The 56,961-nt window shown below is 73.3% G+C and carries 55 protein-coding genes (2 of these 55 running past the window's edge); 40 read left to right on the forward strand and 15 right to left on the reverse strand.

Going from position 1 to position 56,961, the window contains the following annotated elements; genetic code table 11:
* On the reverse strand, nt 1-277 hold the 5' portion of the coding sequence (locus tag QSK52_RS22650; protein WP_285738025.1) for an ABC transporter ATP-binding protein. Its footprint begins 1,622 nt before the window's first position; 277 of the gene's 1,899 nt are visible here — the first part of the coding sequence; it begins with the start codon at nt 275-277; its stop codon lies off the left edge, out of view.
* 137 nt (nt 278-414) lie between these two features.
* Nucleotides 415-2,148 carry an ABC transporter ATP-binding protein gene (locus tag QSK52_RS22655; RefSeq protein ID WP_285737954.1) on the reverse strand — a complete coding sequence of 578 codons (1,734 nt, stop codon included), beginning with the start codon at nt 2,146-2,148 and terminating at the stop codon, nt 415-417.
* A gap of 250 nt (nt 2,149-2,398) precedes the next feature.
* Here QSK52_RS22655 and QSK52_RS22660 point away from each other — a divergent pair, with 250 nt between their 5' ends.
* From QSK52_RS22660 to QSK52_RS22675, 4 genes are all read left to right on the forward strand, one after another.
* A complete protein-coding gene (locus QSK52_RS22660) occupies nt 2,399-4,300 on the forward strand; it encodes an AMP-dependent synthetase/ligase (protein WP_285737955.1) in 1,902 nt (633 codons plus the stop codon).
* Between the two features lie 71 nt (nt 4,301-4,371).
* Nucleotides 4,372-5,601: a radical SAM family heme chaperone HemW gene (gene hemW / locus QSK52_RS22665; RefSeq protein ID WP_285737956.1), complete on the forward strand. Its 1,230-nt coding sequence runs from the start codon at nt 4,372-4,374 to the stop codon at nt 5,599-5,601.
* 82 nt (nt 5,602-5,683) lie between these two features.
* The gene (locus QSK52_RS22670; protein WP_285737957.1) at nt 5,684-6,313 is read left to right on the forward strand and encodes an RNA polymerase sigma factor; all 630 of its coding nucleotides are present in this window, start codon (nt 5,684-5,686) and stop codon (nt 6,311-6,313) included.
* Nucleotides 6,310-7,014 carry a hypothetical protein gene (locus QSK52_RS22675; protein ID WP_285737958.1) on the forward strand — a complete coding sequence of 235 codons (705 nt, stop codon included), beginning with the start codon at nt 6,310-6,312 and terminating at the stop codon, nt 7,012-7,014. The genes QSK52_RS22670 and QSK52_RS22675 overlap by 4 nt, the downstream gene beginning before the upstream one ends.
* Nucleotide 7,015: 1 nt before the next feature.
* On the opposite strand, the gene QSK52_RS22680 is transcribed toward QSK52_RS22675, so the two are convergent.
* Together QSK52_RS22680 and QSK52_RS22685 are read right to left on the reverse strand one after the other, a co-directional pair.
* On the reverse strand, nt 7,016-7,861 hold the full coding sequence (locus QSK52_RS22680; RefSeq protein WP_285737959.1) for a DUF3097 domain-containing protein: 846 nt from the start codon (nt 7,859-7,861) through the stop codon (nt 7,016-7,018).
* A gap of 47 nt (nt 7,862-7,908) precedes the next feature.
* Entirely contained in the window at nt 7,909-8,679 is a 771-nt protein-coding gene (locus tag QSK52_RS22685; RefSeq protein WP_285737960.1) for a DUF2785 domain-containing protein, read from the reverse strand.
* Nucleotides 8,680-8,759: 80 nt separating this feature from the next.
* Between QSK52_RS22685 and QSK52_RS22690 the strand changes: the two genes are divergently transcribed.
* Nucleotides 8,760-9,455 carry a hypothetical protein gene (locus tag QSK52_RS22690; RefSeq protein WP_285737961.1) on the forward strand — a complete coding sequence of 232 codons (696 nt, stop codon included), beginning with the start codon at nt 8,760-8,762 and terminating at the stop codon, nt 9,453-9,455.
* 18 nt (nt 9,456-9,473) lie between these two features.
* Here QSK52_RS22690 and pspAB read toward each other — a convergent pair whose 3' ends face one another.
* Complete coding sequence (gene pspAB / locus QSK52_RS22695) at nt 9,474-10,061, reverse strand: PspA-associated protein PspAB (RefSeq protein ID WP_285737962.1); 588 nt, start codon at nt 10,059-10,061, stop codon at nt 9,474-9,476.
* Between the two features lie 30 nt (nt 10,062-10,091).
* Nucleotides 10,092-11,012 (reverse strand): zinc metalloprotease HtpX, encoded by a 921-nt coding sequence (gene htpX, locus QSK52_RS22700; protein WP_285737963.1) that lies wholly within the window; start codon nt 11,010-11,012, stop codon nt 10,092-10,094.
* 301 nt (nt 11,013-11,313) lie between these two features.
* Here htpX and hrcA point away from each other — a divergent pair, with 301 nt between their 5' ends.
* From hrcA to QSK52_RS22800, 20 genes are all read left to right on the forward strand, one after another.
* The gene (gene hrcA, locus QSK52_RS22705; RefSeq protein WP_285737964.1) at nt 11,314-12,387 is read left to right on the forward strand and encodes a heat-inducible transcriptional repressor HrcA; all 1,074 of its coding nucleotides are present in this window, start codon (nt 11,314-11,316) and stop codon (nt 12,385-12,387) included.
* A gap of 86 nt (nt 12,388-12,473) precedes the next feature.
* Nucleotides 12,474-13,616: a molecular chaperone DnaJ gene (gene dnaJ, locus QSK52_RS22710; protein ID WP_285737965.1), complete on the forward strand. Its 1,143-nt coding sequence runs from the start codon at nt 12,474-12,476 to the stop codon at nt 13,614-13,616.
* Nucleotides 13,617-13,712: 96 nt separating this feature from the next.
* Nucleotides 13,713-14,456, forward strand: coding sequence for a 16S rRNA (uracil(1498)-N(3))-methyltransferase (locus QSK52_RS22715; protein ID WP_285737966.1), 744 nt, complete (start codon nt 13,713-13,715; stop codon nt 14,454-14,456).
* Nucleotides 14,457-14,692: 236 nt separating this feature from the next.
* Nucleotides 14,693-17,890: a S41 family peptidase gene (locus tag QSK52_RS22720; RefSeq protein ID WP_285737967.1), complete on the forward strand. Its 3,198-nt coding sequence runs from the start codon at nt 14,693-14,695 to the stop codon at nt 17,888-17,890.
* 128 nt (nt 17,891-18,018) lie between these two features.
* Nucleotides 18,019-18,327, forward strand: coding sequence for a type VII secretion target (locus QSK52_RS22725; protein ID WP_285737968.1), 309 nt, complete (start codon nt 18,019-18,021; stop codon nt 18,325-18,327).
* A 73-nt stretch (nt 18,328-18,400) separates the two neighbouring features.
* Nucleotides 18,401-19,966 carry a hypothetical protein gene (locus QSK52_RS22730; RefSeq protein ID WP_285737969.1) on the forward strand — a complete coding sequence of 522 codons (1,566 nt, stop codon included), beginning with the start codon at nt 18,401-18,403 and terminating at the stop codon, nt 19,964-19,966.
* A gap of 13 nt (nt 19,967-19,979) precedes the next feature.
* A complete protein-coding gene (locus QSK52_RS22735; RefSeq protein ID WP_285737970.1) occupies nt 19,980-20,390 on the forward strand; it encodes a hypothetical protein in 411 nt (136 codons plus the stop codon).
* 44 nt (nt 20,391-20,434) lie between these two features.
* Nucleotides 20,435-20,842, forward strand: a complete 408-nt coding sequence (locus QSK52_RS22740; RefSeq protein ID WP_285737971.1) for a hypothetical protein — start codon at nt 20,435-20,437, stop codon at nt 20,840-20,842.
* A 52-nt stretch (nt 20,843-20,894) separates the two neighbouring features.
* A complete protein-coding gene (locus QSK52_RS22745) occupies nt 20,895-21,248 on the forward strand; it encodes an HIT domain-containing protein (protein WP_285737972.1) in 354 nt (117 codons plus the stop codon).
* 3 nt (nt 21,249-21,251) lie between these two features.
* Nucleotides 21,252-22,169 carry a ribonuclease Z gene (locus tag QSK52_RS22750; RefSeq protein ID WP_285737973.1) on the forward strand — a complete coding sequence of 306 codons (918 nt, stop codon included), beginning with the start codon at nt 21,252-21,254 and terminating at the stop codon, nt 22,167-22,169.
* Between the two features lie 312 nt (nt 22,170-22,481).
* On the forward strand, nt 22,482-23,492 hold the full coding sequence (locus QSK52_RS22755) for a PhoH family protein (protein ID WP_285738026.1): 1,011 nt from the start codon (nt 22,482-22,484) through the stop codon (nt 23,490-23,492).
* A gap of 14 nt (nt 23,493-23,506) precedes the next feature.
* Entirely contained in the window at nt 23,507-24,001 is a 495-nt protein-coding gene (gene ybeY / locus QSK52_RS22760; protein ID WP_285737974.1) for an rRNA maturation RNase YbeY, read from the forward strand.
* A 13-nt stretch (nt 24,002-24,014) separates the two neighbouring features.
* On the forward strand, nt 24,015-25,346 hold the full coding sequence (locus tag QSK52_RS22765; RefSeq protein ID WP_285737975.1) for a hemolysin family protein: 1,332 nt from the start codon (nt 24,015-24,017) through the stop codon (nt 25,344-25,346).
* A gap of 139 nt (nt 25,347-25,485) precedes the next feature.
* Entirely contained in the window at nt 25,486-25,725 is a 240-nt protein-coding gene (locus tag QSK52_RS22770) for a hypothetical protein (RefSeq protein ID WP_014135682.1), read from the forward strand.
* Complete coding sequence (locus QSK52_RS22775) at nt 25,725-26,264, forward strand: DUF4383 domain-containing protein (protein WP_285737976.1); 540 nt, start codon at nt 25,725-25,727, stop codon at nt 26,262-26,264. The genes QSK52_RS22770 and QSK52_RS22775 overlap by 1 nt, the downstream gene beginning before the upstream one ends.
* 110 nt (nt 26,265-26,374) lie before the next feature.
* Nucleotides 26,375-27,364 (forward strand): aldo/keto reductase, encoded by a 990-nt coding sequence (locus QSK52_RS22780; RefSeq protein WP_285737977.1) that lies wholly within the window; start codon nt 26,375-26,377, stop codon nt 27,362-27,364.
* Nucleotides 27,365-27,428: 64 nt separating this feature from the next.
* Nucleotides 27,429-27,794, forward strand: a complete 366-nt coding sequence (locus QSK52_RS22785) for a cytidine deaminase (RefSeq protein WP_285737978.1) — start codon at nt 27,429-27,431, stop codon at nt 27,792-27,794.
* Between the two features lie 112 nt (nt 27,795-27,906).
* On the forward strand, nt 27,907-28,065 hold the full coding sequence (locus QSK52_RS22790; RefSeq protein ID WP_285737979.1) for a hypothetical protein: 159 nt from the start codon (nt 27,907-27,909) through the stop codon (nt 28,063-28,065).
* A 47-nt stretch (nt 28,066-28,112) separates the two neighbouring features.
* The gene (era, locus tag QSK52_RS22795; protein ID WP_285737980.1) at nt 28,113-29,042 is read left to right on the forward strand and encodes a GTPase Era; all 930 of its coding nucleotides are present in this window, start codon (nt 28,113-28,115) and stop codon (nt 29,040-29,042) included.
* Nucleotides 29,043-29,076: 34 nt separating this feature from the next.
* Complete coding sequence (locus tag QSK52_RS22800) at nt 29,077-29,790, forward strand: alpha/beta fold hydrolase (RefSeq protein ID WP_285737981.1); 714 nt, start codon at nt 29,077-29,079, stop codon at nt 29,788-29,790.
* 38 nt (nt 29,791-29,828) lie between these two features.
* On the opposite strand, the gene QSK52_RS22805 is transcribed toward QSK52_RS22800, so the two are convergent.
* On the reverse strand, nt 29,829-30,095 hold the full coding sequence (locus QSK52_RS22805; protein WP_285737982.1) for a protealysin inhibitor emfourin: 267 nt from the start codon (nt 30,093-30,095) through the stop codon (nt 29,829-29,831).
* A gap of 343 nt (nt 30,096-30,438) precedes the next feature.
* Here QSK52_RS22805 and leuA point away from each other — a divergent pair, with 343 nt between their 5' ends.
* From leuA to QSK52_RS22825, 4 genes are all read left to right on the forward strand, one after another.
* Nucleotides 30,439-32,223, forward strand: coding sequence for a 2-isopropylmalate synthase (leuA, locus tag QSK52_RS22810; protein WP_285737983.1), 1,785 nt, complete (start codon nt 30,439-30,441; stop codon nt 32,221-32,223).
* Between the two features lie 501 nt (nt 32,224-32,724).
* Nucleotides 32,725-33,270, forward strand: a complete 546-nt coding sequence (locus QSK52_RS22815) for a TerB family tellurite resistance protein (protein WP_352230299.1) — start codon at nt 32,725-32,727, stop codon at nt 33,268-33,270.
* A gap of 282 nt (nt 33,271-33,552) precedes the next feature.
* Entirely contained in the window at nt 33,553-34,299 is a 747-nt protein-coding gene (recO, locus tag QSK52_RS22820) for a DNA repair protein RecO (RefSeq protein WP_285737985.1), read from the forward strand.
* Nucleotides 34,300-34,301: 2 nt separating this feature from the next.
* A complete protein-coding gene (locus QSK52_RS22825; RefSeq protein ID WP_285737986.1) occupies nt 34,302-35,129 on the forward strand; it encodes an isoprenyl transferase in 828 nt (275 codons plus the stop codon).
* Between the two features lie 180 nt (nt 35,130-35,309).
* Here the strand turns inward: QSK52_RS22825 and QSK52_RS22830 are convergent, their stop codons facing one another.
* Genes QSK52_RS22830 through QSK52_RS22845 form a run of 4 tightly spaced genes read right to left on the reverse strand, consistent with a single transcriptional unit; the run spans nt 35,310 to nt 38,652 of the window.
* On the reverse strand, nt 35,310-35,729 hold the full coding sequence (locus QSK52_RS22830) for a Fur family transcriptional regulator (RefSeq protein ID WP_285737987.1): 420 nt from the start codon (nt 35,727-35,729) through the stop codon (nt 35,310-35,312).
* A gap of 35 nt (nt 35,730-35,764) precedes the next feature.
* Nucleotides 35,765-36,781, reverse strand: a complete 1,017-nt coding sequence (locus QSK52_RS22835; protein ID WP_285737988.1) for a metal ABC transporter permease — start codon at nt 36,779-36,781, stop codon at nt 35,765-35,767.
* A complete protein-coding gene (locus QSK52_RS22840; protein ID WP_285737989.1) occupies nt 36,778-37,632 on the reverse strand; it encodes a metal ABC transporter ATP-binding protein in 855 nt (284 codons plus the stop codon). Before QSK52_RS22840 ends, QSK52_RS22835 begins: the two co-directional genes overlap by 4 nt.
* A 51-nt stretch (nt 37,633-37,683) precedes the next feature.
* On the reverse strand, nt 37,684-38,652 hold the full coding sequence (locus tag QSK52_RS22845; RefSeq protein ID WP_285737990.1) for a metal ABC transporter substrate-binding protein: 969 nt from the start codon (nt 38,650-38,652) through the stop codon (nt 37,684-37,686).
* A gap of 261 nt (nt 38,653-38,913) precedes the next feature.
* On the opposite strand from QSK52_RS22845, the gene QSK52_RS22850 reads away from it, so the two are divergent.
* A complete protein-coding gene (locus tag QSK52_RS22850) occupies nt 38,914-40,296 on the forward strand; it encodes a glycine--tRNA ligase (RefSeq protein ID WP_285737991.1) in 1,383 nt (460 codons plus the stop codon).
* A gap of 210 nt (nt 40,297-40,506) precedes the next feature.
* On the opposite strand, the gene QSK52_RS22855 is transcribed toward QSK52_RS22850, so the two are convergent.
* The 3 genes from QSK52_RS22855 to QSK52_RS22865 all read right to left on the reverse strand — a co-directional run bounded on the left by QSK52_RS22855 (nt 40,507) and on the right by QSK52_RS22865 (nt 44,911).
* Nucleotides 40,507-42,051 carry a hypothetical protein gene (locus QSK52_RS22855; protein ID WP_285737992.1) on the reverse strand — a complete coding sequence of 515 codons (1,545 nt, stop codon included), beginning with the start codon at nt 42,049-42,051 and terminating at the stop codon, nt 40,507-40,509.
* A gap of 313 nt (nt 42,052-42,364) precedes the next feature.
* Complete coding sequence (locus QSK52_RS22860) at nt 42,365-42,943, reverse strand: NADAR family protein (RefSeq protein WP_285737993.1); 579 nt, start codon at nt 42,941-42,943, stop codon at nt 42,365-42,367.
* 1,467 nt (nt 42,944-44,410) lie between these two features.
* Nucleotides 44,411-44,911: a hypothetical protein gene (locus tag QSK52_RS22865; RefSeq protein ID WP_285737994.1), complete on the reverse strand. Its 501-nt coding sequence runs from the start codon at nt 44,909-44,911 to the stop codon at nt 44,411-44,413.
* 135 nt (nt 44,912-45,046) lie between these two features.
* Between QSK52_RS22865 and QSK52_RS22870 the strand changes: the two genes are divergently transcribed.
* From QSK52_RS22870 to QSK52_RS22905, 8 genes are all read left to right on the forward strand, one after another.
* Complete coding sequence (locus QSK52_RS22870) at nt 45,047-46,315, forward strand: sensor histidine kinase (RefSeq protein WP_285737995.1); 1,269 nt, start codon at nt 45,047-45,049, stop codon at nt 46,313-46,315.
* The gene (locus QSK52_RS22875) at nt 46,303-46,950 is read left to right on the forward strand and encodes a response regulator (RefSeq protein WP_285737996.1); all 648 of its coding nucleotides are present in this window, start codon (nt 46,303-46,305) and stop codon (nt 46,948-46,950) included. The genes QSK52_RS22870 and QSK52_RS22875 overlap by 13 nt, the downstream gene beginning before the upstream one ends.
* The gene (locus QSK52_RS22880; protein WP_285737997.1) at nt 46,947-47,906 is read left to right on the forward strand and encodes a DUF4097 family beta strand repeat-containing protein; all 960 of its coding nucleotides are present in this window, start codon (nt 46,947-46,949) and stop codon (nt 47,904-47,906) included. The genes QSK52_RS22875 and QSK52_RS22880 overlap by 4 nt, the downstream gene beginning before the upstream one ends.
* Before the next feature lie 13 nt (nt 47,907-47,919).
* Nucleotides 47,920-49,107 carry a tRNA dihydrouridine synthase DusB gene (dusB, locus tag QSK52_RS22885; protein ID WP_435053327.1) on the forward strand — a complete coding sequence of 396 codons (1,188 nt, stop codon included), beginning with the start codon at nt 47,920-47,922 and terminating at the stop codon, nt 49,105-49,107.
* Nucleotides 49,108-49,673: 566 nt separating this feature from the next.
* The gene (ppdK, locus tag QSK52_RS22890) at nt 49,674-52,382 is read left to right on the forward strand and encodes a pyruvate, phosphate dikinase (RefSeq protein WP_285737998.1); all 2,709 of its coding nucleotides are present in this window, start codon (nt 49,674-49,676) and stop codon (nt 52,380-52,382) included.
* Nucleotides 52,383-52,624: 242 nt separating this feature from the next.
* The gene (locus tag QSK52_RS22895; protein ID WP_285737999.1) at nt 52,625-53,146 is read left to right on the forward strand and encodes a ribonuclease; all 522 of its coding nucleotides are present in this window, start codon (nt 52,625-52,627) and stop codon (nt 53,144-53,146) included.
* A 118-nt stretch (nt 53,147-53,264) separates the two neighbouring features.
* Nucleotides 53,265-53,762, forward strand: coding sequence for a hypothetical protein (locus QSK52_RS22900; protein ID WP_285738000.1), 498 nt, complete (start codon nt 53,265-53,267; stop codon nt 53,760-53,762).
* Nucleotides 53,759-54,109, forward strand: coding sequence for a transcriptional regulator (locus tag QSK52_RS22905; protein WP_285738001.1), 351 nt, complete (start codon nt 53,759-53,761; stop codon nt 54,107-54,109). The genes QSK52_RS22900 and QSK52_RS22905 overlap by 4 nt, the downstream gene beginning before the upstream one ends.
* A gap of 216 nt (nt 54,110-54,325) precedes the next feature.
* Here the strand turns inward: QSK52_RS22905 and QSK52_RS22910 are convergent, their stop codons facing one another.
* Nucleotides 54,326-55,081, reverse strand: a complete 756-nt coding sequence (locus QSK52_RS22910; RefSeq protein ID WP_285738002.1) for a GNAT family N-acetyltransferase — start codon at nt 55,079-55,081, stop codon at nt 54,326-54,328.
* Nucleotides 55,082-55,734: 653 nt separating this feature from the next.
* Here QSK52_RS22910 and QSK52_RS22915 point away from each other — a divergent pair.
* Together QSK52_RS22915 and QSK52_RS22920 are read left to right on the forward strand one after the other, a co-directional pair.
* Nucleotides 55,735-56,676, forward strand: a complete 942-nt coding sequence (locus QSK52_RS22915; RefSeq protein WP_285738003.1) for a PAC2 family protein — start codon at nt 55,735-55,737, stop codon at nt 56,674-56,676.
* A gap of 42 nt (nt 56,677-56,718) precedes the next feature.
* Nucleotides 56,719-56,961, forward strand: partial view of an SGNH/GDSL hydrolase family protein gene (locus QSK52_RS22920; RefSeq protein WP_285738004.1) — the 5' end (the start) only. The gene runs 666 nt beyond the window's last position; 243 of the gene's 909 nt are visible here — the first part of the coding sequence; it begins with the start codon at nt 56,719-56,721; its stop codon lies off the right edge, out of view.

Genomic DNA, 56,961 nt, shown 5'->3' on the forward strand with positions numbered 1-56,961 from the left:
AGAGCAGGTCGGCCTTGGTGCCCTGGCCCTCGGCACGCATCTTCTCCAGGACGGCCTGCTTGCTGGGGGCTCCGGCGAAGGCCGGGCCGGTGGCCCCGGCGGCGATCAGGTCGGTCGCCTTGCCGAGCACCCGGGGGCCGACCACCTGGCAGCCGATGGCGAGCACGCCGAGGCCGAGCACGGTGAACAGCAGCTTGCGCTCGGGGCCGAGCAGGCCGAGCAGGCGCTTCGCGGAGCCGCCGAAGTCCTTGGACTTCTCGGCGCCCTGCGCGCCCATGAACCGGCCCGGGCCACCGCCGCCGCGCCGGGCCGCGGCCTCCTGCGAACCGGAGACGGCGGGGGCGGCGGGCGCCTCGGCCAGCTCGGTCGCCCGGGACTTGGCGAGGTCGGGCTTGTCGGGGTTCTCGGGGCCGGTCACGCCGCCTCCTGCTCGGTGAGCTGGGAGAGCACGATCTCCCGGTACGTCGGGTTGTCGGCCATGAGTTCCTGGTGGGTGCCGGTGCCGACCACGGCGCCCTCGTCCAGGACGACGATCCGGTCGGCGTCGCGGATGGTGGAGACCCGCTGGGCGACGATCACCACGGTGGCGTCCCCGGTCTCCCGGGCGAGCGCGGCGCGCAGCCGGGCGTCGGTGGCGTAGTCGAGGGCGGAGAACGAGTCGTCGAACAGGTAGATCTCCGGCTTGCGGACCAGCGCGCGGGCGATCGCCAGGCGCTGGCGCTGGCCGCCGGAGACGTTGGTGCCGCCCTGGGCGATCGGGGCGTTCAGGCCCTCGGGGAACTTCCGCACGAAGTCCGCGGCCTGGGCGGTCTCCAGGGCCTGCCAGAGTTCCTCGTCGGTGGCCTCGGGCTTGCCGTAGCGCAGGTTGGAGGCGACGGTGCCGGAGAACAGGTACGGCTTCTGCGGGACGAGCCCGATGATCTCGGACAGCTTGACCGGGTCGAGCTCGCGCACGTCCACGCCGTCGATCAGCACCTCGCCGCCGGTCGCGTCGAACAGCCGGGGGACGAGGCCGAGCAGGGTGGTCTTGCCGGAGCCGGTGGAGCCGATGACGGCGGTGGTCCGGCCGGGCCGGGCGGTCAGGTCGACGCCGCGCAGCACCGGGGCCTCGGCGCCGGGGTAGCGGAAGTCGACGCCGCGCAGCTCCAGGGTGCCGCGGGTGCGCAGTTCGGTGACCGGGTGCAGCGGGGGCACGACGCTGGACTCGGTGTCCAGCACCTCCTGGATGCGCTCGGCGCAGACCTCGGCGCGCGGCACCATCATGAACATGAAGGTGGCCATCATGACGCTCATCAGGATCTGCATCAGGTAGGAGAGGAACGCGGTGAGCGCGCCGATCTGCATGCCGCCGCTCTCGATGCGGTGCGCACCGAACCAGAACACGGCGACGCTGGAGATGTTCACGACGCCCATCACGACCGGGAACATCAGCGACATCAGCCGGCCGACCCGCAGCGCGTAGTCGGCGAGCTCGCCGTTGGCGCCGGTGAAGCGGGCCTTCTCGTGGTCGTCCTTGACGAAGGCCCGGATGACCCGGATGCCGGTGATCTGCTCGCGCATGATCCGGTTGACCGCGTCGATCCGGGTCTGCATGCCGCGGAACTGCGGCCGCATCTTGGCGACCAGCACGGTGACCACCGCACCCAGCGCGGGCACCACGGCGAGCAGCAGGCCGGAGAGCGGCACGTCCTGGTTGAGCGCCATCACGATGCCGCCGACGCACATGATCGGCGCGGCGACCATCAGGGTGAAGGTCAGCAGGGCCAGCATCTGGACCTGCTGGACGTCGTTGGTGGTCCGGGTGATCAGCGAGGGCGCGCCGAACTGGTTGAGCTCGCGGGCGGAGAAGTCCTGGACCCGGGAGAACACCGCGCCGCGGATGTCCCGGCCGATGGCCATGGCGGTGCGCGCACCGTAGTGGACCGCGCCGATCGAGCAGACGGCCTGGGCCAGCGACACGCCGACCATGACCCCGCCGACGCGCAGGATGTAGCCGGTGTCGCCCTTGAGCACGCCGTCGTCGATGATGTCCGCGTTCAGCGTCGGCAGGTAGAGCATGCCGATGGTGGACACCAGCTGCAGCAGCACCAGCAGGGTGATGTCCCGGGTGTAGGGGCCCAGGTGGGCCCGTAGGAGTCTGAAAAGCACCGTGACACTCTCGTCTGCGGAGGGGATGCGCGCATCCCGATTTCGGGTACTTGTGGGAAAGCTTCACGTTCGAACGGCTGCTGCACTGCCGACCTGGGGGTGTGCCAGCTCACGTCACCCCCTTACGGATCGGCTCCCCACCCCCTAGGCTGCTGCTGCCCTCTTGTTACTCACCGGTTAAGTCGGTGGTCGGTCGCCCCCACGACCGGCGCCCGCCCACTCTCGGTCCACCCGCCCCCGGAGGTCCTCGTTGAGTTCCGCGCAGTCCATGATCGAGCGGCGCCCGCCGTCCGTGGCGCACCTGTTGCTCAGCAGGGTAAAGGCCACTCCGAACGGCGAGGCCTACCGGTACCCGGTTCCGGTGGACGAGCAGGCCGCGGACAGCGCCCCGGGCGCCGAGCAGTGGCGCTCGCTGACCTGGGCGCAGGCGTTCCGGCGGATCTCCGCGGTGGCGGCCGGCCTGACGGCGCTGGGCGTCCGGGCCGAGGACCGGGTCGCGATCGCCTCCGCCACCCGGATCGAGTGGATCCTCGCCGACCTGGGCAACATGTGCGCGGGCGCGGCCACCACCACCGTCTACCCGAGCACCAACGCCGACGAGACCGCGTTCATCCTGGCCAACTCCGGCAGCCGCGCCCTGTTCGCCGAGAACGAGGGCCAGCTGCGCAAGGCCGTCGAGCAGAAGGACGCCCTGCCCGCCCTGGAGTGGGTGATCCTGTTCGACGCCCCGGAGGGCGAGCCGCCGCAGGCCGAGGGCCTGACCGTGCTGACCCTGGCCGAACTGGAGGAGCGCGGCGCCGCGTACCTGGCCGAGCACCCGGACGCGGTGGAGAAGGCCGTCGACTCGCTCGACAAGGAGCAGCTCGCCACCCTGATCTACACCTCCGGCACCACCGGCCGCCCCAAGGGCGTGCGCCTGGTGCACGACTGCTGGTCGTACGAGGCGGTGGCGCAGGAGGAGAGCGGGCTGCTGCGGGCGGACGACGTGCAGTTCATGTGGCTGCCGCTGTCGCACGTGTTCGGCAAGACGCTGATCTCCGGCCAGATCGCCACCGGCCACGTGATGGCGGTGGACGGCCGGGTGGACCGGATCATCCACAACCTGCCGGTGATCCGCCCGACCCTGATGGCCTCCGCGCCGCGGATCTTCGAGAAGGTCTACAACGGCATCGCGGGCAAGGCCCGGGCCGAGGGCGGCGCCAAGTACAAGATCTTCATGTGGGCGGCCAGGGTGGCCCGCTCCTACGCGCAGACCGTGCAGGCCGCGCAGGTCGCCACCGGGCGGGAGAGCGCCCCGCTGGGCCTGCGGCTGCAGCACGCGCTGGCCGACAGACTGGTCTACACCAAGATCCGGGCCGCGTTCGGCGGGCGGCTGCGCGGCGCGGTGTCGGGCAGCGCGGCGCTGGCCCCGGAGATCGGCTACTTCTTCAAGGGCGCGGGCGTCCCGGTGCTGGAGGGCTACGGCCTGACCGAGACCTCGGCCGGCTCCACGGTCAACCGGGCCGAGGACTTCCGGGTCGGCACCGTCGGCCTGCCGCTGCCCGGCACCGAGGTGCGGATCGGCGAGGACGGCGAGATCCTGCTGCGCGGCCCGGGCGTCATGCGCGGCTACCACGAGATGCCCGAGCAGACCGCCGAGGTGCTGGAGCCGGACGGCTGGTTCCACACCGGCGACATCGGCGAGCTCGGCGAGGGCGGCTACCTGCGGATCACCGACCGCAAGAAGGACATGTTCAAGACCTCCGGCGGCAAGTACGTCGCGCCCAGCGAGGTGGAGGGCAAGTTCAAGGCGATCTGCCCGTTCGTCAGCAACGTCCTGGTGATCGGCAACGGCCGCAACTACTGCACCGCGCTGATCGGCCTGGACGAAGCGGTGATCATGCCGTGGGCCGCCGAGCACGGCCTGGCCGGCAAGTCGTACGCCGAGGTGGTCGCCGACCCGGCCACCGTCGAGCTGATCGACGGCTTCGTCCGGCGCCTCAACGGCGAGCTGCAGCGCTGGCAGACGATCAAGAAGTTCACGCTGCTCCCGCGCGACCTGGACATCGAGCACGGCGAGCTCACCCCGAGCCTGAAGATCAAGCGCCCGGTGGTCGAGCGGACGTACGCGGACGCGGTCGGCGCGATGTACGCGGGCACCAACGAGGCCTGAGCCCCGTCCGTCCGGTAGCGGCCGGCGGACCCCTTTCGGGTTCCGCCGGCCGCTACCGGACAATGGGGGGCATGCCCTCCGCACTCCCCGACGGCGAACCGGTGCCGTCCGACGGCTCGCTGCCCGCCCACGCCCTGCACGGACTCGGTGAGCGGCCGTTCGGCTTCTACCTGCACGTGCCGTACTGCGCCAGCCGCTGCGGCTACTGCGACTTCAACACCTACACCGCCACCGAGCTGCGCTCCTCCGGCGCCGTCGCCTCGCAGGAGACGTACGCGGACAACGTGATCGCCGAGATCCGGCAGGCCCGCCGGATCCTCGGCGAGGTCGACCTGCCGGTCGAGACGGTCTTCCTCGGCGGCGGCACCCCGACCCTGCTGCCCGCCCGCGACCTGGTGCGGATGCTGGCCGCGCTGCGCGAGGAGTTCGGGCTCGCCCCCGGCGCCGAGGTCACCACCGAGGCCAACCCGGAGTCCGTCGACCCGGCGTACCTGGCCGAACTGCGCGAGGGCGGCTACAACCGGGTCTCCTTCGGCATGCAGAGCGCCCGCCCGCACGTGCTCGCCCTGCTCGACCGCCACCACACCCCCGGCCGTCCCGAGGCCTGCGTCGCCGAGGCCCGCGCGGCCGGGTTCGAGCACGTGAACCTCGACCTGATCTACGGCACCCCCGGCGAGAGCGACCAGGACTGGCAGGCCTCGCTGGACGCGGCGATCGGCGCCGGGCCCGACCACGTCTCGGCCTACTCGCTGATCGTCGAGGACGGCACCCGGCTCGCCGCCCGGGTCAAGCGCGGCGAACTCCCGATGATCGACGACGACGTGCACGCCGACCGCTACCTGATGGCCGAGACGGCGCTCGCCGCCGCCGGGTACCACTGGTACGAGGTCTCCAACTGGGCCACCACCCCCGCGGGCCGCTGCCGCCACAACGAGCTGTACTGGACCGGCGCCGACTGGTGGGGCGCCGGACCGGGCGCGCACAGCCACGTCGGCGGCGTCCGCTGGTGGAACGCCAAGCACCCCGCCGCGTACGCGCAGGCGCTCGCCGAGGGCCGCACGCCCGCGCTCGGCCGCGAGGTGCTGGCCGACGAGGACCGCCGGGTCGAACGCATCCTGCTGGAACTGCGCCTCGCCGAGGGCTGCCCGCTCGACCTGCTCACCCCCGACGGCCGCGCCGCCGCCGACCGGGCCCTCGCCGACGGCCTGCTGGAGCCCGTACCGTACGCGGCGGGCCGGGCCGCGCTGACCCTGCGCGGGCGGCTGCTGGCGGACGGGGTGGTCCGCGACCTGGTCGACTGAACCGGTCTGAAACGCCCCGGCCCGCTGCGGCCAAGTACTCGGTGAAGGAACCGACCGCGGTTCCCCGACCGAGGAGGGACGCATGCGGGTACGCGAGCACCTGCACCACGGGGAGCGCCCCGACGACCGACCGCCGGAACTGACCACGCCGGACGGCTTCGGGGCGTTCTACCACCAGCACGTCGACGCGATACTCGGCTTCGTCACCCGCCGGGTCAGCGACCCGCACCTGGCCGCCGACCTCACCGCCGACATCTTCGTCGCCGCCCTGGAGGCCGCCGCGGGCTACCGGCCCGAACGCGGCACCCCGCTCGGCTGGCTGTACGGCATCGCCCGCCACACCGTCGCCGCCCGCCGCCGCGGCGACGACCGCGAACGCCGCGCCCTCGGCCGCCTGCAGGGCCGCCGACTGCTCGCCGAGGAGGACATCCTCGCCCTGGAGGAGCGGATCGACGCCGAGCGCGCCGTCCGCGACCTCGCCCAGCGGCACGCCGGGCTCAGCGCCCCGCTGCGCGAGGTGCTCGACCTGGTCGTCCTGGACGGCCTGAGCACCGCCGAGGCCGCCCAGGCCCTCGGCATCTCCCAGGCCACCGTCCGGGTGCGGATGCACCGCGCCCGCCGCCGCCTCGGCGCCGCGCGGGAGGACGCCCGCCCCGCCCCGCCGCTGCACCGCACCGCCCCCGCCGAACCGATGCTCGAGGTGACCCCGTGACCAGCGCCGACCGCACCCCGTCCAGCAGCAACTTCGAGCGTGCGCTCGGTGAGGAACTGGTCGCCATGGCCACCGAACGCGCCGCCGCCCCCGCTCCCGCCCCGCGCCGCAGCGCGGTGCGCCGCCGCCCGCTGTCGGCCGCCCTCGCGGTCGGCGCGGCGGCCGTCACCACCGCCGTGGTGCTGCCCGCCGCGCTCGGCGGCGGGCACGGCGGCAGCGCCGCGTACGCGGTCACCGAGGAGTCCGACGGCACCTTCCTGCTCGAACTGCGCGATCCGGCCGGGCTCCCCGACATGGTCGCCGAACTGCGGGGGCACGGCGTGAGGGCGGCCGGGCTGAAGCACGTGCAGGGCACCGCCGACGACGACTGCCCGGTCGTCCCCGACCGGCCGTCGCCGGCCCCGGACGCGATCCGGAGCGAACCGGGCGACCACCCCGCGGAGCGGATCGACCCCAGCAGGATCCCGGCCGGGGCGACGGTGCTGCTGCGGTTCTGGGCCTACGACGGCGGGCAGTGGATCTTCAACGCCACGGTGGTCGACGCGGTTCCCGCCTGCCTGCCCGCGCTGCGCGGCACCGAGGTGCACCAGCAGACCCCCGTCCCGGTCCCGCCGGACGCCCCGCCGTCCGGCGCCCCCGCGGGCGGGGCGACGCCGGTCCCGGCCGAACCCGTCCCCTCCGGCACCGGGGCCGGGGCCTAGGTCAGGCCCCGGCCCCGCCGGGCAGGGTGACGAAGTCGATCAACTCCTCGACGCGGCCCAGCAGTTCGGGCTCCAGGTCCTTCCAGCCGTCGACCGCGGCGAGGATCCGCTTCCAGGCCGCGGGGGTGTCCACCGGCCAGCCCAGGCGGCGGCAGACGCCCTCCTTCCACCCCTCGCCGCGCGGCACCTCGGGCCAGGCGGCGATGCCCAGGGCGGCGGGCTTGACCGCCTGCCAGACGTCCACGTACGGGTGGCCGACGACCAGCACGTGGTCGCCGGTCACCCGCTCGGCGATCCGGTGCTCCTTGGTGCCGGGCAGCAGGTGGTCGACCAGCACGCCCAGTCGGCGGCCGGGGCCGGGGGCGAAGGACTCGACGATGGCGGGCAGGTCGTCCACGCCCTCCAGGTACTCCACCACCACGCCCTCGATCCGCAGGTCGTCGCCCCAGACCCGTTCGACCAGCTCGGCGTCGTGGCGCCCCTCCACGTAGATCCGCGACTCGCGGGCCACCCGGGCCCGGGCCCCCGGCACCGCGACCGAACCGGACGCCGTCCGCCCCGGCCCCCGCGGCGGGGCCGGAGCCGCCGCGGCGGGACGCACCAGCGTCACCACCCGTCCCTCCAGCAGGAAGCCGCGCGGCACCAGCGGGAACACCCGGTGCTTGCCGAAACGGTCCTCCAGCGTGACGGTGAACCCCTCGGCCGTCCGCTCGCAGCGCACCACCGCCCCGCAGAACCCGGTCGCCGCCTCCTCCACCACCAGGTCCCGCTCCGCCGCCACCTCGGGCGCGGGCTGCTGCCGCTTCCACGGCGGGGTCAGATCCGGCCCGTACTCCCTGCTCCGCATGGGCGGCAGTCTACGGAAGGAGACGGCCCGTCAGCCCGCTCAGCCCGTCAGCCCGCGTAGGGCGCCGCCACCGCCAGCACCGCGGCGATCCGCCCCGCGACCGCCGCGCCGTGCGGCAGCGCCCGCACCTCCGGCGCGCCCCAGCGCGGGCGCACGCCGCGCAGCGCCAGCAGGTGCACCACCCGCAGGGTGCGCAGGGTGTTGGAGACCTCGGCGGGCACCGGCCCGGGCGCCCCCGTGGCGAAGACCTCGTCCACCGCGTCCAGCCAGCCGACCGCCTGGCGCTCCGTCAGTTCCGGCCGGGTCAGGGTCAGGGCGAGCGCGTGGCCGAGGCGGTCGTCCTCCATCGCGTCGAAGACGTGGTCGGTCGGGGCGAGCAGCCGGGCCGCGCCCAGCACCGCCAGCGGCTCGGGGTCGACCTCCGGCCGCTGACCGAACGCGGCCAACAGGTCGGCGCCGTGCGCGACGGCGTGCAGCCAGCCCAGGGCGGGGTGGTGGCCGCGCAGGTCGGTCTCGGCCGGGTACCAGCGGGCGAAGGCCTCCAGCCACCCGGGACGCGGCGGGCCGACCCGCACCACGGCGGCCAGCACCAGCGGGGCGAACGTCCGGGCCTGGACCTCCGGGTCCGCGAAGCGGGCCGCCATCGCGTCGCCGAGCGCCAGTCGGCGTTCCTCGGACAGCCCGGGCACCCAGCCGACCAGCCGCGGGTAGGCGCGTTCGTCGCGCTCCACCGGATCGGGCGAGCGCAGCGCCGCGCTGACGGCGGACAGCTCGGCCTCCGAGGGACCGCGGTCGGGAAGGGCGTTCCAGTCGATCACGATCGACCACCCTAGGTTCCCCGCCGGGCCCGCGGCATGGCATATTTCCCGGCGTCCAGGACGAACGGGGGCGGAGCCGGGTGCACGGGCGGCGGTGGTGGGCGGCGGCGGTGGCCGTCGCGGTGGTGCTGGGCGGGGCCGGGTGCTCGGCGGGGGAGCGCGGGCGGGGACCGGAGGCGTTGCAGGACGGGCTGCTGACCGCGGAGCGGCTGCCCCGGGGGTACGCGCTGTTCGGCGAGGGGTGGGACACGACCAGCCCCCCGGCGTCCGACGACCCGGAGGAGGACGGCCCGGAACCGCTGGCGTCGATGCCCTGCGGCGACGTCGAGGCCGACTCCTTCGTGACCGCCCACGCCCCGCCGCTGGAGGCCGCCACGGTGGGGATAGCGCCCCGCGGGAAGAGCGGCCGGGACGCGGACTCCGGCTGGTACGGCTGGGAGACGCTGAGCCGCTACCCGTCCGGCGGGGCCGCCGAGGTGCTCGCCGAGCTGTGGCGCACCGCCCGGCGCTGCGCCGTCAGCGTGGACACCTCCCCCGACGGCAGCAACCGGACCCGGCAGTTCGTCACCGCCGAACCGTTCGGCACCGGCCTGCTGCTGACCGTCACCACCCGGTTCGAGGCCACCCGCACGTCCCTGGTCCACCGGACCGCCGTGCTGCGCGACGGGGACGTGCTGCTGGTGGTGCAGGAGTTCGGCGACGGGGACGACCCCGCCGAGCTGTCGGCCTTCGTCGAGGCCGCCGCGGCCGCCTACCGGGACGCCGCCGCGCGCTGACCGCGGCCCGCGCCGGGCTCAGTCCTCGATCCCCGGCGCGCCCCAGACCGGGAACCAGCGCGACAGGTCCGGCTCGATCCGCAGGTCGTTGCGGAGCAGGTCGGAGACCTCGATCTCCAGCGGGTTGTTCCGCTTCTCCTGCCCGGCGACCTTGCACATCGGGTAGAAGGTGCCGCGCTTGTACAGGTACACCAGCGCCAGCGAGCGGCCCTCGGCGTCCCGGAAGCCGACCAGCGAGCAGAGCAGCTGCGGCCCGAAGCCGTTCGCCTCCAGCTCGCTGTTGACCGCGTGCAGGTCGTTGACCAGGTCGGGCAGCTCCTCGGGGGTGTGCCGGGCCAGCAGCCAGGAGTACCCGTACGCGTCCCGGGAGGCCTCGACCGGGACGCCGCCGCGCCCGATGTCCGCGTCCAGCAGCGCCCGCACCTGCTGCTGCACCTCGGTGAAGGCCGCGCCCTCGACCGCGGCGAAGCACACCGAGCCGAGGCCGGTCGGGGTGAACCCCTTGGCGGCCTGCAGGGTCAGCGCCGCCGACGGGACGCCGAACAGCTGGTCGAGGTCGGGCTTCACCGGCTTGCTCCGGCCGAACAGGGCGTCCAGGAATCCCACGTGCAGCGCTCCTCGTGTCGGGGGGCGGGCTCAGCGCCCGAGTTCTTCGGAGACCTTCCGCAGCTGCGCCAGCCGCTGTTCCAGCGTCGGGTGGGTGGCCAGCAGCTGCGAGGCCGCCTCCTTGGCGCTCAGCGCCGGGGCGAAGTAGAAGGCGTTGTACGGCTGGGCCTGCCGCAGGTCCTTGGTCGGGATGGCGGCGATCTGCCCGGTGACCTTGGTCAGCGCCGAGGCCAGCGCGGCGGGCCGCCCGGTCAGCTGGGCGGCGGCCCGGTCGGCGGCCAGCTCGCGGTAGCGGGACAGCAGCCTGGTCAGCAGGAAGCTGATCGCGTACACCACCATCGAGGCCAGCGGGACCAGCACCATCGCGATCGCCGCGTTCTGGTCGTTGCTGTTGCGGTTGCCGCCGCCCATCATCCCGCCGTACAGGGCGATCCTGGTCATCGCGCCGGCCAGCACGCCGAGGAACCCGGCCACCGTCATCACCGCGACGTCCCGGTGCGCGACGTGCGACAGCTCGTGGGCCAGCACGCCCTCCAGCTCCTCCGGCTCCAGGCGGCGCAGCAGGCCGGTGGTCACGCAGACCACCGCGTTCTGCGGGTTGCGGCCGGTGGCGAAGGCGTTGGGCATGTCGTTGTCGGCGACCGCGACCCGCGGTTTGGGCATGTCGGCCAGCGCGCACAGCCGGTCCACCGCGCCGTGCAGCTGCGGGTACTGCTCCGGGGTGACCCGGTGGGCGCCCATCGCCCGCTCGGTGATCCGGTCGGAGAACCAGAACTGGGCGACGAACAGGCCGCCGGAGATCAGCACCACCAGCGGCCAGGCGCCGCGCAGCAGCACGATCAGCAGGCCGGTGAAGCCCACGTAGAGCAGCCCGATCAGGAACATGGTGGTGACCATCCGGCCGGTCAGGCCGCGGTCGGGGGCGAACCGGGAGTGCTGGGAAGCGGACATCGCTGCTCCTCCTCTGCCTCGTGCGGGCCGGGCCCGGCCCGCACGCCCGGCCGCCCCGCTCGCCTTCGATGCTGCCACCGGGCGGGCCGACGGGCACCATCCAAAACGGGGGGAATTCGGTAGGAAGGGGACGCGTCCCGGGCGCGTCGCGGCCGCTCCGGACGAGGATCACGCGGGCGGACCGTTCCTGCCGTCAGGCCCGGGCCGTACACTGGCAGGTACCGTTCTGGCACTCTGCCCAGTTGAGTGCCAGGCCAGGACCGGACACCGGAACCACGGACGACGACGGAGGTGCCTGCCCATGCCGGACGACAGCAAGCCCGACGGCCGACTCATCGACACCCGCCCGTCCGTCCGACCGCTGGACGAGCGGCGGCTCGCGGTGCTCCGGGCGATCGTCCAGGACTACGTGGGCACCGAGGAGCCGGTCGGCTCCAAGGCCCTGGTGGAGCGCCACAACCTGGGCGTCTCCCCGGCCACCGTCCGCAACGACATGGCCGCGCTGGAGGAGGAGGGGTACATCCACCAGCCGCACACCAGTGCGGGCCGGATCCCCACCGACAAGGGCTACCGGCTGTTCGTCGACCGGCTCGCCGAGGTCAAGCCGATGACCGCCCCCGAGCGCCGGGCGATCCGGCACTTCCTGGAGGGCGCGGTCGACCTGGACGACGTGGTCGCCCGGACGGTGCGGCTGCTCGCCCAGCTGACCCGGCAGGTCGCGGTCGTCCAGTACCCCTCGCTGACCCGCTCCACCGTGCGGCACATCGAACTGGTGTCGCTCACCCCGACCAAGCTGATGCTGGTGCTGATCACCAACACCGGACGGGTCGAGCAGCGGATGGTCGACTGCCCGGCCCCGGTCGGCGAGGCCCTGCTCGGCGACCTGCGGGCCAGGCTCAACGGCATGGCGGGCGGCTGCCGGCTGCCCGAGGTCCCGACCGTCCTGGAAGACCTGCCGGCCGGCTTCGAGCCCGCCGACCGGCCCGCCGTCAGCACCGTGCTGTCGGTCCTGTTCGAGGCGCTGGCCGAGCAGAACGAGGAGCGGATCATGCTGGCGGGCACCGCCAACCTGACCCGCTTCGGCCACGACTTCCCGCTCACCATCCGGCCGGTCCTGGAGGCGCTGGAGGAGCAGGTGGTGCTGTTGCGCCTGCTGGGTGAGACGGCGGACTCCGCGATGACGGTCCGGATCGGCCACGAGATCGCCTACGAGGGGCTCAATTCCACGTCGGTCGTCTCGGTCGGTTACGGTTCGGGCGACCAGAGCGTGGCAAAGCTGGGAGTGATCGGTCCGACCCGGATGGATTACCCGGGCACAATGGGGGCGGTGCGAGCGGTGGCACGGTACGTCGGCCAGATCCTGGCGGAGTCGTAACGGAACGGCGCAGGCGCAGCGGAACGGCGCAACAACCAGCGTGCCGTCGCAGGCACTTCTAGAGGCGGAACAAACCGGAGCAATTGGTGGCCACGGACTACTACGCGGTACTCGGCGTCCGACGCGACGCGGGGCAGGACGAGATCAAGAAGGCGTTCCGGCGCCTCGCCCGTGAACTGCACCCGGACGTCAACCCGGACCCGAAGACGCAGGAGCGGTTCAAGGAGATCAACGCCGCCTACGAGGTGCTCTCCGACCCGCAGAAGCGCCAGGTCTACGACCTCGGCGGGGATCCGCTCTCCCCCAACGGCGGTGGCGGTGCGGGAGGCTTCGGCGCCGGGGCGGCCGGGTTCGGGTTCTCCGACATCATGGACGCCTTCTTCGGCGCCGCGACCGGCCAGCGCGGCCCGCGCTCGCGCACCCGTCGCGGCCAGGACGCCATGATCCGGCTGGAGATCACCCTGGAGGAGGCCGCGTTCGGCACCACCAAGGAGCTCCAGGTCGACACCGCCGTCACCTGCACCACCTGCAACGGCGAGGGCGCCGCCCCCGGCACCTCCGCCCAGACCTGCGACATGTGCCGCGGCAAGGGCGAGGTCTCCCAGGTCACCCGGTCCTTCCTGGGCCAGGTCATGACCTCCCGCCCCTGCCCGCAGTGCCAGGGCTTCGGCACCGTCGTCCCCACCCCCTGCCCCGAGTGCGCGGGCGACGGCCGGGTCCGCGCCCGGCGCACCCTCACCGTCAAGATCCCGGCCGGCGTCGACAACGGCACCCGGATCCAGCTGGCCGGCGAGGGCGAGGTCGGCCCCGGCGGCGGCCCCGCCGGTGACCTGTACGTCGAGATCGCCGAGACCAGCCACAACGTCTTCCAGCGCCGCGGTGACGACCTGCACTGCACCGTCACCATCCCGATGACCGCCGCGGCGCTCGGCACCCAGGTGCCGCTGCAGACCCTCGACGGCCTGGAGGAGGTCGACATCCGGCCCGGCACCCAGTCCGGCCAGTCGATCCCGCTGCACGGCCGCGGCATCACCCACCTGCGCGGCGGCGGCCGGGGCGACCTGATAGTGCACGTCGAGGTGCAGACGCCCACCAAGCTCGACCCCGAGCAGGAGGAACTGCTGCGGCGGCTCGCCATGCTCCGCGGCGAGGAGCGTCCCTCCGGGCAGTTCGCGCCCGGCCAGCAGGGCCTGTTCTCCCGGCTGAAGGACGCCTTCAACGGTCGGTGAGACCTCTGTTCCCCGGGCCGGGAACGGTGCGGGGGCGGCGCGCCCCCGCCGTTCCCGGCCGTTTTCGACGGCCCTGCTGAGAGGACCGCTGCACCGATGACCGCACCCGTGTTCGTCGTCGACGACCTGACGGGCGCCGCCCCCGGCACGACCGTCCGGCTCGACGGCCCCGAGGGCCGCCACGCCGTCGCCGTCAAACGCCTCGAACCCGGCGAGGCCCTCACCCTCGCCGACGGCCGCGGCCGCGGCGCCGACGGCACCGTCGCCGCCCTGCACGGCAAGGACGCCCTCGACGTCCTGGTCACCGCCGTCCGCGACGAACCCGAGCCCGCGCCCCGGATCACCGTCGTCCAGGCCCTGCCCAAGGGCGACCGCGGCGAACTCGCCGTCGAGACCATGACCGAGGCCGGGATCGACGCGATCGTCCCCTGGGCCGCCTCCCGCTGCATCACCCAGTGGAAGGGCGAACGCGGCGCCAAGGCGCTCGCCAAGTGGCGGGCCACCGCCCGCGAGGCGGGCAAGCAGTCGCGGCGCCTGCGGTTCCCGGAGGTCCGGGAGCTCGCCACCACCCGGCAGCTGCTGCCGCTGCTCGCGGGGGCGAGCTTCGCGGCCGTCCTCCACGAGGAGGGGTCGCTGCCGCTGGCCGCCGCGCAGCTGCCCGCCGGGGGCGAGATCGTCCTGGTCGTCGGGCCGGAGGGCGGGGTCTCCCCGGACGAGATCGCCGCCTTCGCCGAAGTCGGCGCCACCCCCCACCGCCTCGGCCCCTCCGTCCTGCGCACCTCCACGGCGGGGGTCGCGGCGGGCGCCCTCCTGCTCGGACGCACGGGGCGCTGGGGATAAGCAGGGGGCAGCCAGGGGCGCGGGGAACTGCGCGCAGCGGGAGCCGCACGTCAGCGAGGCCGCGAGATGGTGCGAGCGATCATCCTGCGTCGCGATCCGGCTGGGGGTGCTCGGTCGGCCGCGCAGTTCCTCGCGCCCCTGCTTTCGCAGGGGTTCTCCTCGCGCCCCCGGTTCCGCCCTTCGGCTTTCGCGGCTTCTTCTGACGGATCGTGGGCTTCCCGCCCTAGGCTGGCGGGATGACCGAATCTACGCGTGGCTACCTGCGCCACCCGCACCTGCACGGCGACGTCGTGGCCTTCGTCGCCGAGGACGACGTCTGGTTGGCGCCCGTGGAGGGCGGACGGGCCTGGCGGGTGACGGCGGACCGGGCGCCGGTGGGGGCGGTGCGGTTCTCGCCGGACGGGCGGTCGTTGGCGTGGGCGTCGAGCCGGGACGGGGCGCCGGAGGTGCACGTCGGGCCGGTGGAGGGCGGCGCGGCGCGGCGGTTGACGTACTGGGGGAGCCCGTTCACCGCGCTGGTGGGGTGGAGCGCGGACGGACGGCCGCTGGCGATCACCGCGGCGGGGCAGGAGACGATCCGGCGGACCTGGGCGTTCGCGGTGCCGCTGGACGGCGGGGAGCCGTCGCGGCTGCCGTACGGGCCGATCGGGGCGCTGGCGTTCGAGCCGGTGCCGGAGGGCGCCTCCGGCGGGCGGGTGCTGCTGGGGACGCACAACCGGGAGGCCGCGCACTGGAAGCGGTACCGGGGCGGCCGGGCCGGGAAGCTGTGGATCGGCGGGGCGGAGTTCGAGCGGCTGCACGCCGATCTGGACGGGCAGTTGGAGTGCCCGATGTGGGTCGGGGACCGGGTCGCGTTCCTGTCCGACCACGAGGGCGTCGGGCGGCTGTACTCCAGCCTCCCGGACGGTTCGGACCTGCGGGCGCACGGGGCGGCGGAGGGCGGGTTCTACGCCCGGCAGGCGTCCACCGACGGCCGCCGGGTGGTCTGGCAGAGCGCGGGCGAGCTGTGGCTGCTGGACGACCTGGACGGGGCCGAGCCGCGCCGCCTGGACGTGCGTCCGGCCGGGCCCCGGACCGGGCGCCGTCCGTACCCGACCCCCGCCGCCGGGCAGGTGGAGACCGCCGTCCCGGACCGCACCGGCCGGGCCGCGGCCGTGGTGGTGCGCGGCACGGTGCACTGGGTGACCCACCGGGAGGGCCCGGCCCGGGTGCTGGACGAGACGCCCGGGGTGCGCAACCGCCTGGTGCGGGTGGTGCCCGGCGAGGAGGGCGCGCAGGGCGCGGTGTGGGTGACCGACGCGGAGGGCGAGGACGCGCTGGAGCACGCCCCGGCGGTGCTGGGCGCGGAGCGGCGGCGGCTGGCGGCCGGGCAGCTCGGCCGGGTGCGCGGCCTGGCGGTCTCGCCGGACGGCAAGCAGCTCGCGGTGGCCTCGCACGACGGCCGGGTGCTGCTGGTGGCGCTCAGCGACGGCGCGGTGAACGAGCTGGCGCGCAGCGGGGACGGCGAGGTCAGCGGGCTGGTGTTCAGCCCGGACTCGGCGTGGCTGGCCTGGTCGCAGCCGGTGCTGGGCCCGTGGTCGCTGCGGCAGGTGATGCTGGCCGACCTGACCTCGCGCACCGTCAGCGAGGCCACCCCGCAGCGCTTCCACGACTACTCGCCCGCCTTCACCGCGGACGGCAAGCACCTGGCGTTCCTCTCGGTGCGCACCTTCGACCCGGTGTACGACCAGCACGCCTTCGACCTGTCCTTCCCCGGCGGCACCCGCCCGTACCTGCTGACGCTGGCCGCCGACACCCCGTCGCCGTTCGGTCCGCAGCGCGGCGGGCGGCCGGTGGGCGGCGAGGAGGAGGACGCCAAGGACGGCGAGAAGGACGGCGCGGTGCCGAGCACCCGGGTCGACCTGGAGGGACTCGCGGACCGGATCGTGCCGTTCCCGGTGGAGGCCGGGCGGTTCGGGGCGCTGCGCGCGGCGAAGGACGGGGTGCTGTGGACCAGGTTCCCGTTCGGCGGTGAACTCGGCGACAGCGCCGCCTCGTTGGACGAGGAGCCGGCCCGCACCGCGCTGGAGCGGTTCGACCTGCGGAAGCGCCGGGCGGAGGAACTGCTCACCGGCGTCGACGCGTTCGCGGTCAGCGGCGACGGCGCCCGGGTGGCGGTGCTGGAGGGCGGCGCGCTGCGGATCGTGCCCGCCGACCAGAAGGCCGGGGAGGACGAGGAGGGCGACGTCGGCCTGGACCGGGTCCGGGTGACCGTCGACCCGGCCGCCGAGTGGCGGCAGATGTTCGACGAGAACGGCCGCCTGATGCGCGACAACTTCTGGCGCGCCGACCTGAACGGCGTCGACTGGGCGGGCGTGCTGGAGCGCTACCGGCCGCTGGTGGAGCACCTCGGCAGCCACTCCGACCTGGTCGACCTGCTGTGGGAGACGGTCGGCGAGCTCGGCACCTCGCACGCGTACGTGCTGCCGCCCGGCCGCGGCACCGAGCCGGCCCGGCTGCAGGGGCTGCTGGGCGCGGACCTGGTGCGCGACGGCGAGGTGTGGCGGGTGGCCCGGGTGCTGCCCGGCGAGTCCTCCGACCCGCGGGCCCGCTCCCCGCTGGCCGCGCCCGGCGTGGCGGTCCGGCCCGGCGACGCGGTGCTGGCGGTCAACGGGCGGCCGGTCGACCCGGTGGTCGGCCCGGCCCCGCTGCTGGCGGGCACCGCCGACCAGCCGGTCGAGCTCACCGTCAGCGGCAAGGACGGCGAGCGCCACCCCGTCGTGGTGCCGCTCGACGACGAGGAGGCGCTGCGCTACCACGACTGGGTCGCCGGGCGGCGGGCCGCCGTCCGCGAGCTGTCCGGCGGCCGGCTCGGCTACCTGCACGTGCCCGACATGCAGAGCGCGGGCTGGGCGCAGCTCCACCGCGACCTGCGGTTCGAGATGTCCCTGGAGGGGATCGTCCTCGACCTGCGGGAGAACCGCGGCGGCCACACCTCGCAGCTGATCGTCGAGAAGCTGGCCCGCCGGATCGTCGGCTGGAGCCACGGCCGCGACCTCGCCCACCCCGACCCGTACCCCGGGGACGCCCCGCGCGGTCCGGTGGTCGCACTGGCCAACGAGTTCTCCGGTTCGGACGGCGACATCGTCAACGCGGCGATCCAGGCGCTCGGCATCGGCCCGGTGGTCGGCACCCGCACCTGGGGCGGCGTCATCGGCATCGACAGCCGGTACGCGCTGGTCGACGGGACGCTGGTCACCCAGCCCAAGTACTCCTTCTGGCTGGAGGGTTACGGCTGGCAGCTGGAGAATCGCGGCGTCACCCCCGACGTGGAGGTCCCGATCGCCCCGCACGACTGGGCGGCCGGGCGCGACCCCCAGCTGGAGACCGCCGTCCGCCTCGCCCTGGACGCGCTGGACCGCACCCCCGCCAAGACCCCGCCCCCGCTGGACTGAGCCCGCCCCGGGAAGGTGCGCCGACGAACGACCGGCCGCCCGCGCGGCGGCCGGTCGTTCGACGCGTCCTTCCGGTGCCGGGCGGTTACCGCTAGGGTGCACGCAGTGACGACCGGGGGGAGGGAGCGTTGGGAACACCGGATTTCAGCGTGGACCACGAGGCGCTGGAGGAGTGCGGCCGGAAGCTGGACCGGGCCGGGGACGACCTGGCGGCGGCGGGCAGCGGGCTGGAGTGCCTGGGCGAGTTCACGGCCGCCCGGGTCGGCGACTACGGCGTGGCCGCCGCGGCGGCCGACTTCTTCGCCTCCTGGCGGGACGAGCGGCTGCTCGACGTCGAGGCCCTGCACGAGCTCGCCGACAAGGTGCGGCGCAGCGCGGCCAACTACCGCGAGGCCGACCGGGCGGTGGCCGGAGCCCTGACCCGGCAGAGGTGGTGAACCGCCCGCACCGGCCGGGGCCCGGACCCCGGAGGAAGCAGCCCGCCACCGCTGAGGGGGAGTCGGCACGACGATGAGCACGCACCGGGAACAGGTCGAGTCGCTCGGCCGCACCATCGCCGCCGCGCACGGGATGTGGGGCGCGGGCGACCTGAAGGACGCCGTGGACGCGGCCGTCCGGCTCCCCGGGCCCGCGGGCAGCCCCGACGCGCTCGACCACCTGGGGCGGGCCTGCGTCGACGCCGCCGCCCGGATCTCCGACGTCTGGCTGACGGTGGTCGGCGTCGGCTCCGGCGAGCTCCCGGAGGCGTGGACCGGGCAGGTCGGCGAGAGCGCGGCCGAGGTGGTCAGGGCCGCCGCGGACGACCTGGACCGGATGGGCCGCGCCTACCAGCAGGCCGGACGGCGGCTGCTCGAACTGTGCGACGTGCTCGACCACGCCAGGGCCCGGCACGCCGCGGCCCGCGACCCGCTGTTCCACGCCTCCGGCCTGCTCGCCGACCTCACCACCTGGGAGGGCCTGCCCGACCCGACCTCCTGGGACGACGACCGGATGCACGAGGCCAAGGCCGCCGCGCAGGAGGGCATCGCCGCGATGCTCGACGCCGCGCAGCAGGCCGAGGAGGCCGGGCACCGCGCCGCCGCCGAGCTCAACCGGCTCGCCGCCGGGGCCGGGGCCGCCCGGCTGCGGGCCCGGGGGCTGAGCGCCGCCGACCGCCTGGCGCTCACCGGCACCACCGCCCTCGGCGACCTCAACCGCATCCTCGGCCCGCAGGACGCCGCCCGCGCGGGCCGGGCCCTCGACCGCCTCGACCCCGCCGACCGGCAGCGGATGGACCGGCTGCTCGCCGACTCCCGCTCGCCCCAGGAACGCGCCTACCTGCTGAAGGCGCTGGCCGCGGGCCACGGCGTCGACGAGGTCGCCGCCTTCGACCGGCAGATCCACGACCACGGCGCCGACCCGCACTGGCTGGGCGACCGGCTCAGCCCCGTCCGGCTCGACTCGGCCGCCCCCACGGCCGGCACCGCCCACCTCCGGCCGGTCGGCGAGCCCGGCGCCCGGTGGCAGCAGGCCGACGCCGCCCCGACCTGCGTGGCCGCCTCCACCGTCACGATGCGGGCGATGGCCGACCCGGTCTACGCCCTGCAGCTCACCACCGGCGGCCGCCCCGGCGACCCCGGGTACGACAACAGGGACGCCTTCGCGCAGCGGCTGACCGCCGAGCAGAACCGGGTCTACCGGAGCGGCCGGGAGTGGTACCAGGACCTACCGCTGGTCGGACGGGACGGGCTGAGCGACGGCCAGTCCCGGGACGTGATGAACCAGGAGGTCGGCGCGGTCACCGGCACCGAGTACCGCAACGTCGACCTCGGCGGCCAGGACGCCCGGCGCGACGTGCTGGTCGACGTCGAGAAGGCGGTGGACGGGGGCCGGCCCGTCCCGGTGACCATCCGCGGCGGCGACCAGGGCCACCAGCTGATGATCATCGGGCACAGCGGGGACAAGCTCCAGGTCTACAACCCGTGGGGCTACACCGTCTGGATCACCGAGGACGACTTCGTCGACAACCGCATGGGCAACGCCCTCGACCAGCCCTCCCCGATGAACACCGCCACCAGCGTCCGCCTACCGAAGTGAGCCGAGCCCACCGATGAACAGCCCCGCGCCCCCGCCCGGCCGGACGGACGCCGAACTCGCCGCCCTGGACGTGCCCGCGCTGCTGCGCTTCGGCCTGCCCGCGGACGGACCGCACCGCCGGGCGCTGTTCGCCGACGGGGCGGTGGCCGCCGCGCTCCAGGCCGAACGGTGCGGGGTCCCCCCGTACGCCGTCTCCTACCTGTCCGAGGTGGTCCGGGCCGCCGGGCTCCGGGCCGCCGCCGGGCTGCCGGAACCGCTGGTCGGCCCCGGCGCGGCGGAACTGGCCGGCGGCTGGCTGGACGGGGCCGCCGCGGTGCTGGACGCCGACGACCCGGCCGCCGGGGCGCTGGTGGCCGACTGGCTGGAGGCGGTCGCCGCGCTCCTCGAACTGCGCCGCACGTCCCGCCCGGGGCACCGCGGGTGAGTGCGGTGCGGAGGGTGCGGTCCGCGCGGCCGCGGGTGCCGCGGGTGACCGGGGGGCGGGCCGTCTGGGCGGCGGTGCTGCTGGTGCTGGTGGTGCCGGTCTGGGGGGAGGAGCGGCGGACCAACCACGGCCGGGTCTTCCCGTCGGACGTCCGGGAGATCTCGGTCCGCCGCGGCCAGGTGTTCTCGCTGCACTGGAAGCTGGCCGTGCAGCCGGGCACCGAGCACCGGCCGGTGAACCCCCCGCCCGACCCGGCGGTGGTGGCCTTCACCGGCACCGACCGGGTCCGCGGCGACCCGTCCTACCTGGGCGACGGCGGCGAGCTGTACCTGGTGTTCCGGGCGGTGGGCCCCGGCACCACCGAGCTGACGCTCGACAACTGCCGGGAGTCCTGCGGGCGGTTCGACGAGGAGTACCGCGAACGCCGGACCTACCGGATCGTGGTGCGCTGACCGCTGTAAGGTCGTGGCACCAGTGACGGACGCTCAGGAAGGAGCGCGGGAGATGGCCGGCGAGCCGCAGGCGGACTGCGTGTTCTGCAAGATCGTGTCGGGGGACGTCCCGGCGACCGTGGTGCGGAAGAGCGAGCGGACGCTGACGTTCCGCGACATCAACCCGCAGGCGCCCGTGCACCTGCTGGTGATCCCGCGCGTGCACCACCCCGACGCGGCCGAACTGGCCGCCGCCGAACCGGAGATCGCGGCCGAACTGCTCGTCGAGGCGGGCGCCGCGGCGGCGGGCGAGGGCCTGGAGGCGTACCGGCTGGTCTTCAACACCGGTGCGGGCGCCGGGCAGACCGTGTTCCATGCGCACGTGCACGTGCTGGGCGGCAAGCCGCTCACCGAGGGGCTGGTCTGAGCGTTGTCGCAGCGTGAACTCGTCGTCCTCGGCACCGCCAGCCAGGTGCCGACCAGGCACCGCAACCACAACGGGTACCTGCTGCGCTGGGACGGCGAGGGGCTGCTGTTCGACCCGGGGGAGGGCACCCAGCGGCAGATGCTGCACGCGGGGGTGAGCGCCACCGGGATCAGCCGGATCGCGGTGACGCACTTCCACGGCGACCACTGCCTGGGCCTGCCCGGCATCGTCCAGCGGATCAACCTGGACCGGGTGCCGCACCCGGTGGACGCCTACTACCCGGCGTCCGGGCAGGAGTTCTTCGACCGGCTGCGGCACGCCAGCGCCTACCACGCCACCGCCGAGATCAGGGAGCGCCCCGTCGCGGAGGCGGGCCCGCTCGACGCCCCCGGCGCCCCGTTCGCGCTGGCCGCCGTGCGGCTCTCCCACCCGGTGGAGTCGTTCGGCTACCGGCTGACCGAACCCGACGGCTTCCGGCTGCGCCCCGAGCGGCTGCGCGAACTCGGCCTGCACGGGCCCGCCGTGGGCGTGCTGCAGCGCGAGGGCCGGGTCGAGGTGGACGGGCGGACGGTCACCGCCGAGCAGGTCGGGGAGACCCGGCCCGGGCAGCGCTTCGCCTTCGTGATGGACACCCGGCTCTGCGACGGGGTGGACGAACTCGCCGAGGGCGCCGACCTGCTGGTGATCGAGGCGACCTTCCTCGACCGGGACGCCGCGCTCGCCGAGGAGCACGGCCACCTGACCGCCGCCCAGGCCGCCCGGGTCGCCGCCCGGGCCGGGGTGCGGACCCTGGTGCTCACGCACTTCTCCCAGCGCTACCCCGACCTCGCCGAACACCTCGCGGAGGCCCGCAGGCACTTCGACGGCGAGGTCACGGTCGCCGAGGACCTGGCCAGGATCCCCGTCCCGCCGCGCCGTTGACCGCCACGGACCGCGCCGTCGACCGCCGCCGGGCCCGCCCTCCGGGCCGCCGCCCGGCCCGGACGTGCGGAAAACCGCTCGCGCATCCGGACGGCAGACCCCACCATCGAAGCCGCCGCGCCGCTCCGGCGAACACCTGCGCGGCGTACCCTGGTGACCCGGAGAGCCCGAGCCACACGACACGACGGATGGGGATGAGGCAGGCCGCAGCGCCGACCCATGAGTGACACACCGCAGACCCGCACCGACGGACAGCGGCGCCCCGACGAGGCGTCCACCAGCACCCGGATCGTCATTCCGGAGAAGCACCCGATGGTCACCCTGCTGGGTGCGGCCGACTCGCTCCTGCGAGTGATCGAGGAGGGTTTCCCGGGAGCCGACATCCACGTCCGCGGAAACGAGGTGACGGCCACCGGCTCGCCCGCCGAGGTCGCGCTCGTCAAGCAGCTCTTCACCGAGATGATGCTGGTGCTGCGCACCGGCCAACCCCTGACGGAGGACGCCGTGGAGCGCTCCATCACCATGCTCAGGAGTGCCGCCGAGGACCCGGCCCACCCGGCCCCGTCCGAGGTGTTCACGGCGAACATCCTGTCCAACCGGGGCCGCACCATCCGCCCCAAGACGCTCAACCAGCAGCGCTACGTCGAGGCGATCGACAAGCACACCATCGTCTTCGGCCTCGGCCCGGCCGGCACCGGCAAGACCTACCTGGCGATGGCCAAGGCCGTGCAGGCCCTGCAGGCCAAGGAGGTCAACCGGATCATCCTGACCCGGCCGGCCGTCGAGGCGGGGGAGCGGCTGGGCTTCCTGCCCGGCACCCTCTACGAGAAGATCGACCCGTACCTGCGCCCGCTGTACGACGCGCTGCACGACATGATGGACCCCGACTCGATCCCGCGGCTGATGGCGGCCGGGACGATCGAGGTGGCCCCGCTCGCGTACATGCGCGGCCGCACCCTCAACGACGCCTTCATCATCCTCGACGAGGCGCAGAACACCTCGCCCGAGCAGATGAAGATGTTCCTGACCCGCCTGGGCTTCAACTCCCGGGTGGTCGTGACCGGCGACACCAGCCAGATCGACCTGCCCGGCGGCACCCGCTCCGGCCTCAAGGTCGTCCAGGAGATCCTCGCCGACGTGCCCGACATCCACTTCTCGGTGCTGACCAGCACCGACGTGGTGCGGCACAAGCTGGTCGGCCGCATCGTGGATGCGTACGAACGCTGGGACGCCCGGCAGGAGGCCGAGGAGTCCGGCGACCGCAAACCCGTCCAACGGCGGGGCGCCCGGGCGCCCCGGCAGTCCCATCGCACCGAAAGCTGAGTACTGAGCCCTCCATGTCGATCGACATCGCCAACGAGTCCGGGTGGGACGTCGACGAGGAGTCCATCCTCGACGTCGCCCGCTACGCCCTCGACAAGATGCGGATCCACCCGCAGTCCGAGCTCTCCGTCATCCTCTACGACAGCGAGTCGATGGCGGAGCTGCACGTCCAGTGGATGGACCTGCCAGGACCGACCGACGTGATGTCCTTCCCGATGGACGAGCTGCGTCCGGGCAAGGAGGGCGAGGACCTGCCGGAGGGCCTGCTCGGCGACATCGTGCTCTGCCCCGAGGTGGCGAAGCAGCAGGGCCTGGCCGCCCCCACCAAGCACTCGATGGACGAGGAGCTGCAGCTGCTCACCGTCCACGGGGTGCTGCACGTCCTCGGCTACGACCACGAGGAGCCCGACGAGGAGCGCGAGATGTTCGCCCTCCAGAAGCGGATCCTGGACGACTGGCGGGCCGGCCGCGGCCTGTCCGGCCTGTCGCCCGCGCCGACCGTCCACTGAGGGCCGGCCCGCTGTGAGTGGTGAGAGTACGAGCTTCCTGATCGGCGCGCTGCTGCTGGTCGGCCTGGGCTGGCTGGCGGCGTGCGCCGAGGCGGGCATCTCCCGGATGTCCCGCTTCCGGGCCGAGGAGGCGGTCCGCTCCGGGCGGCGCGGCTCCGACCGGCTGCTGACCCTGGCCTCGGACAGCATCCGCTACCTGAACCTGGCGACGCTGATCCGGGTCGCCAGCGAGATGGGCGCCGCGGTGCTGGTCACCGTGGTGTGCGTGCGCAGCTTCCAGCAGACCTGGCAGGCCGTGCTGGTGGCGTTCGGCGTGATGGTGCTGGTGTCCTTCGTCGCGGTCGGGGTCTCCCCGCGCACGATCGGCCGCCAGCACCCGCTGAGCACCGTCACCGCCGCGTCCTACGTGCTGCTGCCGCTGGCCCGGATCCTCGGGCCGATCCCGCGGCTGCTGATCCTGCTGGGCAACGCGCTGACGCCCGGCAAGGGCTACAAGGAGGGCCCGTTCGCCTCCGAGGCCGAGCTGCGGGCGCTGGTCGACCTCGCCGAGAAGGACGACCTGATCGAGGACGAGGAGCGCCGGATGGTGCACTCGGTCTTCGAGCTGGGCGACACCATCGTCCGCGAGGTGATGGTGCCGCGCACCGACCTGGTGATGATCGAGCGGCACAAGACCGTCCGGCAGACCCTCACGCTGGCGCTGCGCTCCGGCTTCTCGAGGATCCCGGTGGTCGGCGACAACGAGGACGACGTGGTCGGCATCGTCTACCTCAAGGACCTGGTCCGCCGCACCCACATCAACCGGGAGGCCGAGTCCGACCAGGTCGACTCGGTGATGCGCCCCGCCGTGTTCGTCCCCGACTCCAAGCCCGCCGCGGACCTGCTGCGCGAGATGCAGCAGATGCGCTCGCACGTCGCCATCGTCATCGACGAGTACGGCGGCACCGCCGGGCTGGTCACCATCGAGGACATCCTGGAGGAGATCGTCGGCGAGATCACCGACGAGTACGACCGGGAGACCGCCCCCGTCGAGGACCTCGGCGACGGCTCCTACCGGATCACCGCCCGGCTCACCGTGGAGGACCTCGGCGAGCTGTTCGGGATCGAGCTGGACGACGAGGACGTGGAGACCGTCGGCGGGCTGCTGGCCAAGTGCCTGGGGCGGGTGCCGATCCCCGGCTCCTCCTGCGAGGTGCCGGTGCCGGAGGGCAGCGGGCTGGCCGCGATCGGCCTGACCGCGGAGAGCTCGGCGGGCCGGCGCAACCGGATCGGCACCGTGGTGGCCACCCCGGTGCGGGTCGCCGCGGAGGAGGACGAGGAGCCGAGCGAGGAGGCCGCCTCCTAGCCGGCTGTGCAGCTGCGGGGCGTCCCGTGCTGTTCCGACGGGCCCTTGGACGGGCCGTCCCAATCGGTGCCGCCGGTTGGGACGGGGCGTCCCGGGGCCCGTTTGCCATGCCGCCCCGGGCGTGCGCACCGTGGAAGACATGGCACATCTACTGCGCGCGGAGTACGGCCCGAGCGGGCCGGCCGGTGGGGTGGCCAGGTGGCACGTGGTCCGTGCCGCCGACCCCTCGCACGGCATGTGCGGCGCCGAGATCGCCTCGGACGCCGAGAGCAGGCCGGAGGAGGCCTGGGGCACCGGGCTGCACTGCTGCCAGCAGTGCGGGTCGCTGTACCTCCACGAAGTGCCGTTCCTCCGGTCCGACCACGCGGGGAGGACCTGATGAGACTGCACGACGAACTCCCGGTCGACCACCGGCTCGGCACGGTCTACCGCTACGGCGCGGGCCTGTGCGGGCTGTTCCTGGTGGTGTTCGGCATCCTCGGCCTGACCGGGGCCCACCCGGGCTTCCTGGACACCTCGGGCAAGGAGGTGATCGGCCTGTCCAGCAACGGGGCGCTGAGCGTGCTGTCGCTGGTGGCCGGCGGGATCCTGATCCTGGGCGCCGTGATCGGCGGCAACACCGCCTCCAACATCAACATGGCCATGGGCGTGCTGTTCGTGCTGGCCGGCTTCGTGGGCCTGATGGTGCTGGACTCCAGCGCCAACCGGCTCGCCTTCCACATCTCCAACGTCATCTTCAGCTTCGTGTTCGGCTTCGTGGTGCTGACCTTCGGCATGTACGGACGGGTCAGCAGCCACCTGCCGCACGACAACCCGTACTGGAAGGAGCGGCACGCGAAGGCCACCGAACAGCCCAACGGGCCGCCCGCCCTGGTCAAGGTGCTCCGCCCGGGCCCGCCCAACCCGACCGGGCACTGAACCGGCCGCCGAACGGGGTGAACTGATCATCTCGGCGTAGAGTAGGACCGCCCAGGCCCGACGGACCGTCAGGTCCGTTGGGCCGCAGTCTGCTTGGAGGGGGAACGACGATGACGGAGCGCACGCTCGGAGCGCTGGTCAGCTCGCCGATCGGGTTCGGGGCGATGGTGCTCTCGCCCGGCATGTACGGCGAGATCGACGAGCAGCGCGGACAGGACGCGCTGCGGGCCGCGATCGACGCCGGGGCCCGGATGATCGACACCGCGGACGGCTACGGCGCCGACGGGCACAACGAGCAACTGGTCGGCCGGGCCGTCCGGGGGCGCCGGGACGAGGTGGTGCTCGCCACCAAGTTCGGCTTCCGGGTGCCGGACGGCGCCGAGGCGCACCGCTTCCCGGTGCACTTCGCGTTCGGCGAGCTGGCGGTGAACTGCGAGCCCAAGCACGTGCGCGGCTACGCGGAGCAGTCGCTGCGCAACCTCGGCACCGACGTGATCGACCTGTACTACCCGCACTTCCCGGACCCGCAGGTGCCCTTCGAGGACACCGTCGGCGCGGTCGCCGAGCTGATCCGCGCCGGGCTGGTCCGCCAGCTGGGCGTCTCCAACGTGACGGCCGCGCAGCTGCGGGCCGCGCACGCGGTGCACCCGGTGGCGGCGGTGCAGACCCAGTGGTCGATGTGGCAGCCGATCGACCCGGAACTGCTGGCCGCCGCCCGCGAGCTGGGCATCGGCGTGGTGGCCTGGAGCCCGCTCGGCGGCGGCTTCCTCACCGGCACCGTGCAGCAGGTCGGCGAGGGCGACTTCCGGCAGCACCAGGCCCGCTTCTCCGCCGAGAACCTGGCCGCCAACAACGACCGGTACGCCCCGCTGCGCGCCATCGCCGCCGAACTCGGCGTCACCCCGGGCCAGTTGGCGCTGGCCTGGCTGCTGCACCAGGACGACCACGTGGTGCCGATCCCGGGCAGCCGTACGCCGGCGCACATCGCGGAGAACCTGGCCGCGGCGGACCTGGCGCTGGACGCCGCGACGCTGGGCCGGATCGACGCGGCGCTCGCCGAGTTCGCGCCCGCGGGCGAGGGGGCGCTGCTCAAGGGCTGAGCCGGGCCGCCCGGTGGCTGAGCCGGGGCCGCCCGGTGGCCCGACCGCGTCGACCCGGCTCACTATGCTCGGGGCCATGACCGAGATTTCCGAGCTGGACCCCGAGGACAAGAAGATCATCACGCTGGCCCGCTCGGCCCGCGCCCGCAACGGCGTGGCCGAGGGGGCGGCGGTCCGGGACGAGACCGGGCGGACGTACGTGGCCGGGACGGTGGCCCTGGAGTCGCTGCGGCTGACCGCGCTGCAGACCGCGGTGGCGATGGCGGTGGCCAGCGGGGCGAAGGGCCTGGAGGCGGCCGCGGTGGTGTCCGAGGCGGACGCTCCGGCGGCGGGCGACCTGGCCGCCGTGCGGGACCTGGGCGGGGCCGGTACGCCGGTGCTGCTGGCCGGGCCGGACGGGGCGCTGAAGCTGGCCGCCGCGGCGGAGTGAGATCGTCCGGCGGGGCGGGCCGGGGCCGGGGAGGCCCTCGCCCGCCCTTTTCGCGGGCCCCGCGGGTGCGATAATCGCATCGGCCGGGGCCGGTCCCGGCGGGGGAGGGGACATGGGCGTCGCGGCGTTCTTCTGCGGACTGCTGCTCTGCGTCATGGGCTTCGGACGCTGGCACGAGACCGGGTCCCCGTGGTGGCTGGCCGGCACCCTGGTCCTGCTGGCGCTCGTCGTGGTCGGCGCGATCACCGGCGGCGGGAAGAAGACCGGCTGACCGCCCGATGACCGGGGCGGCCCCGGCGATCGGCGACAATGGGTGGCATGAATGCCCCTTCCTCCCCGTACCGCTCCGGGTTCGCGTGCTTCGTCGGCCGCCCCAACGCGGGCAAGTCGACCCTGACCAACGCCCTGGTCGGGACGAAGGTCGCGATCACCTCCGACCGCCCGCAGACCACCCGGCACACCGTGCGCGGCATCGTGCACCGCCCCGACTCCCAGCTCGTGCTGGTGGACACCCCCGGGCTGCACAAGCCGCGCACCCTGCTCGGCGAGCGGCTCAACGACCTGGTCCGCACCACCTGGGCCGAGGTCGACGTGATCGGCTTCTGCGTGCCCGCCGACCAGAAGCTCGGCCCCGGCGACAAGTTCATCGCCAAGGAGCTCGCCGAGATCCGCAAGACGCCGAAGGTCGCGATCGTCACCAAGACCGACCTGGTCGACTCCAAGCGACTCGCCGAGCAGTTGATCGCCGTCCAGCAGCTGGGCGCCGAACTCGGCATCGAGTGGGCCGAGATCATCCCGGTCTCCGCGGTGGGGGACCAGCAGGTCGAGCTGGTGGCCGAACTGCTGACCAAGCTGCTGCCCGAGGGCGTGCCGCTGTACCCGGACGGCGACCTCACCGACGAGCCCGAGCAGACCATGGTCGCCGAGCTGATCCGGGAGGCCGCGCTGGAGGGCGTGCGCGACGAACTGCCGCACTCGCTGGCCGTGGTGGTCGAGGAGATGATCCCGCGCGAGGGCCGCCCCGCCGACCGCCCGCTGCTGGACATCCACGCCAACGTGTACATCGAGCGGCAGAGCCAGAAGGCCATCGTGATCGGCGCCAAGGGCGCCCGCCTCAAGCACGTCGGCACCACCGCCCGCAAGCAGATCGAGGCGCTCCTGGGCACCCCGGTCTACCTGGACCTGCACGTCAAGGTGGCCAAGGACTGGCAGCGCGACCCCAAGCAGCTGCGTAAGCTCGGCTTCTGACGAGGGGTCGGGTACGGGGAGGAGCCGGGGCCGGATGGAACTGCACACCCACGAGTGGGGCGGGGGCGGGCGCACCGCCCTGCTGGTCCACGGCATCCAGGCCGACCACCGCACCTGGCGGGTGATCGGGCCCGCGCTCGCCGAGCGCGGCTACCGGGTGCTCGCCGTCGACCTGCGCGGCCACGGCGCCTCCCCGCGCGGCCCCGGCGCCACCCCCGCCGAGCGGTACGGGCCCGAGCAGTTCGCCGAGGACCTGGTCGACACCCTGCCCGCCGGGGCGGACCTGGCGATCGGCCACTCGATGGGCGCGCTCGCGCTCCGGCTGGCCGTCGAGCGGCTGAAGCCCGCCCGGGCGGTCTACAGCGACCCCGCCTTCGTCTACGACCGCCCCGGGCTCGGGCCGGACCCCTTCGTCAGCTTCAAGCGCTTCGGGACCAGGCAGTTCATCGCCACCATGCACCCCGACTGGACCGCCGAGGACGTCGACGCAGAGCTCGCCTCCCTCGCGCTCTGGGACGCCGACACCGCGGTCGGCCTGTGGTCGCACCCCGGGCTGTCCGTGCTGCCGGGCGCCCCGGTCGTCCCCTCGCTGGTCCAACTCGCCGACCCGAGCAGCCTGGTGTCCGAGGCGGAGGCCGCCGAGCTGCGCCGCCGCGGCTTCGAGGTGCGCACCGTGCCGGGGGCCGGGCACTGCATCCACCGGGACGACCCCGCGGGCTTCCTGGCCTCGCTGGAGGGCTGGATCTGAACCCGCCGCCCGGCCCCGGGGGTCGGCCGACCCCGGTGTCAGGCCCCTTCGCGCAGCACCAGGCCGACCAGTTCGCGCTGGGAGTCGGTGAGCTTCGGGTCGGCGCAGTGGACGGTGCGGCCGTCGACGGTGATCTCGTAGTGGAAGCCGTCGGGCACGCCGTACGCGGGCGCACGCAGCCCCCCGGCCACCGCCTCGCGGGCCAGGGCGTGCACGTGCGGGGCGTCCGGGCGCTCCTCGGTGTCCATCTCGGCATACCGGAGCAGGCCGGCGAACCCGCCGGTGCGGGTGACCTGGATACGCATGGTTGTCAGTGTGCTACGCAACGGAGGGGTTTGCCGAGGCTTTTCACCAACTCCCCGCAGACGGGGCGCCGCCCGCCGACCGTCTCAGTGGATGGGATCGTGGCCGGGGTCACTGCACCGGCCCCGTGCCTCTTGTTACAGTTGCCGCATCATGCGTATCCGGCTGCTTCTTCTTAGCTGCCGCGGCGAGGGCCTGTAGTCCAGTCAAGGCCGGCCCCCCTCGCCGCGGGGAGTCGTGTTGCGCCCAGTGTGATCTTTCGCGGCGCATTCAGTCGGCCGAGTCGGGTGTCCTCCATCCCCCGACCGCAGACCGCCTTCGACAACGGAAGCCGAGAGCCCCACCATGACCGAGCAGTCCTCCGTCGCCCGCGCCTTCATCGACCGCCCCACCCCGATCACCGCCGCCACCGTGCAGCAGAAGCCCTCGGGGATGCCGTTCCAGCGCTACGTGCCCTTCGGCACCGTCGACCTGCCGGACCGGACCTGGCCGAGCAAGGTCATCACGCAGGCCCCGCGCTGGCTGTCCACCGACCTGCGCGACGGCAACCAGGCGCTGATCGACCCGATGTCGCCGGCCCGCAAGCGCAAGATGTTCGACCTGCTGGTGAAGATGGGCTACAAGGAGATCGAGGTCGGCTTCCCGGCGTCCGGCGCCACCGACTTCAACTTCGTCCGCTCGCTGGTCGACGAGGACGCGATCCCCGAGGACGTCACCATCTCGGTCCTGACCCAGGCCCGCGAGGACCTGATCGAGCGCACCGTCGAGTCGCTGAAGGGCGCGCCGCGGGCCACCGTCCACCTGTACAACGCGACCTCGCCGCTGTTCCGCCGGGTGGTGTTCAAGGCCAGCAAGGACGACATCAAGGCCATCGCGGTGGACGGCACCCGCCTGGTGATGGAGTACGCCGAGAAGATCCTGGGCGACGAGACGGTCTTCGGCTACGAGTACTCGCCGGAGATCTTCATCGACACCGAGCTGGACTACGCGCTGGAGGTCTGCGAGGCGGTGATGGACGTCTGGCAGCCCGGCGAGGGCCGCGAGATCATCCTGAACCTGCCGACCACCGTCGAGCGCTCCACCCCGAACGTCTACGCCGACAAGATCGAGTGGATGTCGCGGAACCTGTCGCGCCGCGAGTTCGTCTGCCTGTCCACCCACCCGCACAACGACCGCGGCACCGGCGTCGCCTCCGCCGAGCTGGCCGTGATGGCCGGCGCCGACCGGGTCGAGGGCTGCCTGTTCGGGCAGGGCGAGCGCACCGGCAACCTGGACCTGGTCAACGTCGGGATGAACCTGTTCTCCCAGGGCGTCGACCCGATGATCGACTTCTCCGACATCGACGAGATCCGCCGCACCGCCGAGTACTGCAACCAGATGCCGGTGCCCGAGCGCCACCCCTACGCCGGTGACCTGGTCTTCACTTCCTTCTCCGGTTCGCACCAGGACGCGATCAAGAAGGGCTTCGACGCCCTGGAGGCCGACGCGGCCGCGGCCGGCGTCCCGGTCTCCGAGCACACCTGGGGCGTGCCCTACCTGCCGATCGACCCGAAGGACGTCGGCCGCAGCTACGAGGCGGTCATCCGGGTCAACTCGCAGTCCGGCAAGGGCGGCATCGCCTACGTGCTGAAGAACGACCACAAGCTGGACCTGCCGCGCCGGATGCAGATCGAGTTCTCGAAGATCATCCAGGCCAAGACCGACGCCGAGGGCGGCGAGGTCACCCCCGCCGACATCTGGGCGATCTTCCAGGACGAGTACCTGCCGACCCCGGCCAACCCGTGGGGCCGGATCTCGCTGAGCGGCTCCCGCAGCCTGACCACCGAGGACGGCCGCGACGCGCTGAGCACCGAGGCGGTCGTCGACGGGGTCCGGGTCACCCTGACCGGCACCGGCAACGGCCCGGTCTCCGCGTTCGTCAACGCGCTGGCCGGGATCGGCGTGGACGTCCGCGTCCTGGACTACGCCGAGCACGCGCTGAGCGAGGGCGGCGACGCGCAGGCCGCCGCCTACGTCGAGTGCGCCGTCGGCGACAAGGTGCTGTGGGGCGTGGGCGTGGACGGCAACACCGTGCTGGCCTCGCTGAAGGCCCTGGTCAGCGCCGTCAACCGGGCCGAGCGGCGCGGCTGACGCAGTACCGCGCTTCCGCGTCCTCGCAGGGGACCCGCCATCGGCGGGTCCCCTCTGCGCTTCCGCCGCGCTTCCGCCGGGTCTTCGGCCCGCCACCGGGCGCTGCCTTCCTGCCAGGGTCCTCGGCCTTCCGCCGCAGCGGAGTTGACGGATCATCAGGTGATGTCCGGCGCGCGGTGCGGCCGCCGGGCGGCGCCGTCGACCGGATGTGGTCCCGGTCACAAATTTTCCCCCCGGCACCCGTTCAGGGTGCTGACACGGGCCGGTAACCGTGGCAACATCGTCGGACCGGAACCGGGGTCGGTGGGACGACCTCGGCGTCCGGTCGCGTGACCTGCCCATTGATGTGCAGGCCGCCTGCCATGTCTGGGGAGTGGCGCCGTGACAGGGTTGTGGGGTGTTCGCCCTCGGTGGCGGACGGATGTCCTCGGTGAATTCTTCTGCCCGGGCTGTGGCGGAGACCGCAACTACCGCCGGCAACACGGTCGGCGGTGGCTGCGGTTGCTCGGGACGCCGGTCCTGCCGCTCGGCGGCGTGGTCCGCAGCGTCCAGTGCACGTCCTGCCGCGGCCGCTACGGGGTCGACGCCCTGGAGCAGTTGACCTCGGTCCGGCTCGGCGCGATGCTCCGCGACGCCCAGTACACCATCGCCCTGGCCGTGCTGGCCGCCGGTGGCACCGCCGGGCGCGGCGGACGCGAGGCGGCCTGCGCGGTGATCAAGGAAGCCGGGTTCGACGACTGCGGCGAGGCCCAGGTGCTGGCCGCGCTCGCCGCGCTCTCCGGACACGGCGGCGGCGAACCGATCGACGTGGACGTCGAGGGCGGCGGACTCGCCGTCGAACTGCACGCCGCGCTCGAACCGCTCGCCCCGCACCTCGCCGTCCAGGGCCGGGAACGGCTGCTCACCCTCGGCGCCGTGGTCGCCCTGGCCGACGGCCGCTACCTCCCGCAGGAGCGGGCCGCGCTCGCCGTGGTCGGCCGCTGCCTGCGCCTCACCGCCCCGCAGGTCGACCAGCTGCTGGAGGCGGCCACCCGCGCCCCGCACTGACCGGTCCCCGTTCCGCCCCCTCCTGCCCCTTCCTCCTTCTCGTTCCCTTCCGCACCACCCCACGAGCCGGGCCCGAACTCCCCCCTCCCGGGCCCGCCGTGTCCCGCACCGCACGGGTGAAAGCCCCCACAACCCCGGTGCGGGCTCACGGCTGCGCGCCGCAGGCTCCACCGCGGCCCGTGCCGTCGGTGCCCCTGTGCCCTTGCTGCCCCTGCGCCGCCTGCCGCGGTCCACCGCCGTCCGGGGGGATTGTCGGCGGGGTGCGGGACAATGGGTTCCACCATGAGTCTCTTCCGCGACGACGGCATCGTGCTGCGCACCCAGAAGCTCGGCGAGGCCGACCGGATCATCACCTTCCTGACCCGCCAGCACGGCCAGGTGCGGGCGGTGGCCCGGGGAGTGCGCCGGACCAAGTCGAAGTTCGGCGCCCGCCTCGAACCGTTCTCGCACGTCGACATCCAGTTCTTCAGCCGCGGCAGCGAACTGGTCGGCCGGACCCTGCCGTTGTGCACCCAGGTGGAGACCATCGCCCCCTACGGCGCCCGGATCGTCGACGACTACGCCCGCTACACCGCGGGCACCGCGATGCTGGAGACCGCCGAACGCTTCGCCGAGAACGAGGGCCAGCCGGCCGTCCAGCAGTACCTGCTGCTGGTCGGCGCCCTGCGCACGCTGGCCGCCGGCACCCACCAGCCGCACCTGGTGCTGGACGCCTTCCTGCTGCGCTCGCTCGCCGTCAACGGCTACGGCGCGAGTTTCACCGACTGCGCCCGCTGCGGGCTGCCCGGCCCCAACCGCTTCTTCTCGCTCCAGGCCGGTGGCGTGCTGTGCGGCGACTGCCGGGTGCCCGGAAGTGCCGTACCCTCCCCTGAGACACTGGTACTGCTCGGCGCGCTGCTCTCCGGAGACTGGCAGACCGCCGACGGCTGCGAGCCGCGGTACTGGCGCGAGGGCAGCGGGCTGGTGGCGGCCTACCTGCAGTGGCACCTGGAGCGGGGCATCCGCTCGATGAGATACGTGGAGAAATGAGCATGGTCGCGCGACGGCTGTTCGGCAGCAAGCGGACGTACGAGGCCCCGGCCCCGCACCCGAGCGGTGCCAAGCCGCCGAAGATCCCCGGCGAGCTGGTCCCCAACCACGTCGCGGTGGTCATGGACGGCAACGGCCGCTGGGCCAAGGAGCGCGGCCTGCCCCGGACCGAGGGCCACCGGGTCGGCGAGGGCGTCGTCCTGGACGTGCTGCGCGGCTGCCTGGAGGTCGGGGTCAAGAACCTCTCGCTGTACGCCTTCTCCACCGAGAACTGGAAGCGCTCCCCGGACGAGGTGAAGTTCCTGATGAACTTCAACCGGGACGTGATCCGCCGCCGCCGCGACGAGATGGACGCCATGGGCATCCGGATCCGCTGGGCCGGCCGGATGCCGCGGATGTGGAAGAGCGTGGTCCAGGAGCTCCAGGTCGCCCAGGAGCAGACCAAGAACAACGACGCGATGACGCTGTACTTCTGCCTCAACTACGGCGGCCGGGCCGAGATCGCCGACGCCGCGCTGGCCATCGCCCGCGACGTCGCCGCCGGGAAGCTCAACCCGGAGAAGGTCAACGAGAAGCTGTTCGCCAAGTACCTGTACTACCCGGACATGCCGGACGTCGACCTGTTCCTGCGCCCCAGCGGCGAGCAGCGCACCTCCAACTTCCTGGCCTGGCAGTCCGCCTACGCCGAACTGGTCTTCCAGGACGTGCTCTGGCCGGACTTCGACCGCCGCGACCTGTGGCGCGCCTGCGAGCAGTACGCCAGCCGCGACCGCCGCTTCGGCGGGGCGCTCCCCAACGAGGTCGCCGCCGAGCTCCCGCCGCAGCGCTGACCCGCGGTCCGTCGGCGCGCCGGTCTGCGGCCCCGCCGGCGCGCCGGTCCGCGGGCCGCCACCGTGCCGACCCGCACCGCAGCGACGGCCGAGGGCCCGGATCGGACTGCTCCGATCCGGGCCCTCGCTGTTGCGCCCTTGCCGGGGCCGGGCGGCGCCTGCCACCCGGTCGCGGTGCGGCTACTCCGCCTGCTGCTTGGCGGCGCAGTCGCCGCAGGTGCCGAAGATCTCCAGGGTGTGCGCGATGTCGCTGAAGCCGTGCTCGGCGGCGACCGCGTTGGCCCAGCGCTCGACGGCGGGGCCCTCGACCTCGACGGTCGCCCCGCAGTGCCGGCACACCAGGTGGTGGTGGTGCCCGCTGCTGCACCGCCGGTAGACCGCCTCGCCCTCGGCGGTGCGCAGCACGTCCACCTCGCCGGCCTCGGCCAGCGACTGCAGCGTGCGGTAGACGGTGGTCAGACCCACCGAGTCGCCCCGGTGCTTGAGCATGTCGTGCAGTTCCTGCGCGCTGCGGAAGTCCTCGATCTCGTCCAGGACCGCCGAGACGGCGGTGCGCTGCCGAGTCGATCGCGTGCGCGGTGACGGGCCTGCGGTGGTCACCGTGGGTCCTCCTGCTGATCGGGTGGTTTCGCACATCATTGTGCCAGCCCCCGACTTGACAGTGACTCCCCCGACAACGGCTTGTCGACCGCGGTCCCCGCCGGTGTCCGGGCCGGCTCCGTGGTCTCCAGGACCGTGCCGACGCCCTCCGCGGTTCCCGGTTCGCGGGTGGGGTTCGCGCCGCCGCCGGTCAGGGCCACGTCGCACACCGCCGGGCCGTGCTCGACGGAGGCCCGGTGGCGCCGTCTGGCCAGCGGGGCGGCGATCGCGCTGAACAGGGCGAAGGTGAGGATGGCCAGGAACACGATGGTCGGCCCGGACGGCAGGTCGGCCTGGTAGGAGGTGCCGACGCCGAGCAGCGCCGTCACCACGCCCACGCCGATCGCGGTGGCCTGGGTGGCCGCGAAGGACCGGGTCAGCTGCTGGGCGGCCGCCACCGGGACCACCATCAGCGCGCTCACCAGCAGCAGGCCGACCACCCGCATGGCGACGGTCACGGTGACCGCGGCCATCACCGCGAGCAGCAGGTTGATCACCCGCACCGGCAGGCCGGTCACCCGGGCGAACTCCTCGTCCTGGCAGACCGCGAACAGTTGGCGGCGCAGGCCGATGGTCACCGCGAGCACCACCGCCGCGAGCAGGCCGATCACCGCCAGGTCGCCGGGGGAGACGAACAGGATGGAGCCCCACAGGTAGCTCTCCAGGCTGCCCGCGCCGGACTGGCTGCTCATCGAGACCAGCAGCTTGCCGCCGGCCATGCCGCCGTAGAAGAGCATCGCCAGCGCGATGTCGCCGCGCTGGTTGCCGCGGGCCCGGACCAGTTCCATCACGACGGCGCCGAGCACGCAGACCAGCACCGCCGTCCACATCGGGTTGGCCTGGAACAGGAAGCCGAGGCCGACGCCGGTCAGCGCGACGTGCCCGATGCCGTCGCCCATCAGCGCCTGTCGGCGCTGCACCAGGTAGATGCCGATCGAGGGGGCGGTGACGCCGACCAGGACGGCGGCGAGGAACGCCCGCTGCATGAAGTCGGGCTGGAACATCTCGATCATGCCAGTAGCCCCTGGGGGGTGCGGTGGTGGTCGTCGGCGTGCGGGTGGACGTGGTCGTGGCCGGGCAGCGCGTGCTGGCCGACGTTCCGCGGCGGCGGCCCGTCGTGCGCCACGCAGCCGTCGCGGAGCACCACGGCGCGGTCGATCAGCGGCTCCAGCGGGCCGAGCTCGTGCAGCACCAGCAGCACCGCGCAGCCGCGTTCCACCTCGCTGCGGAGGATGTCGGCGAGCACCTGCTGGCTGTCCACATCGACCCCGGCCATCGGCTCGTCCATGATCAGCAGGTCGGGGACGCCGACCAGGGCGCGGGCGATCAGCACCCGCTGGTGCTGTCCGCCGGACAGGTGGGCCACCCCGTCGCCGGCCCGGTCCAGCATGCCGACGGAGGTCAGCGCCCGGTCCACCGCGGCCCGGTCCTTGCGGCGGAACGGCAGCAACCCGTGCTGCGGCAGCCGCCCGGTGGAGACCACCTCGCGGACGGTGGCCGGCACCCCGGCGGCCGCGGTGGTGCGCTGCGGGACGTACCCGATCCGGTGCCAGTCCCGGAACCTGCGGTGGGGTCGGCCGAACAGTTCCAGGTCGCCGCGGTCCAGCGGCACCGAACCGATCACGCTCTTCACGGTGGTGGACTTGCCGGAGCCGTTGGCGCCCAGCAGGGCGACCACTTCGCCCGGGCGGACGGTCAGGTCGACGCCGCGCAGCACCGGCCGTCCTCCGACGGTGGCGACCGCGCCCCGGAGGGCGACGACCGCGGGGCCGCTGCGCTCGGGCCCGGCCTCCCCGGGGCCGGTGCCCTCGGAGGAGGACGGCCGCGGCCGGTCGGAGTCTGTCGTGGTGGTGACAGCACTCATGGTGGTTTCCTCGCTCTGCTCTCGCCGCTCGCTCGGGTCCGCTCGAATGGTTCAGCGGGCGCCGAGCGCGGCCCGCAGGTTGGTCAGGTTCTGCCGCATGACGGAGAAGTAGTCGTTCCGGTCCGGCTCCTTGATCCCCTCCAGGGGGTCGAGCACGGCGGTCTTGAGCCCCAGGTCGGTGGCGACGGTCTCGGCCAGCTTGGGGCTGACCAGGGCTTCGAAGAAGACGGTGGTCGCGCCGTTCTCCTTGGCGGCGCGCTGGATCGCGGCCATCCGGGACGGGGTGGGCTCGGCCTCCGGGTCGACCCCGTTGATCGCGACCTGCTCCAGCCCGTAGTGGTCGGCGAGGTAGCCGAACGCGGCGTGGCTGGTGACGAAGGTCCGGGTGCCGGTGTCGGCCAGGCCGTCCTTGAACTCCTGGTCCAGGGAGGTCAACCGGGCCACCAGGTCGTCGGTGTTGCGCCGGTAGTCGGCGGCGTTGGCGGGGTCGATCTCGGCGAACTCGGCGCCCACGCTGCGGGCCACCGCCGCGTACCGGGTCGGGTCCAGCCAGATGTGCGGGTCGCCGGCCGGGCCCTCGTGCTCGTGCCCGTGCTCGCCGTCGTGCGCCTCGTTCTCGTCGTCCCCGCCCTCGTCGAGGTGGTGGTCCACCAGGGGGGAGGCGGCGGTGGCGTCCACCGCGTGCTTGACGCGGGACTGCGCGACGGCCTTGTCCACGGTCGGCTGCAGGCCCTTCAGGTAGACCACCGCGTCGGCCCGCTGGACGGCCGCGACCTGCTTGGCCGTCAGTTCCAGGTCGTGCGGTTCCACGCCGGGAGCGGTCAGGTCGGTGACCTTGACGTGCTCCCCGCCTATCTGCCGGGTCAGGAACTCCATCGGGTAGAAGGAGGCCACCACCTCCAGCTTGTCGCCGTCCTTGCCCGCCGCGCTGCTGACGCCGCCGCAGCCGGAGAGCAGCAGCGATCCGACGAGAGCGGTGACAGCGAGTGCTGCCGGGGTGGAGGTGCGGCGAATCTTCATGACAACCATTCTCATCTTATCTGGAAATGATTGTCAACTTGCGTTGGGTGGACGCCCGTGCGGCCGGGCCGCCGCGCCCCCGCCGGGCGGCCGCCAACACGCCGGAGAACGCACGGCTGTTCACCCCCGGTACAGCCACCCGGCGGCCCGCCCGTGCCACTATCGAGTTGAACCCCGCCCCTGCATCCCCGGTACCCTGAGTTATTCGGGCGCGTGCAACCAGCCGCGTCCTGACCGCGCCGTCGTACTGAAGAGAGCACTGTGGCCGCCGACAAGATCGACACGATCGTCAGCCTGAGCAAGCGCCGTGGCTTCGTCTACCCTTGCAGCGAGATCTACGGCGGTACTCGTGCCGCCTGGGACTACGGTCCGCTGGGAGTCGAGCTCAAGGAGAACATCAAGCGCCAGTGGTGGCGCGCGATGGTCACCGCTCGGGAGGACGTCGTCGGCATCGACTCCTCGGTGATCCTCGCCCGCGAGGTCTGGGAGGCCTCCGGCCACGTCGCGACCTTCAACGACCCGCTGACCGAGTGCCTCTCCTGTCACAAGCGCTTCCGCGCCGACCACCTGGAAGAGGCGTACGAGGCCAAGCACGGCAAGCTCCCCGCCAACGGCCTGGCCGACCTCAACTGCCCGAACTGCGGCAACAAGGGCGCCTTCACGGAGCCCAAGGAGTTCTCGGGCATGCTGAAGACGCACCTCGGTGTCACCGAGGACGCCTCCGGCCTGGCCTATCTGCGCCCCGAGACCGCGCAGGGCATCTTCACCAACTTCCGCGCCGTGCAGACCACCACGCGCAAGAAGCCCCCGTTCGGCATCGCCCAGGTCGGCAAGAGCTTCCGCAACGAGATCACCCCCGGCAACTTCATCTTCCGGACCCGCGAGTTCGAGCAGATGGAGATGGAGTTCTTCGTCAAGCCCGGCGAGGACGAGACCTGGCACGAGTACTGGCTCGAGCAGCGCTGGAACTGGTACGTCGACCTCGGCCTGCGGACCGAGAACATGCGCTTCTTCGAGCACCCCAAGGAGAAGCTGTCCCACTACGCCAAGCGCACGGTGGACATCGAGTACCGCTTCAACTTCGGCGGCAGCGAGTTCTCCGAGCTGGAGGGCGTGGCCAACCGCACCGACTACGACCTGACGGTGCACAGCGAGCACTCCGGCCAGGACCTCAAGTACTTCGACCAGGACGCGAACGAGCGGTACTTCCCGTACGTCATCGAGCCCGCGGCCGGCCTCAACCGCGCCATGCTGGCCTTCCTGCTCGACGCCTACTTCGAGGACGAGGCGCCCAACGCCAAGGGCGTCATGGAGAAGCGCGTCGGCATGCGGCTCGACCCGCGGCTGGCCCCGGTCAAGGTCGCGGTGCTCCCGCTGTCCCGCAACGCCGACCTCTCGCCGAAGGCCCGCGGCCTCGCCGCCGACCTGCGCTCCGCCTGGAACGTCGAGTTCGACGACGCCGGCGCGATCGGCAAGCGCTACCGCCGCCAGGACGAGATCGGCACCCCGTTCTGCGTCACCGTCGACTTCGACACCCTCGAGGACAACGCGGTGACCGTGCGCGAGCGCGACACCATGGCGCAGGAGCGGGTGTCGCTCGACCAGGTGAAGTCCTACCTGGCCGCCCGCCTGATCGGCTGCTGACACCGGGCACCGGAAGCAGCACCGCAGTCAGCTTTACGTCCGGCCGACGGGCGCCCCTCCCCGGGGCGTCCCGTCGGCCGGACGGCGTTCTCGGGGCGGGCGGGTCCGATGCCCGGCTCAGCCACCCCGTCCCCCCCTCCTGGTCGGCGCAGCCGTTCCCTGTCCCTGTCCCCGTCTCCGTCCCCGGGCCGGTGCGGTGCGGAGGTCCGCTCAGCGGCGCAGGCGGGACTTCGGCCGGGAACGGGGCGCCGACTCGGTCGGCAGTCCCGCGGTGCGCAGCGCCGCGAGCACGCTGCGGGTCCGACTCTCCTCCAGGCCGTCGGCGGCGGACAGCATCGCGTCGTACAACTCCGCCGAATCCCGGACCTCGGCCGCGAACTGGCCGACATCGCTCGCCGAACGCATCCGCACCAGCTCACCGACCAGCTCGGCCGCCGATTCCCCGTCCAACGCTGCGGCGATCGCGGCGACCTCCCCGGCCGGTCGGCCAGCTGCCTGGCGCAGCAGGTGCCGGACATCGTCGGAGCGCCCCGCCGCCCGCAACTGCCTGGTCAGCTCGGAGAGTTCAGCGGCGGGTGCGGAGGCCCGCTCCCACAGCATGGTCTGTCCGTCGGCGGACTGCCCGGACTGCGCCAGCGCCGCGAGCAGCGTCGGGAGGACCTGTGCGCTCACCGACCACAGGGAGTGGAACAGGTCGGCGGCCTCGTCCACCAGCCCTTCGCGGCGCAGCTCGGCCAGCGCGGCGGCCGCGTGCTCCGGGGCGCCGCCGGCCACCGACCTGGCCAGGTAGGTGGAGGAACCGGCCGGCCCTTCGGCGCGCAGCAAGGTGGCCAGCGCGGCCAGGTCGACCGGAGTGACCATCAGTGCTGCCCGGCCCACGAGGGCCGCGGACTCGTGCACCGCACCCTGCCGGTGCAGGTCGGCGATCCGCTGGACGAGAGCGATCAGTTCCGCGCCCGTCCGGGGCCGGGGCCCGGACGCGGGGCGGCCGGGGCTTCCGGGCCCGCTGCCGGTGCTGCTCCCGCTGTTCTCGCTCCCGGCCCTGTTGGCGGCGAGTCCTGTGCGGGGAACGCGGGTGCCCGCCCAGGAGGTACCGACGGGTCCCTCCGGTTCGGTGTCCGGGCCGCTGCCCCGGGCGGCAGCGTCGTGCCGCCCGCTGTCGGTGCGGGGCGGGGCGACGGGGGAGGCCGTGTGGTCGTCGTCCTGCTGGGCGGGCCGCGGTGGGCGGCTGATCCTGAACCGGGCGCCGCGCAGTTGCGGGGCCTCGATGGCCGGGGGAGCGTACGGGGAGCCGGCGTCGGTCGTGCCGGTCGATCCGTCGGGCGCGGTGCCCCGGTCGTGGACGGGGGCGGGTCGGTGTCCGCCGCCGAAGCGAGCCCCGGTCGGGAACTGGCGCTGCGGAGGTACGGGGGAAGCGGCCGGCCCGGTCGGCTCGGCCGGGCGGCGGGGCCGGGGCTCTTCGGCGAGGCCCCGGGGCGTGCCCTGCGGGGCGGGAGAGGGACCGTTGGCCAGTCGGCCCGCCAACTGCCGGTCCTCGGCGGCCAGGAGGCGGTCGCTCAGCTCCAGGCAGCGTGCGCCGAGTCCTTCGCGGAGGTGCTGCACCTGGGCGAGTTGCCGCAGCAGTTCGGGGTCGGGCTGCCTGGGCGGACGGCCGTACGCGGGCGCGTGGTCGGGTTCGCGGCCGCCCCGGACGGCCTCGGCGAGTCTGCGCTCGCGCTGCGCGGCGAACTGCCGTGCCCTCAGGAGTTCGTCCAACTCCGCTCTGAGCGTTTGGACGTCGGCCGAGTCCGGCCCTGGATTGTGTACGGTCATCGCGCCCCGCCCGACCTCTCCATGGAGGCCACCCGACCGGCCCCCGAACACAACAACTGGTGGCCATCCTGGCGCTGTCATACGGCAGCCACGTTACGGGAGCAAGTCCTAACCTTTTCGAGATGGGGGTGTGAGCGGCCGGTGCGGCGCGCGAGACCGGTGGAACGCGGGATTCCGGCCAAATACCCTTCGGATCAGCTCACTTGTGTGACAGCAGGGACAACTGCCGCTCCAGCAGCGGCCATCAGGGACGAGGTCAGCCCGCGAGCCGTGACCTCGCCTCCATCAGGGCGAAACCGAGCAGGTTCGAACCCTGCCACCGGGCAGGGGAGTTCGCCCGCTCGTCGTCGGCCGCGAGCCCGATGCCCCAGACCCGGTCGAGCGGGCTGGCTTCCACCAGGACGCGCCCACCCGTGCCGAGCAGGTACGCACGGAGCCGTTCGTCCTGTCCGAACTTCGCGGTGCTGCCGACCACCACCAGTTCGAAGCGGTGCGCCACCCACCGCTCCTCGTCGAACCCCGCGACCAGGCGGCCCAGGTTCTTCGCCTCCGCGGGCGTCCGCGCCCGGAGGATCCTCGGGACGGCCTCCTCGTCCCCGAACAGCCGGGCCTTCCCGGCCATCATCCAGTGCTCGGCGGTGCGGTACTCGACCCCGTCGACGGTGAACGGGGAGGGCCACCACTGGCTGAGTGCACCTGGCCCGATCTGCCCGTCCCGCTGCGGCCGGTGCCCCCAGAAGTGCAGGTACTTCGGGCAGGCCCCGGACGCGACCGCGGCCGTCAGTTGCTCGCGGGTGCGCGCCTCCAGCGGCGGGAGCACCGGGTTCGTCGTCATGGCGCCATCATCGCACTGGCCCCGACCAGCGGCTTTCCATTTTCTGCATGGCCACCTGCCGCCGGACCCAACCGAGTTGTGGCACCGCCCCCCGTACGAGGGCACCCTCGTCCCGGCCCTGCTGCCCGACTCTCGCCATGCTCCGTCCGCCCGGGGACTCGTGGCAGTGCCTGCCGACCACGCCCGTACCGGCGAGCGCGGCCCCGGTGGCGGGGCCGATGGCCTGGTACGGGCGTCGGTCGGCAGGGTCGATCGCACTGTGCAGAAGTCAAGGAGCGGGAGGAGCGGGAGGAGGAACGCGATCAGGTCGGTGACGGTGCTGTCTGTCGGAGCATCGGCGGGGTGGTGCGGCTCCTCTCGGCCCGGGGACGGGCGGGCAGGTCGGGTGGGTCAGCTGGGTCGGATGCGAGGAGGGACGGCCGGACCCTCCGGTCGGCGGACCGTCCTCCTCGGGTGCTCAGCATCCGGCCGGAGAACGGCGGTGTGAACCGGACCGGCTCCCGCCGGGCTGTCGCGAGCGCACCTCCCCGAAGCGGCTCCGCCGCTCGGGGCCGGGCCGCCGTCGCACCCCGGGATCGCGTCGGGCGGCGGCGGCCGCTCTCGTTCCGGCGGACGTCACCGGGCACGAACGGCCAGGGCGGGGGAGAGGCGCCCGGGCCCTGCTCCGGGCCCGTGGGCCGAGGGCCCGCACCTCGTCGGATGCTCGCACGAGGCGGTCGCACCCACTGGCCCCCGGGACCGTCGAGGACCCGGGCCCGGGACGGGGCACTCCGGCGCCGGCCGGGTGATCCGGTCCGACCCCAGCTGGGTGATCCGGTCCGACCCCGGCCGCGGTGACCGGCAACCGCCTCGACGATCCGGCGTACCACCGGCTCGTCGGGAATCCGGACACGACTCCCGGAACGGACCACTCCGTCAGGTGAACCCTCTGCACTGACACTCCTTCCGTGAGGAACCCGGTGGGCAGGCCGCTCGCCGGAGTCGGGGCGGCGGCACGCTCCCGGAACGGCCGGGACCGGCGCCACCGACCGGCCGCCGGTCCATGGCCGCGACCGTCCGCCGTGGACGCCACCGACCAGCACACGGCGGCCAGCGGCAGCTCCGCGCACACCGCCATCAACAGGGCGACCAGCAACTCGGACCGACCGGTCGCCGTCGCCACGTCGCACCCGGCGTCCGCCACCAGCAGGGCGCCGGCCAGAACCGCGGGACCGAACGGCCCCCGTCCTCGGCGCAGTTGCACGGCGGCAGCGGACAGGGCCGCCGACTCGACCAGGTCGAGCACCGCCCAGGGCAGGCCGCCGGGAAACGAGGCGAGCAGCACCGCCCAGGGCAGCAGGACCGCCCCGCAGCCCAGGAACAGCACGTCCGGCCGCAGCCACCGGGCCCGAGGACCCGGAACCACCGGACGCCCCGCGCGGACGAGGCCACCCGCGCCGGCCCGGACGGGCACGTGAACGAACCCGCTCATCCCGTGTCCTCCTGCCCCGCACGCCCCGCACAGGCGCAGTCGGCCACCGGCAACTGCGCCCAGCGGAACTCCCCGGCCGCCGAGGCGAACCAGAACCGGCCCGCCGTTCGCACGGCCGCGCCCGTCGCCCGCCGCCGCAGGCCGCCGGTGAGGAAGCGCACCGGGGGTGGCTCCCCGCAAGGCGGTAACCGGCCCCAGGCGCACGAGAGCGGTCCCCCGCCCGGTCCCCCGCCCGCCCCGCGCCGTGCCCCGCGCAGCCCGGTGTCACCGAGCGAGGACTCGACCACGACGTCGAGGAGTTCGCCGTACTCGTAGACCTCCATCGCCGGTCGGCGACCGGCCCGCAGCCGCACCGCCCACGGGCCGACCGCGGCAATCAACCCCGATTCGCCGGATTCGCAGGCGAGTTCGGAGAAGCCGTCGGAGGAATCGGGGGCCGCCGCCCGGAGGCAGGAGAGCGGGCCGCGACTGCAACGGATCAGGTTCGTGTTCGTCATGCCCTCAAGAATCCTTGGGGGCAAGGATCTTGTCGGTAATGCGCGGATCCGTGTTTTTGGTGTAGCCAGCTACACCAAAAACACGGAGGCCCGCGCCATGGAAGCCGAGATCGGGCGGCCTCTACGCTGATCCGCATGTTCCAGTCGAAGATCGACACGCCCCAGCGCCGGGCGGTCCGGGGCGCCGCGGTCCGGGCCGTCCTGGCCGCCTCGGCCGCGCGCACGCCGTGGTCCGCGGGCGCTCGACGGGACTCGCTGTTCCTGGCCGCCGGCCTCCCCTTCTGCCTGCCCTCCCTGATCCTCCTCAACGCCCCTGGCAGCAGCCTGCTGATGGGGCTGTTCCTGGCCGTGGTCCTGCTCGACCTGCTGACCACCGCCCAACGCAGCCGGGTCCGCGCCCTGCGCGGGGTGGAGGTCCCGAGCCGGGTCCCGCCCGGGGCGGCCTGGCGGGTCCGGCTCCGCGCGGGGCTGACGTGGCGCCAGGCGCTCCACCACCTGGTGGTCGCCCCGGTGCAGGCCCTCTGCGCAGGCCTGGTGCTCGGCCTCTGGGGGGCCGCGGCCGTCCTGCTCGGCTTCTTCGGCTGGGTCTGGCTGCTGCCGCCCGGCAACCCCCTGCGGGCCAGGCCGGGTTGGGTCGTCGACGGCGCCCTCGCCACCGTCGGCGGCCTGCTCCTGCTGGCCGCCGTGCCCTGGCTCGCCGCCCTGTTCGCCGCCGTCGACGTGTGGACGGTCCGGGCCCTGCTCGGCCCCAACCGGGCGGAGGTCCTGGAGCGCCGCGTCGAGCACCTGGCCCGCAGCCGGGTGGACGTGGTGGACGCGGCCGACGCCGAACGGCGCCGCATCGAACGGGACCTGCACGACGGTGCGCAGCAGCGCCTGGTCTCGCTCGCGATGAACCTGGGGCTCGCCCGGCGCACCCTCAAGCACCTCCCGGCCGAAGCCATGGAGGTCATCGTGGCCGCGCACGAAGAGGCCCAGGCCGCCGTCAAGGAGCTCCACGACCTGGTCCGCGGCCTGCACCCGGCGGTGCTGGAGGACCGCGGGCTGGACGCGGCGCTCTCCGGCATCGCCGCCCGCAGCCCCGTCCCCGTGCACCTTACGGTCGACCTCCCGGGCCGGATAGCCCCCACCGTGGAGGCGGTCGCCTACTTCACGGTCTCCGAAGCCCTGGCCAACGCCGCCAAGCATTCCCGGGCCTCCCGGATCGACCTCGTCCTGCGCCGGGCCGCCGACCGGCTGCACATCACCATCACCGACGACGGCGTCGGCGGTGCGGACGCCGCCCGCGGCACCGGCCTCACCGGCCTGCGCAAGCGCGCCGCCTCGGTGGACGGATCGTTCGCCATCACCAGCCCCCGAGGGGGCCCGACCACCATCACCATGGAGTTGCCATGCGAGCTGTGATCGCCGAGGACTCGGTCCTCCTGAGGATCGGCATCGTCAAGGTGCTGGAGAGCGAGGGCTACGAGGTCGCCGCCGCAGTGGGCGATGCCGAGGCACTGCTCGCCGCCGTCGAGGAGCACCGCCCGCAGATCGTCGTCGCGGACGTCCGGATGCCCCCGGGGTTCGCCGACGAGGGGGTCCGGGCCGCGTTGATGATCCGGCGGCAGTGGCCCGGCACCGCCGTCGTCCTGCTCTCCCAGTTCGTCGAGGAGCGCTACGCGGCGGACCTGCTGGCCAAGAACACCAGCGGCGTCGGCTACCTGCTCAAGCAACGGGTCGCCAACGTGGACGAGTTCGTGGAGGCACTGCAGCGGGTCGCCCAGGGCGGCACCGCCCTCGACCCGGAGGTGGTCGCCCAACTGCTGCTGCGCCGCGACAGCGATCCGCTGCACCGGCTGACGCCCCGCGAGCGGGACGTGCTGGCGCTGATGGCCGAGGGGCGTTCGAACACCGCGATCGCCGAGTCCCTGGTGGTCAGCGACAGCGCCGTCTCCAAGCACATCAACTCCATCCTCACCAAGCTCGACCTGCCGCCCGCGGAGGACACCCACCGCAGGGTGCTCGCGGTGCTCCGCTTCCTGGAGGTCAGCCAGTGACCCAGGCCGCTCCGCCGGAGCAGCGGCCCGTCCCCGAGCCGGGTCGGCTCGCGCGCTGGCTGCCGGCCCCGGGGCCGGTCGGCCCGCCCGCCGCGCCCGGACCGGGCGAGCGCCGGGCCTGGCGGATCGTCGGCGTGCTGGCCCTGGCCTGCGCCGTCCTGGTGGGCGCCGCCGTCACGGGGGCGGTCCTCGTCCGACAGGAGACCGCCCAGGAGCGGACGTACTTCGAGCCGGTCGGGCAGCTCGACATCGACTCCGGCGCGGCCCAGGTCGTCGTCCGCTCCGGGGGCACCGACCGGGTGGTGGTGTCCGAACGGATCGGCTGGGCGCTGCGGAAGCCCACCGTGGTCGAGCGGATGGCCGAGGGCAGGATGTCGCTCTCCGTCGACTGCCCGGAGGCCCGGATCCCCCAGGGCTGTTCGGTGTCCCTGGAGATACAGGTGCCGCCGACGACCACCGTCCACGCCCGCAGCGGCTCCGGGTTGACGGAGATCGTGGGCCTGTCCGGCAGCGTCTCGGCGGAGACCGGCAGCGGCCAGATCCACCTGTCCGAGGTCAGCGGGCCGATCTGGGCGCGGAGCGGTTCCGGTCAGATCATCGGAACGGGGCTGAGCGCGTCCAGGGCGCAGCTGTCCTCCTCCTCCGGAGACGTCACCCTGCAGTACGACCGCCCGCCGGACGAGGTCAGCACCCGCCTCGCCTCCGGGAACCTCGTCCTGCAACTGCCCGACGACCACAACCGGTACCGGATCGACCTCAGCCTCGACGGCGGTAGCCAGGCGGTGGACCAGTCCCTGCAGGACGTCGACTCGCCACGGCTGCTCGACGTCACCGCCGCCTCCGGCACCGTCACCATCGGCCGGACGGGAGGGTCCCGACCGCCCGGGCGGGCCGGTCCGGCGAGTGGGAGAGAATGGAGAGTCCGGAAGCCCGCCGTTGGGGCCCTACCCGTATGAGGATCCGCCGCGCATGACCACCACGCCCGACACCGCCCAGGCCGCTCCCGCAGCACCCGGTACGCCGGAGTTCGCCCCGTTGAACATCGGGCCGATGCAGGTCTGGCCGCCGGTGGTGCTGGCGCCGATGGCCGGCATCACCAACGCGCCCTTCCGCACCCTGTGCCGGGAGCAGAGCGGCGGCCGGGGCCTGTACGTCTCCGAGATGATCACCACCCGCGCCCTGGTCGAGCGCAACGCCAAGACCATGCAGCTGATCAAGTTCGACCCGAGCGAGAAGCCGCGTTCGATCCAGCTGTACGGGGTGGACCCGGAGACCGTCGGCAGGGCGGCGCGGATGATCTCCGCGGAGGGGCTGGCCGACCACATCGACCTCAACTTCGGCTGCCCCGTCCCCAAGGTGACCCGCAAGGGCGGCGGCTCCGCGCTGCCGTACAAGCGCAACCTGCTGCGCGACATCCTGCGCCAGGCGATCGCCAACGCGGGCGACCTGCCCGTCACCATGAAGATGCGCAAGGGCATCGACGACGACCACCTCACCTACCTCGACGCGGGCCGGATCGGCGCGGAGGAGGGCGTCTCCGCGATCGCCCTGCACGGTCGCACCGCGGCCCAGCACTACGGCGGAACCGCGGACTGGACGGCGATCGCCCGGCTCCGCGAGTCCGTCCCGGCCGACATCCCGGTGCTCGGCAACGGGGACATCTGGTCCGCCGACGACGCGGTGCGGATGATGCGCGAGACCGGCTGCGACGGCGTGGTGGTCGGCCGCGGCTGCCTGGGCCGCCCCTGGCTGTTCAAGGACCTGGTGTCGATCTTCGAGGGGGACGTCGACTACGCCCGCCCCACCTTCGCCTACGTGGCCCGCGCCATGGTGCGGCACGCCCAGCTGCTGGGGGAGTGGCTCGGTGACGAGGCCCGTGGCGTCATCGACTTCCGCAAGCACGTCGCCTGGTACACCAAGGGTTTCTCGGTCGGGTCCGAGCTGCGGGTGAAGCTCGCCAACTCCAGCTCGCTGACCGAGCTCGCGGAGACGCTGGCCCTGGTCGACCAGGAGCAGAGCTGGCCGATCGGCGCGGACGGTCCCCGCGGCCGGACCAGCGGCAACAACCGGGTGGTCCTGCCCGAAAGCTGGTTGGACGATCCGTACGAGTGCGCCAAGCTGGCCGAAGACGCCGAATCGGACACCTCTGGCGGATGATCTGTACGTTGCGGCCGGTTGGGCGTGAATCCAGGCCTGGCCGCGACGTCCCAGCCTGATTGTCCAAGATGGACAGCAGGGCTCCTTTAAGGCGCATTCGAGCGACGCAGAGCGACGGGATCATCAACAGAAAGCGACGCTCGGCGTAGGGTTCCTCGGCTCGACGGTTGAGATGCGCTCGTGACGCTGGCCACATATCGTGGCGAGTGACGGCCAGTCAGCGGACTTCGCCAAGGTGTACAAGTCGGGATCGCTTCCCGAACGGGCCCTCCGGCGGATCGCCGCAGCTGGCTGCAGGAAATCAAGCCGGGGAAGCGTGGCGGGGCGAATGTCGTCACCATGTGTCCGGTTCGCGTGAGCTGTACGTGGCGATTCCTTCACTTCTTGAACTGCCGCAAGCGTCAACCGGACGATTTCAGCAACGCAGGCAAACGCCCGCTCGGGCATTAGATCTGCTGGCCAATCGCCCGCTCAGCAGCTCGTACGAGCTATTCGAGCCCCTAAAGGGCCTTCGAAATGGGTATGTTCTCCGGCGTCAGGGCAACCGTGTGCGAGGAGAACGACCCGTGGCGGCGCAGCAGAAGTTTGTTTACTCCTTCACCGAAGGAAACAAGGACCTGAAGGATCTTCTCGGCGGGAAGGGTGCGAACCTCGCCGAGATGACCAACCTGGGTCTCCCCGTCCCTCCGGGGTTCACCATCACCACCGACGCCTGCAAGGTCTTCCTGGAGACCGGTAGCGAGCCGGGATCGCTGAACGAGGAGATCACCGGCCACCTGGTCGCCCTCGAGCAGCAGATGGGCAAGCAGCTCGGCCAGCCCGACAACCCGCTGCTGGTCTCGGTGCGGTCGGGCGCCAAGTTCTCGATGCCCGGCATGATGGACACCGTCCTGAACATCGGCCTCTCCGACGCCTCGGTGACCGGGCTCGCCGCCCAGTCCGGCAACGAGCGCTTCGCCTGGGACTCGTACCGCCGCCTGGTCCAGATGTTCGGCAAGACCGTGCTGGGCGTCGACGGCGAGCTGTTCGAGGAGGCGCTGGACGAGGCCAAGCACGCCAAGGGCACCGCCAACGACCTGGACCTCACCGCCGCGGACCTGGAGGCGCTGGTCGCCACCTTCAAGGCGATCGTGCTCCGGGAGACCGGCCGGGAGTTCCCGCAGGACCCGCGCGAGCAGCTCGACCTGGCGATCCACGCGGTCTTCCACTCCTGGAACGGCGACCGGGCCCGCCTGTACCGTCGGCAGGAGCGCATCCCGAACGACCTGGGCACCGCCGTCAACGTCTGCACCATGGTCTTCGGCAACCTCGGCGAGGACTCGGGCACCGGTGTCGCCTTCACCCGCGACCCCTCCACCGGCACCCAGGGCGTCTACGGCGACTACCTGCAGAACGCCCAGGGCGAGGACGTGGTGGCGGGCATCCGCAACACCCTGCCGCTGGCCGATCTGGAGCAGCTCGACAAGAAGTCGTACGACGAGCTGATGACCATCATGCACACCCTGGAGAACCACTACCGGGACCTGTGCGACATCGAGTTCACCATCGAGCGCGGCAAGCTCTGGATGCTGCAGACCCGGGTCGGCAAGCGCACGGCCGCCGCCGCGTTCCGGATCGCCGTCCAGCTCGTCGACCAGGGCCTGATCGACCTGGACGAGGCGCTGCACCGGGTCACCGGCGGCCAGCTCGCCCAGCTGATGTTCCCGCGCTTCGCGCCCACCTCGGAGACCAAGCCGGTCGCGTACGGCATCGCAGCCTCGCCCGGCGCGGCGGTCGGCAAGGTGGTCTTCGACTCGTACACCGCGGTGAAGTGGTCGCGCTCCGGTGAGCAGGTCATCCTGGTTCGCCGCGAGACCAACCCGGACGACCTCGAAGGCATGATCGCCGCCGAGGGCATCCTCACCTCGCGCGGCGGCAAGACCTCGCACGCGGCCGTGGTCGCCCGCGGCATGGGCAAGACCTGCGTCTGCGGCGCCGAGGAGCTGGAGGTCGACACCAAGAACCGCAAGTTCACCACCGCCGACGGCCAGGTCGTGCACGAGGGCGACGTGGTCTCCATCGACGGCGCCAACGGCAAGGTGTACCTGGGCGAGGTCCCGGTGCTGCCGTCCCCGGTGGTCGAGTACTTCGAGGGCACCATCCACGCCGGCGCCGACGTCCAGGGCGGGCTGGTCCAGGCCGTGCATCGGCTGATGTCGCACGCCGACGGCCGCCGCCGCCTCGCGGTGCGCGCCAACGCCGACAACGCCGAGGACGCGAACCGCGCCCGCCGGTACGGCGCCCAGGGCATCGGCCTGTGCCGCACCGAGCACATGTTCCTCGGCGAGGAGCGCCGCAAGGAGGTCGAGCACCTGATCCTGGCGGACAACGACAAGGACCGCGAGACCGCGCTCTCCAGCCTGCTGCCGCTGCAGAAGGGCGACTTCCTGGAGCTGTTCCAGTCGATGGACGGCCTCCCGGTGACGGTCCGGCTGCTCGACCCGCCGCTGCACGAGTTCCTGCCCGACATCACCGAACTGTCGGTGCGCGTCGCCCTCGCCGAGGCCCGCAAGGACCCGAACGAGAACGACCTGCGCCTGCTCCAGGCCGTGCACCGGCTGCACGAGGCCAACCCGATGCTCGGCCTGCGCGGCGTCCGCCTCGGCCTGGTCATCCCCGGCCTGTTCGGGATGCAGGTCCGGGCGATCGCCGAGGCCGCGGCCGAGCGCAAGCTGGCCGGCGGCGACCCGCGCCCCGAGGTGATGATCCCGCTGGTCGGCACCGTCCAGGAGCTGGAGCTGGTCCGCGACGAGTGCGAGCGGGTGCTCGCCGAGGTCGCCGCGTCCACCGGCGTCACGCTGGACATCAAGCTCGGCACCATGATCGAGCTGCCGCGCGCCGCCGTGACCGCGGGTCAGATCGCCGAGGCCGCCGACTTCTTCTCCTTCGGCACCAACGACCTGACCCAGACCGTGTGGGGCTTCTCCCGGGACGACGTCGAGGCCTCCTTCTTCACCGCCTACCTGGAGAAGGGCATCTTCGGGGTCAGCCCGTTCGAGACCATCGACCGCGACGGCGTCGGCGCCCTGGTCAAGAACGCCGCGCAGGCCGGCCGGGCCACCCGCCCCGACCTCAAGCTCGGCGTCTGCGGCGAGCACGGCGGCGACCCCGACTCGGTGCACTTCTTCCACGAGGTGGGGCTGGACTACGTGTCATGCTCTCCCTTCCGGATTCCGGTGGCGCGCCTGGAGGCAGGCCGCGCCGCCATCGAGACGGCGGGAAGCGACTCGCGCTGACACGAAGCAGCGCGGTTCACTGACCGCACCCCTCCGGAAGGGGAGGGGCGTACGGCGGAGCTCGGCGCAGGAGAGCCGCCGTACGGAGCAGCCGGGGCGGGAACGGACAACGGCGTCCGGTCCCGCCCCGGCGGCGTTCTCCGGGCCGGGCACCCGCCCGTCCGCCCGCGCTTGCACCCGTGCGTTACACCTGCGCGTTACGCCTGCGCCACCCGGTCGGGCCGGTGCGGCAGGCTTGGGGCATGAACAGCAGAAACCGCCTGATCGGCCTCGTCGCCGTGATCCTGCTCGGCATCGCCGCCGGGGTCGCCGCCCTGCTGAACGGCGGGAACGGTCCGGACGGTGCGAGCGCCGCGAAGTCCCCGACCGCCGCGCCCACCGGGTCCGCCGCGACCCGGGGCGGAACCGCGGGCGCGCCCCGGCCCTCGGCGCCGGCCAACTCGCCCGCCCCTCGGGCCACCTGGGTGCCCACCGATCCGGCGCTGGCCGACGTCTGTCGCAGCAAGCTGCCCGCCCAGGCCCTCGACACGCTCGGCCTGATCGCCCGGGGCGGCCCCTACCCGTACCGCTCGGACGGCATCGTCTTCGAGAACCGGGAGGGCCGACTGCCCCGCCGGGGGAGCGGCTACTACCACGAGTTCACCGTGGTCACGCCCGGGTCGGGCGACCGGGGGACCAGGCGGATCGTCACCGGCGGCACCGGCGAGCAGTACTGGACGGCCGACCACTACGCCACCTTCCAGGAGGTCGATCCGCGCTGCTGAGGAGCCCGCTGACGGGCCGTCGGAAAATTACTTTCCCTCCTGGAAAGTATGTGACAGAGTGGCAGCACTTGATCCGGCAGCGGGCCGGATTCGACGGCACGTCCGCTCGGGGGAACCGATGGTTGACGACAGGCAGCACGCGCACGAGCAGTCCGAGGAACTCACGCCCGCACAGGCGTTGGAGCTCGCCGAGCGCGCCCGGGCGGCAGCCCGGCGGCCCGCGCCGATGCCCTGGTGGTACCGCCCCGGGGTGGGCGCCGCCCTCGCGGTCTACTGCGCGGCGATCGGGCAGAGCTTCCAGCGGCAGGCGCAGTGGCTGATACCGCTGTGCGCGGCCGCCCTCGCGGCGGTGCTGGCGGCCATAGTGCGGGTGGCCGTGCGCTCCAGCGGGGTCGCCGCGCAGTTCGAGAAGACCAAGGTCCCGCCGAACGTCCTGCGGGCGCTCGGTCTGACCGTCCTGCTGGCGGTGCTGGCCTGGCTCGGCACCTGGTCGGCCACCGGCGAGCAGGGATGGGCCATGGCGGCCGCGGGCGCGGTCGGCGGCCTGGCCGTGTGGGGCGTCATCACGCTGGCCAATCGAGACGTCAAGGAGCAGAGCATGAGCAGCGAGCGGTGAACGGACTCGACCCGATACTCCACCAGCCCACCAGGCTCACCGTCCTGGCCTTCCTCAGCGGGTGCCAGGAGGCCGAGTTCTCCGTCGTCCGCGACTACTGCCAGGTCTCGGACTCGGTGCTCAGCAAGACCGCCTCGGGCCTGGAGGCGGCCGGCTACCTGCGGGCCCGCAAGGGCTACGTCGGCAAGCGGCCCCGCACCTGGCTCGCCGCGACCCAGCAGGGCCGCACCGCCCTGTCGGAGCACCTCGCGGCGCTCCAGCACCTGGCCGCCGCCGCGGAGGCGGCCGGGTCCGCCTCCGACGCCGGAACCGGGGGCGGGGGCGGTGCGGAAGGGGCCGACGGCTGAGCCGGAACGGAGCGCGGGCCCGGTCTGGCGGAGTGTCAGCAGGATCACACCCAGGAGCGGAGGTGGGCCGAACGCCGTGCTGTCCGTGCTCCTTGACAACTCGACAGAGTGCAGAGGCCCCCGAGAACTCCCTGGGAAGTCCCGGGGAGGAACCGGACGGGGCGGGCGCCCGACGCCGACGGCGTCCCGCACCCGCCCCGGACCGGAGCGACCGCTTCAGGCGGCCGACACCAGGGAGTCACCGATCATCGGATCGGTGACCAGGGAGCTGCCGTGTCTAAGGCACTCCTGGTTGAGCGGCGCCGGGTCCGGCGCACTGGGCGAGGTCGCCGCGGCGATCCGCAGCTCGATGATGTCCCGGACGGCGGGCCACTCCTCGTCCAGGATCGAGTAGAACGCAGTGGACCGGACCACCCCGTCCAGGCCGCGGGAATGCGCCCGGCGGACCCCCTCGGAGGTGGCCCCGAGCCGCTCGATGGCGATCCGGGAACGGGTGTTGCGGGCGTCGGCCCGCAGCGAGATCCGCTGCACCCGCCACACCTCGAAGGCGTGCCGCAGCATCAGCAGCTTCGCCTCCGTGTTGATGCCGGTGCCCTGCGCCCGCGGGGACAGCCAGGTGTTGCCGATCTCCGCGGCGTCCGGCACCGCCTCCAGCGGGTCGCCGTGCGGCACGCCCGGCGCGGGCGGCCACACCAGCGGGCCCTGCCAGTAGTCCAGTTCCAGGAACCGGGTCGAGCCGACGACCCGGTTGTCAGCCGTGCTCACGGTGGCGAACGGCATCGACCGGCCCGCCGCCCGATCGGCGAGGGCGCGGGCGATGTACTCCCGGGCGGCCTCCAGGCCGTGCGGAACGGGGGTGAAGGCGTAGGTCGTACGGTCCTCGGAACCGGCCACGGCCAGGGCCGCGGCGTGGTGCTCGGCGAGGGGCTCCAGCCGCACGGTGCGGCCGTAGAGGGTGACGGGTACGGGCACGGATCCTTCGGTCCTTCGGCGGTCGTCGGGTGCCCGCGTGCCGGGTTCGCGGCGCGAGGGCAGTGGTCGTGTCGCCCCGGCCCCGGAGAACGGCCGCCCGGGGGCGCTACGCCAGAGGCTCGGGCGTGCGGCGGGACGGCAGCCCGGAGGCGGGCAGCGCGGTGCCGGTACGGACACGGGTCGACGGACCGATCCGGCGGGATGAGCGACGGGACAGTGTGCGTCCGCGAGATGGCCGAGAGAGAAACGAGATCACGAAGCGAAGCAGGCGGCCAGGTGAAGGCAAGGTGCGCATGGGATGACTGGCAGCGCAACGGACCGGGGCGTGGCCCACGACGTGACAGACGGCGTGGCGCGACGACGCGACGATGCGAGGCAGCGAGAGGACGATACCCGCCAGAAGGCGGTGCGTCACTTCGCGGCGCGCCAGCGGGGGCGCGCGGGTCCTTTCGGCACGCCGCGACGCTCCGCCATCCTACCGGCCGACCCGGGTGCCACGCCCACGACCAGGCACTTTGCCCGGAGGTGAGAGGATTCGAGAGACGGCGTGAAGACTCGTGCGGGGGCGGGAATGTCGGCGGGCCGTCGCACGCTGGACAGATCAGGTCCGAAAGCATTCCGAGACGACGAGACGGAACGGGGATGGGTGCGCCGTGCGTGATCCCAAGGAGCTGTACGAGCTGGAACCGCAGGGCGTGACCGCCCTGGCGGCGGCTCGCGCCGCCGCCGAGGCCGGTACCGGCCTGGTGCTGCTGTACCACTTCGAGGGCTTCATGGATGCCGGCGAAGCGGGCGGCCAGGTCGTCGCGCACCTGCTGGAGCAGGGGGCCCCGCAGGTGGTGGCCCGCTTCGACCACGACCGCCTGGTCGACTACCGGGCCCGCCGCCCCGCGATGACCTTCGACCGCGAGAGCTGGACGGACTACGACCCGCCGGAGATCCAGCTCCAGCTGGTGCGCGACGCGGTGGGCGCGCCCTTCCTGGTGCTCACGGGCCCTGAGCCGGACACCGAGTGGGAGCTGTTCGCGGCCGCCGTCGGCGACCTGGTGGAGCGCTTCGAGATCCGGCTCGCGCTCTCCTTCCACGGCATCCCGATGGGCGTCCCGCACACCCGCCCGGTCGGCCTCACCCCGCACGGCAACCGGGTCGACCTGGCGGCGGGCCACCCCAAGTGGTTCGACCAGGCGCAGGTGCCCGGCAGCGCCCAGGCACTGGTCGAGTACCGGCTCGGCGAGGCGGGGCACGACGTGCTGGGCTTCGCCGCCCACGTCCCGCACTACATCGCCCGCTCCTCCTACCCGGCCGCGGCGGTGGCGATCCTGGAAGCCGTCCAGTCCGCGACCGGCCTGGTCCTGCCCGGCAGCGAGCTGCGGGCCCGGGTCAACGAGGTCTACGCCGAGATCGAGGACCAGCTCTCCCAGGGCGACGGCGAGCTGCGCTCGGCGATCCAGGGCATGGAGGGCCAGTACGACGCGGTCTCCGGTGCGGTCGACCGGGAGAGCCTGCTCGCCGAGGCCAGTGACCTCCCCTCGGCCGACGAGCTCGGCCGCAGGTTCGAGGAGTTCCTGGCCGAGCACGAGCGCGGCGCCGAGTAGGTGCGCCGCCGGCTGTCGACCGTTGCGTCGGTCCTGGCGGGGGTGGCCCTGATCGGCAGCGCGGGGTGCAGTGCGGGGAGGGCCGCCCCGTCGCCGGAGCCCGACCGGGTCTCCCCGACGCCCTCCGCCACCCCGGTCACCGGTCCGTACGTCGCCCTCGGGGACTCCTACACCTCGGGGCTGCGGATCCCGCCCCAGAGCGGCTTCCCGCAGGGCTGCGGCCGCTCCGGCGCCAACTACCCGTCGCTGGTGGCCCGGCAGCTCGCTCTCAAGGAGTTCACCGAC

Origin of the sequence: Kitasatospora phosalacinea, assembly GCF_030268885.1 — a bacterium.
In the GTDB taxonomy this organism is placed as follows: Bacteria; Actinomycetota; Actinomycetes; order Streptomycetales; family Streptomycetaceae; genus Kitasatospora; species Kitasatospora phosalacinea_C.

Bases quoted from the DNA above. Each gene is read 5' to 3' on its own strand.
- QSK52_RS22835 (WP_285737988.1), bottom strand. From the start codon at position 36,781: ATGATCGAGATGTTCCAGCCCGACTTCATGCAGCGGGCGTTCCTCGCC.
- QSK52_RS22865 (WP_285737994.1), bottom strand. From the start codon at position 44,911: ATGACGAACACGAACCTGATCCGTTGCAGTCGCGGCCCGCTCTCCTGC.
- QSK52_RS22735 (WP_285737970.1), top strand. From the start codon at position 19,980: ATGAACAGCCCCGCGCCCCCGCCCGGCCGGACGGACGCCGAACTCGCC.
- QSK52_RS22755 (WP_285738026.1), top strand. From the start codon at position 22,482: ATGGTCACCCTGCTGGGTGCGGCCGACTCGCTCCTGCGAGTGATCGAG.
- QSK52_RS22800 (WP_285737981.1), top strand. From the start codon at position 29,077: ATGGAACTGCACACCCACGAGTGGGGCGGGGGCGGGCGCACCGCCCTG.
- htpX (WP_285737963.1), bottom strand. From the start codon at position 11,012: ATGTCCGCTTCCCAGCACTCCCGGTTCGCCCCCGACCGCGGCCTGACC.
- QSK52_RS22840 (WP_285737989.1), bottom strand. From the start codon at position 37,632: ATGAGTGCTGTCACCACCACGACAGACTCCGACCGGCCGCGGCCGTCC.
- era (WP_285737980.1), top strand. From the start codon at position 28,113: ATGAATGCCCCTTCCTCCCCGTACCGCTCCGGGTTCGCGTGCTTCGTC.
- dusB (WP_435053327.1), top strand. From the start codon at position 47,920: ATGACCACCACGCCCGACACCGCCCAGGCCGCTCCCGCAGCACCCGGT.
- QSK52_RS22805 (WP_285737982.1), bottom strand. From the start codon at position 30,095: ATGCGTATCCAGGTCACCCGCACCGGCGGGTTCGCCGGCCTGCTCCGG.
- QSK52_RS22895 (WP_285737999.1), top strand. From the start codon at position 52,625: ATGAACAGCAGAAACCGCCTGATCGGCCTCGTCGCCGTGATCCTGCTC.
- QSK52_RS22775 (WP_285737976.1), top strand. From the start codon at position 25,725: ATGAGACTGCACGACGAACTCCCGGTCGACCACCGGCTCGGCACGGTC.
- QSK52_RS22860 (WP_285737993.1), bottom strand. From the start codon at position 42,943: ATGACGACGAACCCGGTGCTCCCGCCGCTGGAGGCGCGCACCCGCGAG.
- QSK52_RS22875 (WP_285737996.1), top strand. From the start codon at position 46,303: ATGCGAGCTGTGATCGCCGAGGACTCGGTCCTCCTGAGGATCGGCATC.
- QSK52_RS22780 (WP_285737977.1), top strand. From the start codon at position 26,375: ATGACGGAGCGCACGCTCGGAGCGCTGGTCAGCTCGCCGATCGGGTTC.
- QSK52_RS22670 (WP_285737957.1), top strand. From the start codon at position 5,684: ATGCGGGTACGCGAGCACCTGCACCACGGGGAGCGCCCCGACGACCGA.
- hemW (WP_285737956.1), top strand. From the start codon at position 4,372: ATGCCCTCCGCACTCCCCGACGGCGAACCGGTGCCGTCCGACGGCTCG.
- QSK52_RS22870 (WP_285737995.1), top strand. From the start codon at position 45,047: ATGTTCCAGTCGAAGATCGACACGCCCCAGCGCCGGGCGGTCCGGGGC.
- QSK52_RS22720 (WP_285737967.1), top strand. From the start codon at position 14,693: ATGACCGAATCTACGCGTGGCTACCTGCGCCACCCGCACCTGCACGGC.
- QSK52_RS22900 (WP_285738000.1), top strand. From the start codon at position 53,265: ATGGTTGACGACAGGCAGCACGCGCACGAGCAGTCCGAGGAACTCACG.
- QSK52_RS22730 (WP_285737969.1), top strand. From the start codon at position 18,401: ATGAGCACGCACCGGGAACAGGTCGAGTCGCTCGGCCGCACCATCGCC.
- QSK52_RS22790 (WP_285737979.1), top strand. From the start codon at position 27,907: ATGGGCGTCGCGGCGTTCTTCTGCGGACTGCTGCTCTGCGTCATGGGC.
- QSK52_RS22770 (WP_014135682.1), top strand. From the start codon at position 25,486: ATGGCACATCTACTGCGCGCGGAGTACGGCCCGAGCGGGCCGGCCGGT.
- QSK52_RS22680 (WP_285737959.1), bottom strand. From the start codon at position 7,861: ATGCGGAGCAGGGAGTACGGGCCGGATCTGACCCCGCCGTGGAAGCGG.
- recO (WP_285737985.1), top strand. From the start codon at position 33,553: ATGAGTCTCTTCCGCGACGACGGCATCGTGCTGCGCACCCAGAAGCTC.
- QSK52_RS22715 (WP_285737966.1), top strand. From the start codon at position 13,713: ATGACCGCACCCGTGTTCGTCGTCGACGACCTGACGGGCGCCGCCCCC.
- QSK52_RS22845 (WP_285737990.1), bottom strand. From the start codon at position 38,652: ATGAAGATTCGCCGCACCTCCACCCCGGCAGCACTCGCTGTCACCGCT.
- QSK52_RS22825 (WP_285737986.1), top strand. From the start codon at position 34,302: ATGGTCGCGCGACGGCTGTTCGGCAGCAAGCGGACGTACGAGGCCCCG.
- leuA (WP_285737983.1), top strand. From the start codon at position 30,439: ATGACCGAGCAGTCCTCCGTCGCCCGCGCCTTCATCGACCGCCCCACC.
- QSK52_RS22785 (WP_285737978.1), top strand. From the start codon at position 27,429: ATGCTCGGGGCCATGACCGAGATTTCCGAGCTGGACCCCGAGGACAAG.
- hrcA (WP_285737964.1), top strand. From the start codon at position 11,314: ATGCCGGACGACAGCAAGCCCGACGGCCGACTCATCGACACCCGCCCG.
- ybeY (WP_285737974.1), top strand. From the start codon at position 23,507: ATGTCGATCGACATCGCCAACGAGTCCGGGTGGGACGTCGACGAGGAG.
- QSK52_RS22745 (WP_285737972.1), top strand. From the start codon at position 20,895: ATGGCCGGCGAGCCGCAGGCGGACTGCGTGTTCTGCAAGATCGTGTCG.